Genomic DNA, 55273 nt, shown 5'->3' with positions numbered 1-55273 from the left:
GGGTCACCTCCAGCTGACAAAGTGCGCCGTGCCTGTGGGTTTCCAGTGTCCAGACCAATGGCTGGCTTGCTTTTACCGCTCCACGGGCATAGCGTTCGGAGGTTTTCTTTTCCGTGCCCAGGAGCAACTCCATGTACACCGGCATCGTCCAGGCCGTCCGCCCTCTGCTTGATGTGACCACCTACCCGGGCCACAACCAGTTCACCATCGACCTCACCCCCGAACTGCTCGACGAGTTGAAGATCGGCGCCAGCGTCAGTGTCGAAGGCACCTGTCTGTCGGTCACCGAGATCAACGGCACCCAGGTCAGGTTCGACGCCATGACCGCCACCCTCGAGCGCACCAACCTGCGCAACTTCAAGGCCGGCCAGGGCGTCAACATCGAACGCTCGGCGAAGATGAACGCCGAAGTCGGCGGCCACCTGATGGCCGGCCACATCGCCACCACCGCCGAAATCGTCGAGCTGTCGATCAAGGAAACCGGCGCCTACATCAAGTTCCGCATGCCACCGGAATGGGGCAAGTACGTATTCCCGCGCGGTTTTATCGGGGTCAACGGCTGCAGCCTGACCGTAGCCGATGTCGAGGACAATGTGATCACCATCAACCTGATCCCGGAAACCCTGCGCCAGACCACCTTCCCCAGCTACAAGGCCGGCGAGCTGCTCAATATCGAAGTGGACCATCAGACAATGGTGCTGGTCGATGTAGTGGAGCGCACCATCAAGAGCACCCTGGCCCGCGAAATGCCTCGCTGAGTTCCCGAGGATGCTGCCCAACACCCTTCCCGCGCGCACAGCCAAGCGGCTGCGCCTGCAGATTCTGCGTGGTCGTGTCGGCCTCGGCCTGGTCGCCGGCCTGTCCGTACTGGCCGGCATGACCGATGCCATCGGCCTGCTGGCGCTGGGCGACTTCGTGTCATTCATGAGTGGCAACACCACGCGTCTGGCCGTCGCCATCAGCGATGCGGACCTGGCCCTGGTGCTGCGCCTGAGTGCTGCCGTGCTGAGCTTCGTCATCGGCAACGCCCTGGGCGTGCTGCTGGCGCGCGCGTTCCGCCGTCGGGCCTGGCCGGTGCTGCTGGTGGTCGCCGCCCTGCTGGGCTTTGCAGCCGCATGGCCCTTGGCAGCGACCTTGCCCGCGCTGCTCGCCGCCACACTGGCCATGGGCATGATCAACGCCGTGGTCGAACAGGTGAACGGCCTGCCCATCGGCCTGACCTACGTCACCGGTGCCCTGTCACGCTTCGGTCGTGGGCTGGGGCGCTGGCTGCTGGGCGAGCGGCGCAATGGCTGGCGGGTGCAACTGGTGCCTTGGGCCGGCATGCTGCTGGGCGCCGCGCTGGGTGCCTGGCTGCAGCACCACCTGGGCCTGCAGGCGCTAGCCGGCAGCTGCTCGCTGGCCTGCGTGCTGGCCCTGGTGTCGCGGTTCATTCCACGAACATGGCAGCGTGGCTACATGCCACACTGATCACTCGATGCGCGGGTGCTGCTGCACCAGCAACTTGCGCTTGGCCTCCAGTTCGGCAATCTGCGCATCGATGTCCTCTATCCTTTGCTCGATGTTGTCGTGGTGCTCCTGCAGCAGCTCACGCGCTTCCTCGATATCCGATGCTGCCGGTGCCGCGCCGCGCAGCGGCTTGTTGGCGGTTTCCTTCATGGTCAGGCCGGTGACCAGCCCCACGGCGGCGATCACCATCAGGTAATAGGCCGGCATGTACAGGTTGCCAGTACTTTCTACCAGCCAGGCGGCGATGGTCGGGGTGAGGCCGGCGATCAGCACCGAGATGTTGAAGGCGCTGGCGAGGGCGCTGTAGCGGATATGCGTGGGGAACATTGCCGGTAGCGTCGAGGCCATCACGCCGATGAAGAAGTTCAGCAGCACGGCAATGATCAGCAGCCCGGCAAAGATCACCCCCAGTACGCCGCTGTTGATGAGCATGAATGCCGGAATGGCCAGCGCGAACAGGCCGACGCTGCCGACGATGATGAACGGTCGGCGGCCGAACTTGTCGCTGAGCAGCCCGATCATCGGTTGCACGAACAGCATGCCGACCATGATCGCGATGATGATCAGCACGCCATGGTCTTCGCTGTAGTGCAGGTTGTGCGACAGGTAACTGGGCATGTACGTGAGCAGCATGTAGTAGGTGACGTTGGTGGCGATCACTACACCGATACAGGTCACCAGGCTGCGCCAGTGTTGGGTGGCGACCTCCTTGAAGGACACCTTGGGCCCGGACGCCAGGCCTTCGCGGTCGCCCTGCTCCAGCTTGTCGACATGCTGCTGGAAAGCCGGCGTTTCCTCCAGAGCATGGCGCAGGTACAGGCCAATGATGCCCAGCGGCAAGGCGAGGAAGAACGGCAGGCGCCAACCCCATTCGAGGAACTTTTCCTCACCCAGCACCGTAGAGATCAACACCACCACACCGGCACCCAGCACGAACCCGGCAATCGAGCCGAAGTCCAGCCAACTGCCGAGAAACCCCCGTTTTCGGTCCGGGGCATATTCGGCGACGAAGATCGACGCGCCGGTGTACTCGCCCCCCACCGAGAAGCCCTGGGCCATCTTGGCCAGCAGCAACAGGATCGGCGCCCAGATACCGATGCTGGCATAGGACGGTATCAGGCCGATGGCAAAGGTGCTGAGCGACATGATCACGATGGTCGCAGCGAGGATTTTCTGCCGCCCGAACCGGTCGCCCAAGGCACCGAAGAACAGCCCGCCCAGAGGCCTGATCAGAAACGGCACCGAGAACGTGGCCAACGCCGCGATCATCTGCACGCTTGGGTCGGCATTGGGGAAGAAAACCTTGCCCAGGGCGTAGGCGACGAAGCCGTAGACGCCGAAGTCGAACCACTCCATGGCATTGCCCAGTGCCGCCGCGGTGATTGCCTTGCGCATCTTGCCGTCGTCGACGATGGTGATGTCCTTCAGGCCGATTGGCTGGATGCTTTTCTTGCGAGGTTTCATGTCCGTATCCCTGTCGATGAATGCTCTAAGGGATGAGATACGACGGGACACTAAATAATTCAGCGCTTACGGGTTTTTTGTATTTTTCCTCACCGGTTGCGGCGCAGGCAAAGAAAAGCCGCTGCGATGGCAGCGGCTTGCATGGGCAACAGCTCGAGGTCAGATGCCTTCGCGGGCCAGGTCCATGGCGAAGTAGGTGAGGATCAGGTCGGCACCGGCACGCTTGATCGCGCCAATGCTTTCACGCACCACCCGGCCTTCATCGATGGCGCCAGCCAGGCCACCGAACTTGATCATCGCGTACTCGCCGCTCACCTGGTACGCCGCCAGCGGCAGGCGCGAGGCTGCACGGATATCGGCGATCACGTCGAGGTAGGCACCGGCCGGCTTGACCATCAGTACATCGGCGCCTTCCTGCTCGTCGAGCAGCGACTCGCGCACGGCTTCGCGGCGGTTCATCGGGTTCATCTGGTAGCTCTTGCGGTCGCCCTTCAGCGCGGTACCACCGGCTTCACGGAACGGGCCATACAGCGACGAGGCGAACTTGGTGGAATAGGCCATGATCGCGGTGTCGTGGAAGCCGGCACCATCCAGCGCGCTGCGGATGGCCTGGACCTGGCCGTCCATCGCCGCTGACGGGGCAATGAAATCGGCACCTGCAGCAGCGGCGATGACCGCCTGCTTGCCCAGGTTGGCCAGGGTGGCGTCGTTGTCCACACCGTGGTCGTGCAGTACGCCGCAGTGGCCGTGGCTGGTGTATTCGCAGAAGCAGGTGTCGGACATCACCACCATTTCCGGCACGGTGTCCTTGCAGATGCGTGACATGCGCGCGACCAGGCCGTTTTCGTTCCAGGTGTCGCTGCCGACGGCGTCCAGGTTGTGCGAAACGCCAAAGGTCATCACCGACTTGATACCAGCGCGGGCATAGCGCTCGATTTCCTGGGCCAGCAGCTTCTCGGGAATGCGGTTGACGCCCGGCATGCTGGTGATCGGCACGAAGTCATCGATACCCTCTTCGACGAAGATCGGCAGGATCAGGTCTTCAAGGCGGAACTCGGTTTCCTGGAAGATCGTGCGCAGGGATTCGTTCTGGCGCAGGCGGCGTGGACGAACGGACGGGAATTGGTTGGACATGACAGCTCCAGGGAATTTGAACGGCGTATACCTTATGCCTGTCGCGCGCCAGTGAAAAGGCCGGATGACGAGATATTGTCTTGCGTCAAAGGCAATGGCTGCATTTTTTCTGTGCCGGCCTCTTCGCGGGTAAACCCGCTCCCACAGGATTCGCGCTGTACTTGTGGGAGCGGGTTTACCCGCGAAGAGGCCAGTGCAGGCAACCTATTACTGCAGCCAGGGCGGCGCAGGCTCCTCTGCCCTGGCCACCCCTGCCTCAGCCTCGGCCCGCGCGGCGCGCCGGCGCGCATCATCCAGCCGGGCCGCATCGATCTCGCGCATCACCCCGGCCACGTCAGCCGCATGCTCGTCATCCTCGAACAACCCCGTCAGCGGGCTGTCCGGGCGCAGTTCGCCCGCCTCGTACAAGGCCCACATTTCCTGCGCATACCGGGTACTTTTCAGCTCCGGCGCAAAGCGCCCGAAATAATGGGCCATGTTGGCCACATCGCGCTGCAGCATGCTGAAGGCATGGTTGTTGGCCGCTGCATCTACCGCCTGCGGCAAGTCGATGATCACCGGCCCGTCCGGGCCAAGCAGCACGTTGAACTCCGACAGGTCGCCATGCACCAGCCCGGCACACAGCATCAGCACGATCTGGCGAATGACGAAGGCATGGTACGCCCGGGCTTCCTCGGCTTCGAGGTGTACGTCGTTCAGGCGCGGGGCCGCGTCACCGTCGGCATCGGTCACCAGCTCCATCAACAGCACGCCGTCCTGGAAATCGTAGGGCCTGGGAACCCTCACGCCAGCGCCGGCCAGACGGAACAGCGCCGCCACTTCGGCGTTCTGCCAGGCGTCTTCGGCTTCCTTGCGGCCGTACTTGCTGCCCTTGGCCATGGCCCGGGCCTGACGGCTGTTGCGAACCTTGCGGCCCTCCTGGTACTCGGCAGCCTGGCGGAAACTGCGCTTGTTGGCTTCTTTATAAACCTTGGCGCAGCGCACCTGGCTGCCACAGCGCACCACATACACGGCGGCTTCCTTGCCATTCATCAACGGCCGCAGTACTTCGTCGACCAGGCCGTCTTCGATCAGGGGTTCGATTCTTTTGGGTGTCTTCATCAGGCTGCGTTCGGGGTCCTGGCTGTGATGGCGGACATCCTCTCACAGCCTGATGCGACTTGCTCGTCTGTCTTCAGGCCGAGCGACTCAAGCGCCCTGCCGTACGCTGCCAACCACCGCCTCGCGCGCCCGGCGCCGTGTGACCAGAAGGCCCGAACACACCACCAGTACCGCCAGCACCATGGTCGATACTACTTCCAGACGGTGATCCGGGCGGAACAGCATCAGTACCAGCACGCCGCTGATGAACAGGATCACGCCCCAGGTCAGCCATGGGAACAGCCACATGCGGTAGCCCAACGTCTTGCCCTGTGCAGTCAGGCGCTGACGCAGGCGCAGCTGGGAAACGGCGATCACCAGATACACCAGCAGGGCAATGGCGCCGGAGCTTGCCATGAGGAAGCCGAACACCTTGGCCGGGACCAGGTAATTGGCAATCACCGCCAGGAAAGCTGCGCCTGTGGACAGCAGCACAGCCACCACGGGGGTGCCGCTGCGACTGGTCACCTGGGCACAGGCCGGCGCATCACCGCGGCGGCTCAGCGAGTAGACCATGCGCGAAGCGGTATACAGCGACGAGTTGAGGCAACTGGTCACCGACGTCAGCACCACGAAGTCGATGATGGCCTTGGCATTCGGCACGCCCAGGGTGTCCAGCACCGTGACATAGGACCCTTCGGTGGCCAGGCGCGGGTCAGTCCACGGCACCAGCGCGATGACGATGAAGATCGACAGGATATAGAACAGCGTGATCCGCCAGATCACCGAGTTGGTGGCCTTGGAAATATGCTTGCCCGCTTCATCCGATTCGGCTGCGGCAATGGTCACCACTTCGGCGCCGAGGAACGAGAACATGGTAATCAGCATGGCGCTCAGCACCGCACCAAAACCGTTGGGCATGAACCCGCCACTGTCCCACAGGCGGGACACGCCGCTGACACCGGAGCCTGGTAGCAAGCCGAAGATGGCGCATACCCCCAGCGCGATGAAGCCGACAATGGCCACCACCTTGACCAACGCCAGCCAGAACTCGAACTCACCGTAGTTCTTCACGCTGAACAGGTTGGTGGCGGTCAGCAACAGGGTAATCACCAACGACAAGACCCAGATCTCCAGCTGCGGGACCCAGGAATTGATGATGGTGGCGGCGATATTGGCCTCAATGGGGATGATCAGTACCCAGAACCACCAATACAGCCAGCCGATGGTGTAGCCGGCCCACTTGCCGATGGCGAGGTCGGCATAGGTAGAGAACGAACCGGTGTCCGGTGAAGCAACGGCCATTTCGGCCAGCATGCGCATTACCAGCACCACCAGCGCGCCGGCCAGGATATAGGCCAGGATGGTGGCGGGCCCTGCCTCGGCAATCGCACGGCCGGAGCCGACGAACAGGCCGGCACCGATCACGCCGGCAATGGACAGCATGGTGACATGCCGGGATTTCAATCCATGACTCAAATTGTTCTTGTGGGTTTGCATGGCGCTACCTTGTTGTTTTTGTCATGCCCACGCTGGGGCCGCCGGCTTGCACGTCACCGACGCAGGCGCGAAAAAGCCCGCCCTGCCCTAGATGGTGAGTAGGGCAGTACGGGTTGAGGAAAACGAAACCGCAGGGCGTATTACGGGTAGGTCAGCCGGCAGCCCGCTGACGAGGCGCCAGGTCGGCCTTGGGGAAACTGCCGCCCTGGCGACCGACCTGCTCGCATACCTTGTCGACGATGTATGCGCCGATAGGGATGGCGGAGGTGGCGGCCGGCGACGGTGCGTTGCACACGTTGACGCTGCGAGCGGTGTTGACGAACAGGAAGTCGTCGATCAGCTTGCCGTCACGCGATACGGCCTGGGCACGCACACCGGCCGGATAAGGCGTGAGGTCGGCCTTGGTGATGCTCGGGCAGTATTTTTGGACCTGCTTGAGGTAGCCACCCTTGAACAGCGAGTTCTTCATCTCGATCAGGCCTGGGCGGAAGTTCTTCGCCAGCACCTTGAGGATGCCGGGGGTGGTCAGGGTCTGGAACAGGTCGGCTGGGCTGACATCGCGCTTGCGGTAACCCTCGCGCTTCATTGCCAGCACGGCGTTAGGGCCAACGGTCACGGTGCCGTCGATCATGCGAGTCAGGTGCACCCCCAGGAACGGCATGGACGGGTCGGGAATCGGGTAGATCAGGTGGTTGACGATCTGGTTGTGCTGCTTGGGCAGCAGGTAGTACTCGCCACGGAACGGGCAGATGACGAACTCGGTCCGCAGGCCCAGCATGCTCACCACGCGGTCGGCCATCAGGCCCGAGCAGGTCACCAGGAAACGGCTGCGCAACTCATCGTCATGATGGTCGCCACGCGTGCGCACGACCACTTCGCTGGCCAGCTCCTGCAGGCCGACCACCTCGGCGCCATAGCGGATCTCACCGCCGGCGCGCTGGAACTCGGCGCCCATGGCCGCAGTCACTTCGGCGTAATTGACGATACCGCTGGAGGGCACGAAGATGCCGCCCATGCCAACGATATTGGGCTCGCGCTCGCGCAGTTCGGCCGCCGACAGCCAGTAGCGCTCCAGGCCATTGGCCGCGGTGCGCTCCCACAGCGCCTTCATGCGCTGCATTTCCAGGTCGTTGGTAGCTACCAGCAGCTTGCCGCATTCATCGAAGCGGATACCGTGCTGGGTGCAGAAAGCCTTGGTGGCCTTGTTGCCTTCCAGGCAGAAGCGCGCCTTGAGGCTGCCGGGGGTGTAATACACGCCGGCGTGGATCACGCCGCTGTTGTGGCCGGTCTGGTGGCGGGCCGGGCCGGACTCTTTCTCCAGCAGGAGAATCTTCGCATCCGGGTAGACCTTGATCAGGTGCATGGCCGTGGACATGCCCACAATGCCACCGCCAATGATGATGAAATCGTACACAGCCTTACCTCACACGCAGGCATTGCCTGACTGGCTCACCAAGGCCCGCGCGGGCCCTGGTGGCATCGTTTTGTGCAAAGACGCGTGGGCGGGCGCCCGCCCCGCGCCCTGTCATTATTGCCCGCGCTGGTACAGCGGTTTGGGGAAGGCCACGTAACCGCGCTGGCGCATCAGCTCGCGGCGCAGGCCGTCGTGCGGCGTGAAGCGGTCGCGGCCATGCAGCCAGAACAGGTTGTTGATCAGCAGGAAGCTACCCACGCCGACCGGTACCGAAAGCTTCTTCTCGCTGCCTTCCAGCGATTCGGACAAGGCGTTCAGCCAGATGCCCTCCTCGTAGTTTTCCGGCTGCACGAACTGGTCGATGTAGCGCATGGTCGGGCGTCCTTCGGCATCGGTGTCGAATACCGAGTGGAACACATCTTCGGACACCTTCTTGCTCGGCGGTGCGGTCCAGCGCATTTGGCGACGGGCCAGCGGGTGGCGGAAGAATTCGTCGCACTGCTCCCAGTCGTCCAGGTGCAGCAGCAGCGAGTTGCCCCCTTCCATGTTCTTTTCGTCAATCTTCAGCATCAGCACGTAGTCGGTGATCTGGTTGACGAAGGTGCCGTCGTTGTGCAGCTCCATGACCCGGTGCGGCTGGCGCAGGTAGCTGTCTGAGTTGTCGGTGTTGACCACCACGAAGCGGGCATAGAACTGGCCGCTCATGGCGTCGTAGTTGGAGCGGCCGATCAGGTGTGCGCAGGCGGTGGTGAACTTGACCATGTCCTCGGCCTGGCTCACGTCATCCAGGCCGACCGGGGTGATCAGCATGCCGCCGCTGGCGCGGTTGAGGATGGTATTGAGCAGCACCGGCCGCAGGGTGCCCTGGCACAGCTCGTCGAGGATCTCGCCAACCCGGAAGCGCAGGAACGACTTGTATTCCAGCGCCTGCACCGGCCACTGGGCAACAGCCTGGACGAACGCTTCGACCGTTTCGCGGGCAAAGGTCAGCTCAAGCAGGCGCGGCGACTGTTTCGAAGGGGCGATGGTGTAACCACGCGGCTCGAGCGGCAGTGGCATCACAAGTTCGTCGATCTGCGTAAAAGCGTTCATGGCAATGTCCTGGCAGAAAAAATGAGTAGCGCCGTCCGGTCATGACCTGGATCAGTGCGGGCGAGCTAAAATTATCGCCATAAACGCAAAATGTCTACATTTTTATTTATCAAAGACAAAATGTGTTTTTGTCCATTGTTTTTCGCCGGCGAACGCTTTCGGTATGATCGTCAAAACCGTTTGAGGAACAGGACCTTGGAAGCGCTCGCCCCCCGACAAAACTCAGCATTCAGCGGGTATGAGAGGCTCAAGAAGGACATCATCCGCGGCGTGTTCAAACCCGGCGAAAAGCTGCTGATGAGCACCCTGAAGGAGCGCTACGACCTGGGCGTGGGCCCGCTGCGCGAAGCACTGTCGCAGTTGGTGGCCGAGCACCTGGTCAACGCGATCAGCCAGAAGGGCTACCGTGTGGCGCCCATGTCGCTGGACGAGATGAACGACATCTACGATGCCCGCGCCAACCTGGAGGCGATGATCATCACCCTGGCCATCGAGCGTGGCGACGACGCCTGGGAGGCGTCGGTACTGGCCCACTCGCATACCCTGGCCAAGGTGGTGGAAGTGAAGACCCGCGAGCAGCGCCTGGATGTGTGGGACGAACGGCACAAGGCATTCCACACGGCCATTGCCTCGGGCTGCGGCTCCAAGCACCTGCTGCAGGCGCGCACTTACCTGTTCGACCAGGCCGAGCGCTACCGGCACCTGTGGCTGACCCAGACGGTGTTTTCCGAACAGGCCCTGGAGCTCAAGCGCCAGGAGCATGCGGCTCTGGTGGAAGTGATTCTGGCCCGGGACGCCAAGCGCGCCAGCGCCATGATGCGCTCGCACCTGATGACTCCGGTGCCGATCATTGCGCAGATCATGCATGCCGAGGGTATCGGCGCACGTTGAAAGACCGCGGTGCCTGCTTCGCGGGTAAACCCGCTCCCACAGGGATGTCACCGCCCTTGGGGGTGACGCTGCACCTGTGGGAGCGGGTTTACCCGCGAAGAGGCCAGTGCAGGCAAAACGCGCCAGATGAATTTTTCTTAAATCGCCGTTTGGCTATTCTTTGGCACAATCTAGTCTCCATTAGATGCCCGGGAACCAGCATGCCTCGCGTACTGACCATCGAAGACGACGCCGTCACCGGCCAGGAAATCGTCGCCGAACTTACCAGCCACGGCCTTGAGGTGGATTGGGCCGACAATGGCCGTGAAGGCCTGGCCAAGGCCATTGCCGGCGGCTACGACCTGATCACCCTGGACCGCATGCTGCCCGAGGTCGATGGCCTGACCATCGTCACCACGCTGCGCAACCTCAAGATTGCCACGCCGATCCTGATGATCAGCGCCCTCTCCGACGTCGACGAGCGGGTGCGCGGCCTGCGTGCCGGGGGTGACGACTACCTGACCAAACCGTTCGCCTCCGACGAGATGGCCGCGCGGGTCGAAGTGCTGCTGCGCCGCAACAGCGTGCCCATGACCCAGACCCGTCTGCAGGTCGCCGACCTGCAACTGGACCTGATCAGCCACGAAGCCCGCCGTGGCGAACAGACCCTCAACCTGCTGCCCACCGAATACAAGCTGCTGGAGTACCTGATGCGCCATAGCGGCCAGGTGATCACGCGGATGATGATTTTCGAGGAAGTCTGGGGCTACCACTTCGACCCGGGCACCAACCTGATCGACGTACACATCGGTCGCCTGCGCAAGAAAATCGACTCGCCCGGCCAGTCGCCGCTGATCCGTACGGTACGGGGCTCCGGCTATGCCATTGCTGAACCCGTCTAAGGGCTGGAGCTCCTCGACCAGCCGCCTGCTGGCGCTGTACAGCTTTCTGTTCGTGGCCTGGAGCAGCATCCTCATGGGGGTGCTGTACTTCGAGGTGTCCAGCTACCTGAACAAACTAACCCGCCATTCGATGCTGCAGCGCCAGCACCTGTTCGCGCACATGAGCGGCAAACAGCTGGACGACGCCCTGGTCGCCAGCCAGGCCTTCGAGGAGCGCAGCTTCGACGCCTACGGCCTGTTCGACAACCAGCTCAACCCGATCGGCGGGCGCATTCGCGCCATCCCGCCAGAGCTGGGGCTGGACGGCAAGGTTCACGAACTCAAGCGCTGCCTGGACGCCGACGACCCGCACATGCCGCGTGACAGCTGCGACGCGGTGGCGATCAAGGTGCAGGATGGCCGCTGGCTGGTGCTGGTGCGCGACAACGGCTCGCTGTTCGTGGTCACCCGGATCATCCTGCATGCCCTGCTTTGGGGGATATCGCTGACCCTGATCCCGGGCTTTGCCGGTTGGTACCTGCTGAGGCGCCGCCCACTCAAGCGCATCCGCGCGATCCAGGCCCAGGCCGAACTGATCGTCGCCGGTGACCTTACCCACCGCCTGCCGCTGTCGGCCCGGCGCGACGAGCTGGACATGCTGGCAGCCATCGTCAACGCCATGCTCGACCGCATCGAGCGGCTGATGCACGAGGTCAAGGGCGTGTGCGACAACATCGCCCACGACCTGCGCACCCCGCTCACGCGCCTGCGCGCCCAGCTGTACCGCATTCGCCAGCAAAGTGACGCTGACTCCACCCAGGCCGAGGCACTGGACCAGGCCATCAGCGAAACCGACACCCTGATGGCGCGTTTTCGCGGGTTGTTGCGCATCAGCGAACTGGAAGACCGCCAGCGGCGGGCCGGTTTCGTCCAGCTTGACCCGCACGAGTTGTTGGTCGAGCTGCACGACTTCTACTTGCCGTTGGCAGAAGATGGCGGCATCCGCCTGGAACTGCAGCAGCCGGCCGAACTGCCGGCATTGCATGGTGACCGCGAACTGCTGTTCGAAGCACTGGCCAACCTGGTGGGCAACGGCATCAAGTTCACGCCCGAGGGTGGGCTGGTGCGGATAACGGCGACGCAGGACGACAACGGCCTGCACCTGGCCATCGAGGACAGCGGGCCGGGTATTCCGGAAGAGGAACGGGCGGCAGTGCTGAAGCGCTTCTACCGTAGCGATGAAGGCCACCGCCATGCGGGGTTCGGGCTGGGGTTGTCGATCGTTGCGGCGATCGTCGACCTGCATGGGTTCGGGCTGGAGGTGGGGGAAAGCGAGCTGGGTGGGGCCAGGTTGGTGTTGCACTGCCCGCTTGTGGGCCTTGCCAAATAGAAACGGGGCCGCTTTGCGGCCCATCGCGACACAAGGCCGCTCCTACAGGGATTACGCAAGCATTGAATGCGGCGCTATTCCTGTAGGAGCGGCCTTGTGTCGCGATGGGCTGCAGCGCAGCCCCCTTTAAACCGATCAGTCGGCCAGACGCCAGGTAGTCCCACCCTTGCTGTCTTCCAGCACCACACCCATGGCGGTCAGCTGGTCGCGAATGCGGTCGGACTCGGCCCAGTTCTTGTCCGCACGCGCCTGCAGGCGCGCTTGGATCAAGCCCTCGACCTCAGCGGCATCCACCTTGCCTTCGGCCCCTGCACGCAGGAAGTCATCGGCTTCCAGTTGCAGCACACCCAGCACGTCACCCAGCTCGCGCAGGCGACCTGCCAGGCCGGCAGCAGCCTCCACGTCGCTTTCGCGCAGGCGGTTGATCTCGCGCACCAGGTCGAACAGCACGGCGCAGGCTTCGGGGGTGCCGAAGTCGTCGTTCATGGCCACGCTGAAGCGCTCGACAAACTCTTCGCCACCCTTGGCCGCTACCCGTGGCAAGCCACGCAGGGCGTGGTAGAAGCGCTCCAGCGCGCCCTTGGCATCGCGCAGGCTGTCTTCCGAGTAGTTGATCGCGCTGCGGTAGTGGCTGGCCACCAGCAGGTAGCGCACCACTTCCGGGTGATACTTCTCGAGCACGTCGCGAATGGTGAAGAAGTTGTTCAACGACTTGGACATCTTCTCGCCATTGATACGAATCATGCCGCAGTGCATCCAGGCGTTTGCGTACTGCTTGCCGGTGGCCGCCTCGCTCTGGGCGATCTCGTTCTCGTGGTGCGGGAACTCCAGGTCGCTGCCGCCGCCGTGGATGTCGAAGCTTTCACCCAGGCAGCAGGTGGACATCACCGAGCACTCGATGTGCCAGCCCGGACGCCCCGGGCCCCATGGCGACTCCCAGCTCGGCTCGCCCGGCTTGACGCCCTTCCACAGCACGAAGTCCAGCGGGTCCTGCTTGGCTTCGTCGACCTCGATACGGGCACCGATGCGCAGGTCTTCGATCTTCTTGCGCGACAGCTTGCCGTAGCCGACGAACTTGCCGACGCGGTAGTACACATCACCATTGCCCGGGGCATAGGCATAACCCTTGTCGATCAGGGTCTGGATCATCGCGTGCATGCCGGCGATATGGTCGGTGGCACGCGGCTCCTGGTCCGGCGGCAGGATGTTCAGGCGGCGCTCGTCTTCGTGCATCGCGTCGATCATGCGGGCGGTCAGGGCATCGAAGCTTTCGCCGTTCTCGTTGGCCCGGTTGATGATCTTGTCATCGATGTCGGTGATGTTGCGCACGTAGGTCAGCTCGTAGCCGCTCTTGCGCAGCCAGCGGGTGACCAGGTCGAAGGCCACCATGCTGCGGCCATGGCCCAGGTGGCAGTAGTCGTACACGGTCATGCCGCACACGTACATGCGCACCTTGTTGCCATCCAGCGGCTTGAAGGTTTCCTTCGTTTTGCTCAGCGTGTTGTAGATGGTAAGCACGGCGGTTCCTCAGCTGCCCCAGGAGTCACGCAGGGTGACAGTGCGGTTGAACACCGGGCGGCCCGGCTGGCTGTCCTTCAGGTCGGCGCAGAAGTAGCCTTCGCGTTCGAACTGGAAACGGTCCTCGGGCTGCGCCTGGGCCAGCGACGGCTCGGCGCGGCAGCCGCTGAGCACCTGCAGCGAGCCTGGGTTGATGTTGTCCAGGAAGCTGCCGCCCTCCTCGGTCTTTTCCGGGTTCGGCGAGCGGAACAGGCGGTCGTACAGGCGCACTTCGCACTCAACGCTGCCCTCGGCCGGCACCCAGTGGATCACGCCCTTGACCTTGCGGCCTTCCGGGTTCTTGCCCAGGGTGTCCGGGTCGTACGAGCAGCGCAGCTCGACGATGTTGCCGTCGGCATCCTTGATCGCCTCGTCGGCGCGAATCACGTAGCTGCCGCGCAGGCGCACTTCACCGGCCGGTTCCAGGCGCTTGTAGCCCTTCGGCGGCTCTTCCATGAAGTCATCACGGTCGATGTACAGCTCGCGGGCGAACGGCAGCACGCGCACGCCCATGTCTTCCTTGGGGTGGCGCGGCAGTTCGAGCTGCTCGACCTGGCCTTCCGGATAGTTGGTGATGACCACTTTCAGCGGGCGCAGCACGCACATGGCGCGCGGTGCGGTGCGGTCCAGGTCGTCACGGATGCTGAACTCGAGCATCGACATGTCGACCACGCCGTCGGAACGGTTGGTGCCGATCATTTCGCAGAAGTTGCGGATCGAAGCCGGGGTGTAGCCACGGCGACGGAAGCCGGACAGGGTCGACATGCGTGGGTCGTCCCAGCCTTCGACGTGCTTTTCGTCGACCAGCTGCTTGAGCTTGCGCTTGGACGTGATGGTGTAGTTCAGATTCAGGCGGCTGAACTCGTACTGGCGCGGGTGCGCTGGCACCGGCAGGTTGTCGAGGAACCAGTCGTACAGCGGACGATGGCCTTCGAACTCCAGGGTGCAGATCGAATGGGTGATGCCCTCGATGGCGTCCGACTGGCCGTGGGTGAAGTCGTAGTTCGGGTAGATGCACCACTTGTCACCGGTCTGGTGGTGGTGGGCATGGCGGATACGGTACAGGATCGGGTCGCGCAGGTTCATGTTCGGCGAGGCCATGTCGATCTTGGCCCGCAGCACGCGCTCGCCATCCTTGAACTCGCCAGCCTTCATGCGCGCGAACAGGTCGAGGTTCTCGTCAACGCTGCGCTCGCGGAACGGGCTGTTCTTGCCCGGTTCCTTGAGGTTGCCACGGTATTCCTTGGCCTGCTCGGGGGTAAGGTCGCAGACGTAGGCCTTGCCACGCTTGATCAGCTCGACCGCCCAGTCGTGCAGCTGGTCAAAGTAGTCGGAGGCGTAGCGCACATCGCCGGCCCAGTCGAAGCCCAGCCACTTGACATCGCTCTGGATGGCGTCGATGTACTCCTGGTCTTCCTTGGCCGGGTTGGTATCGTCGAAACGCAGGTGGCAGACGCCCCCGAATTCCTTGGCCAGGCCGAAGTTGACGCAGATCGACTTGGCGTGACCGATGTGCAGGTAGCCATTGGGCTCCGGCGGGAAACGGGTGACGATGCTGCTGTGCTTGCCCGAGTCCAGGTCGGCCTGGATGATCGGCCGCAGGAAATTCGCAGGGACAGCGGGGGCGCCTTTGGCAGCGGCGTTGGGCGCGTTGTCGGCAGTGGGCTTGCTCATAGGATCCTTGAATGCACGTGTCCGGCCTGGGTAGGCCGATTGAATCAAAGGGCCTATCATAGCCGAAGCAGTCAAGCTGCTGACAGTCGGGCCCAGACAAACTGGCGTGATTTATCACGGCTTTTTGCCGCAGCCTGGCAAAATGGCCAGTGCGCGCCATGTGTCGCGATCGCCTGATCCTGCGTCAGGTGATGACCCGCGCCCTGCGCACCCTAATTCCGATTGCCTTGAAAGAGCGAGTTTCAGCATGTCCAAAGTCAAACTGAGCACCAACCACGGCGACATCGTCCTGCAACTGGACGCCGAGAAAGCGCCGCTGACTACCGAAAACTTCGTTCAGTACGTCAAGGACGGCCACTACAATGGCACCGTGTTCCACCGCGTGATCAAGGGCTTCATGATCCAGGGCGGCGGCTTCGAGCCTGGCATGAGCCAGAAGAAGACCCGCGCCAGCATCCAGAACGAAGCCGACAACGGCCTGAAGAACAAGAAGTACAGCATCGCCATGGCCCGTACCATGGAGCCGCACTCCGCCTCGGCGCAGTTCTTCATCAACTCGTCCGACAACGACTTCCTCAACCACAGCGGCAAGAACGTTCAGGGCTGGGGCTACGCGGTATTCGGCGAAGTGATCGAAGGCCGTGAAATCGTCGACGCCATCGAAAAGGTCGCCACCGGTTCCAAGGCTGGCCACCAGGACGTGCCGAAGGACGACGTGATCATCGAGAAAGCCGAGATCGTTGAGTGATCCTGCTGATCTCCGATCTGCACCTGCAAGAAGAACGCCCGGACATTACCCGGGCGTTTCTTGATCTGCTCGATGGCCGTGCCCGCCACGCCAAGGCGTTGTACATCCTTGGCGACTTTTTCGAAGCCTGGATCGGCGACGATGCCATGACGCCCTTCCAGCAGTCGGTCTGCCAGGCCATGCGTCGGCTGAGCGACAGCGGCACGGCCATCTATCTGATGCATGGCAACCGTGATTTCCTGATCGGCCAAGCCTTCTGCGACGCTGCGGGTTGCACGTTGCTGCACGACCCCAGCGTGATCGAGCTGGGTGGCGAGCAGGTGCTGCTGATGCATGGCGATACCTTGTGCACCCGCGACCTGGGCTACATGAAAATGCGCCGCTTGCTGCGCAACCCGCTGAGCCTGTGGGTGTTGCGGCACCTGCCGCTGTCGGCCCGCTACAAGCTGGCGCGCAAGCTACGCAGCGAAAGCCGCTCGCAAACGCGGATGAAGTCCACCGAGATCGTCGATGTCACGCCAGAGGAAGTGCCGAAGGTAATGGCAGCGCATGGTGTACGTACCTTGGTGCATGGGCATACCCATCGGCCGGCGATACACAAGCTGGTGGTCGACGGGCAACCGGCACGGCGTATCGTGCTGGGCGACTGGGACCGCCGTGGCTGGGCCTTGCAGGTTGACGAGCAAGGCTTTCAGCTAGCGCCGTTCGAGTTTTCCTGACCGACCGAGTTACCTTCTTCGCGGGTAAACCCGCTCCCACAGGTATCGTGCCGCTTGCAGCCCTGGTGCAGTACCTGTGGGAGATTCTATGGCCGAAGGCAATTTCTCAGTAGAACCGTCTTCGGCCTCTTTCAGTAATCTCCAGACACAAGTCAGCGCGCCGGAGAGTTTCTCTTCGGCGTTGGGTGCTATCCGTCAGTTTGGTTCGGCTGCGCAGCAGCCCCAGCCTCAGCTGGCTGGTTTGGCACCTCCGGTATATATCTCGGGCTTCCAGTCGGCCTGATGCCTCATCAGGCCGAAGGCCAGCCGAGCCAAGCGACGTGCAAGGATTACCAAGGCTTGTGTGGTCTTCTTCCCGCGTGCTTGATGATGGGCGTAAAACTGTGACCAAGTCTTGGTTCGGCTGCCGCTCATCGAGGCGTTGTACAGCAGCCTGCGAACCTCCGAGTCTCCACGCTTGCTCAACTTCCCTCTGCCTGCCCATTTACCAGATTGGGCAACCGTTACATCCATGCCCAGGTAAGCGACAAAGGCATCACTGTTCTTGAACTCGCCGCGCATGAAGGACATCACTAAGCCGGCAGCCGTTAAAAAGCCAACACCGGGAAGCTGCTGGACGCGACGCAACTGATCGGAAAGCCCAGCCGTCTTGATCACCGTACGCAGCTGTTTTTCCAGCAAAAGCTCTACGCGCTTGACCGTTTCTTCAAGGCTCTTGAGCGCTGAGGCAAACATCTTGTCGCCCGACAAACTCATCCGCAGCATGCCGCACGGCTACCAGTTTGGCGCGGCGACGCAGCAGCATCTGGATCTCACGATGCCCCGCAGGTGGCGGAACCCAGGCCTTCAAGGAACCTCGCTCGTTGCTCAGGAAACGGGCGAGCAAAGCGGCATCGTGGGCATCAGTTTTCGCCCGCACAGCAACGCTTTCCCGGTATTTGCTCAACCTCAGACCGTCGATAACGTAGTCCGCGAAACCCGCAGCGTGGGCTTGCTCCGCCATTTCCATGTGATAAGTGCTGGTCGCTTCGATGGCCAGCGCTGAGCCTTTAGGCAGTGTCTTGAGCCAGGCTTTGATTGCTTTCGGGGTGTTGGGGATGGCGAAGGGTTTGGTGCTCGGAGCGCTTTGAATCACCAGTTCATCTTTGGCGGTGTCCACGCCAGCTTCGATTGGGGTTGCGGACATTGCCATGGATAGCTGCTCCTTGTAGCGTAGTGGGACTTGAAGGGCACACCCTGGCGCAGGCTTGCATCTATCGTCGTTTGCAAACGAGGCATTCCTTATCGGCGCTTGGGTGCTGAAAGGAGGAGGGGTGATTTCTCCCACGGTCTGTACTGCTGCGAACAGTCAGAAGCGAGTTATGACCCTCCTCCTCCCTTCAAGTCCTACCATACAAGCGGGTTTACCCGCGAAGAGGCAGGCACAGGCTAACGCCTCAAGGCCGGCTGACCACCGCCCCCTTGTCCCCCTCACTGATCACCACTTCCCGGTACTCCGGGTCCGCCTTGATCTGCGCCTCGGTAAACGGAATCACCGCCAGTTGCCCGGCTGCAAACGCCTTGGTCTGGTCACTGGCATGCACCGAAGCCGCTTCACTGGACTGGGAAAACGCCAGCAGCCCACGGGCCTCTGGCCCCTGGTCGGTAAAACTGACCAGTTGCAGGTAGCTGGTACCACTGACCACCAACCGCTTGCCCTGCCCATGCGGCACACTGTAGATCGCGTTGTACACGCCCAACGCCTGCGGGCCACCCGGCACCGGCGTACCATCGCCCGCCTGTTGCACCTGCCCCCAGCGCGCGTCCCCTGCCATGCCGCTGTCACGCACCTGCTCGAGCGACGCCAATGCGGCCTGATGCAACAGCTTGCGCACGGCCGCCTGCTCGACCGCCAACCCGCGCGGGGTGTGCTGCGGATCGGCAGGGTCAAAGGCCACCCGCCAGCTTTGCGGGTGCTCGGCCAGGGCATCGTACAGGTTCTGGAAATGTATCAGCCCAATGCCACTGTCCAGGTCAGCCCTGCCATTCCAGGCCGCCAGGCTGCTGCATACGGCCCGCACATCCGCGTCGGCGCCCTTGCACCACTGCAGCAGGTCAGGCAGTAGCAGGCTGGCCAGGTAGACCTCGTCATCGGTCACCATGCGCTGCAGGTCGTCGGCGCCCAGGCGGGCCGTACCCTGCAGGCGTTGCAGGGCAAAGCGGCCACGCATGCCCAGCGGCTGGTCACTGCGGCTGACCAGCGGCGAATAACCGGTCAGCGGCTGCGCCGGGTTGGCCATCCAGGCCGGGTCGTTGGAGTTCTGCACGAAATCTTCGCGTTCCAGGCTCGGCAGAAGCCGCGCAGGGAAAATCCCCGGCTGTGCGGCCTGCGCATCGACCTTCCACTGGCACGCGCTGCGGGAGCCATCCAGTACTACCAGGCGCCCTTGTGCCTGCGGGTTGCTGCACGTGCTCAGCAGTTGCTGATCCACATAAGGCACCACTGACTGGTTCAGGTACAGGGCCTTGCCAGCCTGGTCCACCGACAGTGTGTTGACCCAGGGGATGCCCTGCAGCTGTTCGATCGAGCCTTTCAACGCCACCAGGCTGTCGGCATGGTTGATCTGGTACCACTGCTGCAACACCCGGGTGTTCTCAAGGTTGGCGTCGCGCAGGCTGTAGGCAGCATGTGCATCCCAGTCCAGGCGCCCCGGCCATTGCACCACCGGGCCGAATTGCGAGCTGTAGACCTGGCGCTGCACCTGGCTCAGGCTGCCATCCTCGGCCTTTACCGCAACACTGACGGTTTGCCGGGCCAGCGGCAGCGACTTGCCATCGAGCAGGTAGCGGGTCGGGTCCTTGGGGTCGAGTTGCAGGCGGTACAGGGTGAAGTGATTCGACGTATCGACGGTGTGCGTCCAGGCCAGATGCTGGTTGAAGCCGATGTTGACCACCGGCAGGCCCGGCAATGCCGCCCCCATCACATCGAGCTGGCCGGGAATGGTCAGTTGCATCTGATAGAAACGCATGCCGCCCATCCACGGGAAGTGCGGGTTGGCCAGCAACAGACCACGGCCATTGGCCGAACGCCGGGCCCCGACAGCCACCGCATTGCTACCGCGCTCCGTGGCAAAACGCTGTTGCCTGGCCAGCGCCGCGGCAAACCCTGCCGGCGCCGGCTGGCTGGCCTGCGTTGGCGGTTGCGCCCCGGCCAGCGCTTCGACGAACTGCCCGACACCGCCTTCGGCGAGCAGCCGACGGGTCAGCCTGATCAGGTCCTCGCTGCTTATCGGCCGCAGCCACTCGCCGGTGCCACATTCGGCGGGCAACCCTTGGCTGCGGCGCTCGGCCAGCGCCCGGTTGAACCCGCTGGCATAACCTGCCAGCAGCGCCCGTACCGGTGCCGGCTGCGCCTGCAAGAACGCATCGACTGCCGCCGGAGTGTTGAGCCAGGTGAAGAATACGTCGCTGGCCAGATTGTCACGCTGCTCAAGGGTCTTGCCCTTGGCACCGAAGTAGCGTGAGCGCTCGCCACTCACGGTCAGCACTTCATTGGCCAGCAGGCACAAGTTGTCCTGGGCGTAGGCGTAGCCGATGCCATAACCCAGGCCGCGCTCGTCCTTGGCCACGATGTGCGGCACACCGTAAGTGGTTCGGCGAATCTGCGCACTGGCATCGGCTGCGGCGGACTGCACCGGCACTGCGCCAACGCTGAAGGCTACCAGTGCGGCGGCCAGGCCAGCGCAAGTCATGGGACGGGAAAGTGGAAACACAGGCACTCCTCGGCTTCGGGGATCATCCCGATCAGACGAATGGCCAAATGAAAATTTTACGTATTACAAGGCAATGGAACGTCTTGAACAGAACCAGATTTTTTTTGCGAGTGGGCTGCAGTTTTTTCGTTCTCATTCGTCCTAGTAAATGAGGCACCCAAATTTCGGGTTCGTCCACGAAAAGGAGCATTCACATGTACAACCCGCAACCCTCGATCCAGGCTGGGCGCGTCCCAGGCAAAGCGCCCAGGGAACAGGACGTTTTTGCTGACGAACGCATCGGCAACGAACAGATCCGCGAGCTGTTGCGCAGTTTCGGCCTGCGTACCAGCCTGATCCGCCTCAAGGTCATCGATGCCTTGCACGCCGCCGACCGCAATGGCCGCAGCATTGGCGTGCGCGGCGTGCACGCGCAGCTGGAACAGCTGGATATCCCGCTGTCGTTCCTCAGCGTGCGCGAAGTGCTCAAGCGGCTGTGCAGCGAGGGCGTCATCCAGCTGGGCAGCGACAAATGCTACAGCCTCGACCCCCAGGCGCGCGCCGTGCTGGAACGAACGCCTTTGCGCTGAGCGCATGGCCGGCCATACCTGGCCGGCCCGCCAAAGTCAGGGTTTGACCTTGCGCCGCAGGATGCCGTTGATCACCACGACCACCACGGCGATGGCGATGGCCAGCATCTGGAAGGTCTGCTCACTGATCGTGCCCTGCTTCTGCAGGTGGGACAGACCCAGCATCAGGCCCAGTACCACCAGGATGATCAGAAGGGAATATTTGAGGCGCTGCACGTGTGTCATCGAAGGTTCCTTGCAACATCAGGGGCAAATGGCTCGCAACGAGCCGCGGCAATGATACAACGGCCACCGGCCCCGGCGCTGCATTTCCTGCTGGGTGGGGCGGCGCCTGCCTGAAAGCATGGGGCTCCCAAGCACCCATGCCGGAGGCACCATGTACAAACCCCTTCTGTTCGCGTCGCTATTGCTGACCCCCTTTTCCCTTCATGCGCTGGACACCCGCCAGACCTCGGCCGAGCAACTGCTCGAACTGGGCCGCGAACTGGCTGCCCACGCCGGCGCCAGCCAATGGCAACAACTGTGGCAGCGCGTGCGCAAGGCCGGTTACCTGCAGGCAAAAGGTGCGTCGGTGCATTTCACTGCCCCCCAGGCGCAACTGCCAGAGTTGGCCCGGCAAACCCTGGCCCAGGCCGACCGGGTACAAGCGCAACAGCAGACCCAGGCACTGTATCGCCGCAGCTTTGCCGACCAGGTCATCGGCCAGCGTGACGGGCAGCCGCTGCATGCCCTGTGCCTGCTGGTCGATTGGCGCACGCTGCCACAAGGCATGCGCGACTCCCCTCAGGCCTACCTGCGCAGCGCCAGCTTGTTGAGCAGCTATCCGTGTGATTGATGGTTATCACACCCATCGCGCAACACAAGGAGTGAGGTGATGGGAAATCACCCGCTACAGCCAGATGTTGAAGCCATGTCCTACAACGCCGGATATCGCTGCCTGCAAAACCTGTTCACGGAAGCTACAACCCCCAACCCATATGCCGCCTAGCGACATGCCTCGGCTGTCACAGAAAATCCAGTCACACCTTCGACATAACGCCGCTGGTGATCGGGTAGCACAGCCCATCCGTCCCGAAGGAGCGCCATATGCAAACGCCAGACTTGAGCCACATCGATATCAGCCAACTGCCCCACTCGCTGCAGGCCCTGATCGACTGCATCGGCATCGACAACGCCTACCAGCTGACCTGCGCCTACGGCGGCAGGCCCAAGTACATCCCCAAGCACCGCGAGCGCACCAAGCTTGCCGACGTGCTGCCGGCCGAAGCGCTCGACGCGCTGATCAAGCGCTTTGCCGGTGTCGCCCTGGAAATCCCCAAGGCTGACCATTTCATGCGCCAGTTGCGCAACCTGCAGATCCAGAAGGAAAGCGCCAGCGGCCTGTCGCGCAGCCTGCTCGCCGACAAGTACGGCCTGAGCCTGCGCCAGATTGGCAACATCCGCCGGCAGGAACATTGCGCGCGCTGACGCCTCGGCATCGTCACCACCACTGACGGCCACGTTTTGAACCCAACCAGAAGAGAACCCAGCAATGTCGATAGATAACAGCCTCATCGGTTCCGTAATCAATGCCTTGCCGATGGACCGCATGATCGCAGGCCCACTGCAGGCCATGGTCCAGGCCCAGGTCACCGCCAGCAAATCCTACGCCGACTTCCTGATGCAGGTGTGCGTCCAGGACGGCAAGGCCGTGGCCATCCAGTTCGACTACGACGAAACCATCGTCGACGAACAAGGCGAGTACAAGGGCGTGGTCAGCAAGACCATGAAAGTGCCGCTGGTGGCAGCCATCACCCACCCGAACATTTCCATCGAAGAAGGTAATGTCGAGTTCGAGCTGGTCATCAACCAGATGTCGGAAGAGGTTTCCAGCAAGGACATGAGCGCCGAGGCAAGCGGTTCGCTGGGCTGGGGGCCGTTCAGGCTCAACGTGAAAGGCAGCGTCAGCCACAAGTCCACGCAAACCCGCAAGACTGACACCCGCGCCCGCTACGCCTTCAACACGACCTTGAAGCGCCAGGACCCGCCTGAAGCGATGATGCGGGTGATCGACTTCCTGACTGACGCCGCGACAAAGCCGACCGTGGTCAAAACCGCCACACTGGAAAGCCAGGACTTGATTTCCCAGGCCGATACCTTGAACCCTGCCGCCGACGGCGCCTCGGCCCTCGCCGCCGCCACCTCTTGAGACGCACCTCCCTGCCCCGAACAGCCCCCCCCTGACCAGCAACAGGGGGGCACCACCTGGCCTGAGGAGTCGAAGCATTGGATAAATCCCCCGCCCCCATGACTTCCATCGACCTGCGCGAAATCACCCGTGGCCTGCAGGAAGCCGCCAGTGCTACCAACAGCCTGATCGCGCAGCAGTACATCAACCTGTTCGACCAGTTCTTCGAATGCGACACCGAAGCGTTGGGCGCGCCCATGAAAGCCAAAATGGTCGAAGTGGCCATGGACGGCCAGCACATCATGCGCGTACCGCTGTTCGCGCTGGTGTCGCCAAAAGGCCTGGCCCTCGAGCGCATGCAGGTCGACCTTTCGGTAAGGGTCAAAGGCACCGAAGCACAGCAGGCACTGCTGACTGCAGGCGATAACAAGGCGGCCAGCTTCAAGGTCACCATCGGTGGCCAAAGCCGTCAGGGCGACAACCGTGACCCCGATGAAGTGCAGATCCGCATGCAGTTCCAGGCCAGCGAACCGCCGGAAGCCCTCAACCGGTTGATCGAGGAATACACCAGCCTGATCATCCCGGTTCGCGCCCCCAGCCCGCCGCCATCGCCCGATACCAATGAGTTCATCGAAGCGGCCACTGTCCGTTGACGGCCGCCCCGCGCCAGCTCAGAAGTCACGCTTGTAGAAGATGTCCAGTGAACTGGCCAGCCCGCTGGCAGCTTCGAGGTACACCTTCTTGCTCAGCTTGTAGCGCAATGCAATGGTGTTGGCGGGCTCGAACACCCCCACCCCGTAGCGCAGGCTCAGTTTCTCGGTGAGGTTGCCGCTGGCGACCACGCTGGTGGTATTACCCGAACCTTCGGTATCCAGCTGGAAGTCGTCGATGCCCAGGCTCGAGGCCAGGCTGCCGGTGATGCCGGCGCTACCCGCCAGGCCCAGGCCCAAGGCCGCCTCGGCGAGCATGTTGTTGTCTTCACCGGACGTGCCCAGCGGCCGCCCCAGTACCAGGTACGACAGCGCCTGCTCCTGGCTCATGGCCGGTTCCGAGAACACCTTGCTTGTGGGCTGCTCGGCACTGCCGCTCAGGCGGATACCGGCAATCACATCGTCGACCTTGCGGATCGCTTCAATGTCCAGGTATGGCTGGTCGATCGGGCCTGCGAACAACAACCGCGCACGGCGGATGGTCAGGCGCTGGCCGTAGGCGCGGTAGCGGCCATCGGCCAGGTTCAGCTCGCCACGGGTGTCGAGGTTGTCGCCGATGTGCACATGGCCGAGCAGGTTGGCCGTGAGACCAAAGCCGCTGAACGAAAGCTTGTCGCGGCCCACTTCGACATCGATGTCCATGGCCATCGCCATGGGCGGTTTGCCCTCTTCGGTCTGGTGGCCGACGATCACCGTGTCATCCGAGACCTTGACGGTGGACGGTGGCAGCTCGCGCACAGTGATCGCACCCTTGGGCACCTGTACCTTGCCGGTCACCGCCAGCTTGTCGTCGATCAGGCGCAAGGTCAGGTCCGGGGCAACCTCCAGCGTCGCATAGGGCTCGACCGTGACGGGCAGTTGCTGGCCCTGCAGACGCAGGTCCATGCCCAGTGCCTGGCCCCAGGTCAGGTTGCCATTGAGCTGGCCACGCCCCGCCTCGCCACTGCGCCAGCCGCCGTTGAGCTGTACCTGCTCGCCGGCAATCAACGCCTGCAATGACAGGTCCTCGAGACTGACCGGCAGCTCGGCACCACTGACTTCGCCGCCACTGAGCATCAGGTTGCCGTTGACCTGCGGCGCCAGCAAGGTGCCCGACAACCTGCCACTGCCATTGAGCTGCCCGGCCAGACGCTCGACCATCGGCACGAACGGGCGTGCCACCGAAAGGTCGAGGCCTGCCAGCTGGAAATCACCCGACAGCGGTTTGTTCTTGCCCAGTGGATCGAGGCGGGTGTTGACGTTCAGCTCGCCCAGGCGCTCGCCGCGGAACGCCAGGCGGGTATCGATGCGCCTTGGCGCCAGCGTGCTGTCCAGGCGCAGGGCCTGGTACGGGAAGTCGACCCAGCGGTCCTTGTCGCGCACGCGCAGGGTACCGCCACTGGCGTCGACGACGATGTTGCCCTTGGGGCCGCTGGCCGGGATGTCCAGATTGATGTCGGCATTGAGCAGGCCCTGCCAGGCGAAGTCCTTCGGCAGCCACTGGGCCAGGCTGTCCAGCGGGAACTGCTTGAGGTGGTAGCGCAAGCGTGGCTCGGGGGCCAGACGCTGGTCGTCGCCGCACAAGCTGGCCTGGCCGGAGCGCCAGCAGTGCGCAGCAAAGTCCAGCTGGCCGCTGGCCAGCCGCTGCAGGCGCGCCGGTGCCTGCAGCCGCCAGTCCTGGCCACCGGCCTGGATCCGCCCACTGGCCAGGCGCCCGCGCCAGTCACCCTTGTTCAACTGGCCATCCAGGCCGAGGTCGAGTTTGAGCTGCGGGCCGTCCAGCGCCAAGGTCAAAGCTTGCTGGCGAATGTCGCCCTTGCCGTTGGCCTGCAAGGTGCCCAATGCCGTGTCACCCAGGTGAATGCCGCTGGCCTTCAGTTCGATCACGCCACGCTGGGCGTTGTCCAGGCGGGCATCCAGGCCCAGCTGCTGCACGCGGTTTTCCGCCTGGGCAAGCCGCTGGCCCTGCAGGGCCAGCGTACCTTGCGGGGCCTGCAAGGTGCCGGCGACGTCAAGCCGGCCCTTGACCTGGCCCTGCAACCTTGGCCACAACTGGCCCAGGCGCGGCAGGTCGAGGTCGAGCCGCCCGGCCAGCCGTTGCTGCAGGCTGCCACTGCCATTGATGCGGTTATCCCCCAGCTGGACTGCCAGGGTACCCAAGGTCCAGCTCTGCCCTGCCCCCTGGGCCTCGACCTTGAGCACTGCCGGTTGGCCGCGCAGACGGCCTTTCAGGTCTAGCTGGGCATCGAGGCTCAAGGCGTCGCCTTTCATCTCGCCTTTGCTGCGCAGCGGCCCCGCCAGGTTACCCGGCAGCTCGGCCAGCCAATAAGCTGGGTCGAGCGCCGACAACTGCAGGTCGACATCCCATGCCAAGGTGTCGGCAAAGCGCACGGCGACACTGCCGGCAGCCTTGCCTTGCCCGGCGGTCAGCGCCAACTGCGGCAGCTTCACCTGGCTCAGGTCACCTTCGAAGGGGCTGGCCAGGCTGAACGCGCCAGCCGGGCCATCCAGGTCGCCATTTAAGGTGCCCTGGTAGTTGCCATCGCGATAATGCACCTGGGCCATGAGCCGCTTGAGGGTGACCTCAGGGGGCGTCTCCAGCGGGTACAGGCGCAGCCACGGAAAGTCCTGCCAGTCCAACTGGGCGTCGGCGACCAGGCCTTGCTGCCAGTCAGCCGTGGCTTGCATCTTGACCCGCTGGGTATCGCTGGCGCTCAGGTCCAGGGCATCAAGCCTGGCGCCTTTGCTGTCGACCAGCCCGGACAACAGCAAGGCGATCGGCGACTGCTCGGCCGGCAGGCTGGCCGACCCCGACAGTTGATAGCCCTTGAGCAGGTCGCCCTGGGCGTCGAGCTTGAGCTGGTTGAACTGTACGGTGTCGGGCAACGAGGCGGCCGGCTTGAATGCCTCGGAGCGGATCTGCAAGGTCGCCGGCAGGTGCTCGGCCAACGCCTGCAATTGCCCGTTCAGCGTGGCGTCGAGGTAACCGCTGCTGGTGCCGGCGAGTTTCAGGGTTTTCTGCAACTCGCCGGTGGCAGTCAGCGCCAACTGCCAGGGTTTGCCGTCTACCGTTGGCAGTTGCAGCTGCGCCTGGAGTTGTACCGGCCAGTCAGCTTCGGGCTGCAGGTCGCCCTGCAGGCTCAATTGCAGGTCGTCACGCTTCAGCTGCAGGCTGTCGATGCGCAGCCCGGCATTGGTCCAGCGCGCCGCCAGTTGCAAGTCGCCAAGCAGGTCACTGCCATCCAGGCGCAACTGGCCAACCTTGACATCACCCAGTTCAATGGCCAGCGGCAAGCGCAAGGCCGGCAACTGCAGCGGGCCACTGTCGGCCGATTCGGCGCTGGGCGCAAAGGCCATGTCGATACGCTGCGCCTGCAACTGGTCAATGCACAAGGTAGAGCGCAGCAGGCATGCCGGCGACCAGGCCAGCAGCGGTGCCTGCACCTCTACCGTGCTGCCGGCATCGGCCCAGATAAGCCGGCTGGCTTGCCAGCTACCGGCCAGGCGGCCCTGGAAGTCAGCCACCTCAAGCCCGGGCACCTTGCCCAGCACCCAGCGGCTGCCGGCTTCGGTCCCCAGCAACAGGCCGAGTACCAGGCCCAGGCTTGCGGTTACCCCCAGCAGGCCCGCCAGAGTGTACTTGATCACGCGTTTCACAGCTCAGGCCCCATGGAAAAGTGCAGGCGAATTCCCCCTTCATCATCCAGCGCCTTGGCCAGGTCCAGGCGCAGCGGCCCGACTGGCGACACCCAGCGCACGCCAAAACCGACACCGGTCTTGAGGCTTGGCAGTTCCAGGTCGTTGAACGAGTTGCCCTGGTCGACGAAGGTTGCCAGCCGCCACTTCTCGGTCAGTGAATACTGGTACTCGACGCTGCCGGCGATCAGGTAGCGCCCGCCAATGCGGTCGCCGTCGCTGTTCTTCGGTGACAGGGTCTGGTAGTCATAGCCACGCACGCTCTGGTCGCCACCGGCGAAGAAGCGCAGCGACGGCGGGATGTTGTTCTTGAAGCCATTGGTCGCGCTGCCACCGAACTGCACCCGGCCGAGCAAGCGATGGTCATGGCCAAGCGTGGTCAGGCCCTTGAGCAGCACGTTGCCATGCAGCAGGTTGGTGTCCGAGACCAGCCCTTCCTTGGCTACCTGTACATCGAACTGCAGGCGGTAGCCGTTATGCGGGTCGATGCGGTTGTCACTGCGCAGGAAAGAGTAACTCACCCCCGGCATCAACAGGTTGCTCAGCCCGGAGTCATCACCCAGACGGTACTCCTCGCGCTGGTACTTGAGGGAAATCACCCGCTGCCAGCCGCTTGGCAGCTTGCTGTGCCACTCGGGGCCCACCGTCAGCAGTTTGCTGAGGGTGTCGGTGCCGGCAATCTCTTCGTTCTGGTAGCCACCGGCAAAGCGCAACTTGTCGGTCAGCGGCGGGTCGAGGGGGATGTCGTACCAAAGGCCGACGTTCTGCCGGGGTGCCGACAGTTCGGTTTCCCAGCCGTAGCTATGGCCTTGTGGGTTGACCCAGTGGCGGGTCCAGTTGGCCTTGCCGCGGGGCCCAACGTCGGTCGAGAAGCCCAGGCCCAGGCCCATGGTGCGCGGTTTGCGGGTTTGCAGGCGGACATCCACGGGTATTTCTTCGCCCACGGCGGCGGTGGGCGCCGCATCCACGCGCACGCCTTCGAAGTAGCCGCTCGATTGCAGGTCATTGTTCAGCTCGGCGATCAGTTCCGAGTCGTAAGGTGTACCCGGCTTGAACGAGACCATACGCTGCAGCAGGTCGTCGTCCAGCGGTGTGTCGCCACCGAAGGTGACCGCACCCAGGTGATAGCGCGGGCCGCTCTGGTAGACCAGTTCGATATCGGCCACACCGGCCTGGGGGTCTACCGCCAGGCGCTGGCGGCTGAAGCGCCCACTGAAGAAGCCGTAGCGCGACGCCTGGTTCTGGACCAGCCGCTTGGCATCTTCGTAATGGCCGTGGTTGAGTTGTTCACCCGCGCGCAGGGCCTTGCTGTCGGGCACGCGGAAAGCCTTCATCTCACTGGCGGGGCCTTCGATGCGTATGGTCACGTTGCGCAGGCGAATCGGCTCGCCAGGGTCGATGGTGATGATCAGTTGCGGGGAACGGTCAGCCTCGCTGGCGGGCTTGACCTCTGTGTCGATCTGCGCCTGGTAGTAGCCAAGTGCCTGCGCGGCTTTGCGCGCCTGCTCCTGCGCGCCGCGACTGAAGCGCAGCAGCGCTTCTTCATCGCGGTCGCCAAGGGTACCGATATAGCCTTCGACATTGGCCTTGAGCGCCTTGTTGGCCGGTTTGACCTTCACCAGCAACTCACTCTGGCCCCATGCTGCGAAACTGGCGACCCAGATAACCAGGCCCCAGGTCAATCTTCCTGAATACGTCATGCGGCGCATGCTACCAGAGCCGGGCGCTCAAGGGAGCCGTCGCGCGGTCCGCTCAGGCAAAAGCAGAATTGGAAGAGACCGGGTTGGGATGGAAGAACACCCTCTCACGGATTGGTCCTACAGCCACCTCGCCAATTTCCTCATAGCCCTGGCGCTGGTAAAAGGCCAGGTAGTGCTCGTTGCCGGTGTCCAGCACCACTCCCTGCGTACCAGGGTCGTCTGCACACCAGTCATGCACAGCTTGTAACAATTGCTCGCCGTAGTGCTTGCCCTGGAACTGCGGGTGCACGCCCAGCAGCGGCAGCACATGCACCTCGTCGGTGGGCAGGCAGGTGGCCAGGGCGGCCTGGTAGTCCATGTAGCGGCGCGTACAGCGCAGGCCGGTGCCCATTATCATGCGCAGGCGCCAGGCCCAGCTGTCGGCCACGCCCAGCCGGCGCATCGGCGGCACGATCAGGGCCATGGCGATCAGGCGGTCTTCCACCAGCAGGCCGATGGCGGGCAGTTGCAGGTAGAAGTGCTGGCGTACCCACTCGCGCACCATCACCCGCAGACGCCGCTCGTAGCCTGGGCGCTGGGCCTCGAAGATATAGGCGAAGGTAGGTTCGTGACGGTAGGCGTTGTACAGAAGCGAACGCGCCTCACGGCTGTAGCCGTCATCGAGCAGGCAGACACGGGCCGGAGCGGCAGTGGTTTCGGGCATTGCGGGCAGTCCTCCTGGAATGGGCTCATGGGTGCCTTGGAAAGGACGTTAGCAGCAGGCTGCCGAAGCCGCCATGCTGGTGATGGCAAGCGATGTCGGCTAGCATCGCGCCTTTTACCGGGATCATCTTTCCATGAAGATCGTCTGTTTCAACATCAACGGCCTGCGGGCCCGCCCGCACCAGCTGGCGGCGCTGATCGAAAAGCACCAGCCGGACGTGATCGGCCTGCAGGAAACCAAGGTCAGCGACGATCAGTTCCCGCTGGCCGACGTGCAGGCGCTGGGCTACCACGTACATTACCACGGCCAGAAAGGCCACTATGGCGTGGCCCTGCTGTCCCGCCAGGCACCGCTGAGCCTGCACAAGGGTTTTGCCAGCGATGAGGAAGACGCTCAGCGCCGCTTCATCTGGGGCACCTTCGCCGATGCCGATGGCAACCCGATCACCATCATGAACGGCTATTTCCCTCAGGGTGAAAGCCGCGACCACCCCACCAAGTTCCCGGCCAAGCAGCGCTTCTACAGCGACCTGCAGGCGCTGCTGGAGGGCCAGTTCCGCAACGACCAGCCACTGCTGGTGATGGGCGACATGAATATCTCGCCGCAGGACTGCGACATCGGCATCGGCCCGGACAATGCCAAGCGCTGGCTCAAGACTGGCAAGTGCAGTTTCCTGCCGGAAGAGCGCGAGTGGATGGAGCGCTTGAAGGGCTGGGGCCTGGTGGACAGTTTCCGCCACCTTTACCCGGAAGTGGCCGACCGCTTCAGCTGGTTCGACTACCGCAGCCGCGGTTTCGAGGACGAGCCCAAGCGCGGCCTGCGCATCGACCTGATCATGGCCTCCCAGCACCTGGTGCCGCGGATCAAGGATGCAGGTGTGGACTACGAACTGCGCGGGATGGAAAAGCCGTCGGACCATGCGCCGATCTGGCTGGAATTGAGCTGATCGCCGGGGGCTGCTACGCGGCCCATCGCCGGCAAGCCAGTTCTTGCACCCGTGGGCTGGCTTGCCGGCAAAGGAGCCGGCCCAGCCACTGGAGAATTTTCAGGGGCGGTGCTCGGTCTGGATATACCGCAACACAGCATCACAGATCATGGCCTTGTGACGCAGCTTGACCTGCTCATCGGACAGGTCGATCTGGAAGATCTCGCCAAAGGTGTGGCGGTTCGAAACCCGGTAGAAGCAGAACGAGCTCATCAGCATGTGCAGGTCGATGACCTCGATGCCGGTGCGGAACACACCTTCCTGCACCCCACGGCGCAAGGTATTGCCCAGAGCCTCGAGCACCAGGCTGCTCATTTCGCGAATCGCCGGCGACTGCTTGACGTACTCGCCGTAGTGGATGTTTTCGGTGCAGATGATCCGCACGAAATCGACGTTGCGGTCGTGGTGATCGAAGGTGAACTCCACCAGCCGGCGGATCGCCTGCTCGGCCGGCAGCGACTCAAGGTCCAGGCTTTGCTCGGTCTTGCGGATGTCGCCGTACAGCTTGATCAGGCACTCGCAGTACAGCTGCTCCTTGCTGCCGAAGTAGTAGTAGATCATGCGCTTGGAGGTGGCGGTGCGCTCGGCGATGGCGTCGACGCGGGCACCGGCCAGACCTTGCTGGACGAACTCGTTGATGGCGGCCTGGAGGATGTCCTCGCGCGTTTTCTCGGGGTTGTTCTTGCGCGTCTTGCGCCCCCCTTCGGTTTCAGGCTGGCCGAGGCTGACTACGGAATCACTCATACCCACTCACAGGCTGTTTATTGGAATGAGGGGGATTATCCGCGAGCGCGGCCATGCAGGGAAGCGCGCTGTTGGTCGCAGAACAGGAACGTCGGAGTGCGAAGGCCCTCCACGCTCTCGTCATCGAATGGCCTGCCGGCAGCCTGGCAAGTGAATGTGAAATGGACCAGACGTGACAAAACAAAAGGATATAAAAATAACAAAACAATCTAACAAAAAGAGATATAAAAATTGAATGCCAAACGCCACCTCCCTAGTCTGGGCGCATCGCTTCCCTCCCCGTTCAAGGAGCAATGCCCATGCCCGCCCGTGCCTTTTCCCCCCTGCGCCGCCTGTTGATCGGCGGCTTGCTGGCCAGTGTCGCCAGTACCCTGTTGCCCTGGTCCCAAGCCCTTGCCGACGAGGCCAGGACCCTGCGCATCGGTTACCAGAAGTTCAACAGCATCAACATCCTCAAGGGCAGCGGTGCCCTGGAGAAGGCCCTGGCGCCGCAAGGCGTGAAAGTCAGCTGGCACGAGTTCGCCGCCGGCCCGCAGTTGCTCGAAGCCTTGAGCACCGGCGCCATCGACCTCGGCCATGCCGCCGACGCACCCTCGGTATTCGCCCAGGCCGCAGGCAAGCCGGTGGTGTACCTGGCCGCCGAGCAGCCCTACCCACGTGGCATCGGCCTGGTGGTACGTGAGCAGGACCACCTGGCCAGCGTGCAAGACCTCAAGGGCAAGCGGGTAGCCACCGGCCGCGGCTGGAACGCCCAGTACCTGCTGGCCGTTGCCCTGGAACAGGCCGGCCTCAGCTACCAGGACATAACCCCGGCCTACGTCAACAACGCCGCCGATGCCGTGGCTGCCCTGCAATCGGGCAGTGTCCAGGCCGTGACCCTGTGGGACCCGTTCCTCGCCGCGGCAGAAAGCCAGCCGGGCCTGAAGAACCTGCGCGACGGCAGCGGCCTGTCCAACAACCGCACCTTCTACCTGTCCACCGCCAGCTTCGCCGACCAGCATCGCGCCTTGCTGAAGACCTTCTTCGCAGAGCTGGCCAAGGTCAGCCAATGGGCCAACGCCAAGCCTGCGGAAGTCGCCGCACTGCTGGCCCCGCAACTCGGGATCAACGCCAACGTGCTGCAAGCGGCCAGCGAGCGGCGCAACTACAATGCCGTGGCCATCACCCCAGAGATCGTTGCCGAGCAACAAAAGCTGGCCGACACCTTCCAGGGCCTGGGCCTGATTCCCCGCAAGCTGCAGGTGGCCGACGCGGTCTACCCGGCTTCCGTATTGCCTTGAGCGGAGCGCGCCCACCATGCCCCGCCCGATTCGCTTCAACGCCTTCAGCATGAATGCCGCCAGCCACCAGTCCCCCGGCCTGTGGCGCCACCCGCGCAACACCAGCGTGGCCTTCAACCGCCTGGGCTACTGGACCGACCTGGCCCGCCTGCTCGAACGCGGCTTGTTCGATGCCCTGTTCATCGCCGATGTGCTGGGCATCTACGACGTCTACCAGGGCGGCCCCGAAGCCGCCCTGCGCGGTGGCGTGCAGGTGCCGGTCAACGACCCGCTGCTGCTGGTGCCGGCCATGGCCGGGGTTACCGAGCACCTGGGCTTCGGCGTCACCTTCTCGCTCACCTACGAACACCCCTACCCGTTCGCCCGGCGCATGTCGACGCTCGACCACCTGAGCAATGGCCGGGTCGGCTGGAACATCGTCACCGGCTACCTCGACAGCGCCGCGCGCAACCTGGGCCTGGCGCGCCAGCTGGGCCACGACCAGCGCTATGACCTGGCCGAGGAATACCTGCAGGTGCTGTACAAGCTATGGGAGAAAAGCTGGGACGACGATGCGGTGCTGCTGGAGCGTGACAGCGGGCGCTATATCGAACCCGCCCGGGTGCACCCCATCAACCATGTGGGCGAGCACTTCCAGGTGCCGGGCATGCACCTGTGCCAACCTTCGCCGCAACGCACGCCGGTGCTGTTCCAGGCCGGTGCTTCGGCACGCGGCCAGCAGTTCGCGGCGCGGCACGCCGAATGCGTGTTCATCAGCGGGCCGACGCCCACGGTACTGCGCCGCTACGCCGACGGCATCCGCCAGGCCAGCGAGGTGGCCGGGCGTGGCCGGGACGAGATGCTGATCTACGCCCAGGCGCTGTTGATCGTCGCCCCCACCCGGGAGGAGGCCGAAGCGCGCTTCGCCGAATACCGCCGTTATGTCGACCTGGACGCCGCCCTGGCACTGCTGTCGGGCTGGACCGGCATCGACTTTGCCGGCCTCGACCCCGATGCGCCCATCGAATACGTCGAGAACGATGCCGGCCGCGCAGCCCTGGCCGCCTTTACCGCCGCCGACCCGAACCGCCGCTGGACCGTGCGCGAGGCTGCCGAGTTCGTCGGCCTGGGCGGCCGTGGCCCGGTGCTGGTGGGGGCTGCCAGCGAGGTGGCCGACCAGCTGGAAAGCTGGCTGGACCAGACCGGCATCGATGGCTTCAACCTGACCTACGCAGTGCAACCAGACGACCTGGCAAATGTGGTCGAGCTGCTGGTGCCGGAGTTGCAACGCCGTGGCCGCTACCCGCTGAGTTATGCCGAAGGCACCTTGCGCCACAAGCTGTTCGGCCAGGGCGACCGCTTGCCGGAAGGGCACGTTGGCCGGCAGGTTCGCATTCAGCCGGCAAATACAGGGTATTCCAACATTTAATTTGTGGATGGCACGCACTCGACCCTATTCTGTCGCCACATCCCCTGCGCCGCACCGGCCGGTGCGGTTCACGGCATGGGGAGAGAACAACAAGTCGAGATCGTCCATGTCGAACCATTCGTACTTCGCCCCCCACGGTGGGCACCCGGCTCAGACCGAGCTGCTGACTGACCGTGCCATGTTCACCGAAGCCTATGCCGTCATCCCCAAGGGCGTGATGCGTGACATCGTCACCAGCCACCTGCCGTTCTGGGACAAGATGCGCATGTGGGTCATCGCCCGCCCGCTGACCGGTTTTGCCGAAACCTTCTCCCAGTACATCGTCGAAGTGGCCCCGGAAGGCGGCAGCGAACGCCCTGAGCTGGACCCGAACGCTGAAGCCGTGGTGTTCATCGTCGAAGGCGAACTGGACATCACCGTCGAAGGCAAGCACCACACCCTGGTACCGGGCGGCTACGCCTTCCTGGCCCCGGGCGCCGAGTGGAGCCTGCGCAACAACAGCAAGTCCAACGTCACCTTCCACTGGCTGCGCAAGCACTACCAGAAGGTCGAAGGCCTGGACGTTCCCGAGTCGTTCGTCACCCACCGTGACAACGCCACCGTCATCGAGATGCCGGGCACCGAAGGCCGCTGGGTCACCACCCGCTTCGTCGACATGGCCGACATGCGCCACGACATGCACGTGAACATCGTCACCTTCCAGCCGGGCGGCGTGATCCCGTTCGCCGAGACCCACGTGATGGAACACGGCCTGTACGTGCTGGAAGGCAAGGCGGTGTACCGCCTGAACCAGGACTGGGTCGAAGTGGAAGCCGGCGACTTCATGTGGCTGCGCGCCTTCTGCCCGCAAGCCTGCTACGCCGGTGGCCCAGGCAAGTTCAGCTACCTGCTGTACAAGGACGTGAACCGTCATGTGCACCTGACGCTCAACCCTAAGCGTTGATGCATTGGGGGCGCTCTGCGCCCCTTTCGCGACACAAGGCCGCTCCCACAAAAGTACGGTGTACCCCGAACCCTGTGGCAGCGGCCTTGTGTCGCGAAAGGGCTGCAAGGCAGCCCCAGTAGCCGCATACTGAAAATCCTGCCCCCGTGCGGTACCAGCCATGAACCGCTGCCTGCTGCTCACCGCCCTGCTGTTCTGCACCCCCGCCCCAGCCGCCGATGACTGGAACCTGGCCTACGACCGCGAAGGCATCCGCGTTTACCTGAGCGCCGCCCCCGACTCGCCCTACCAGCAATTCCGTGGTGTCAGCACCATGAAAGCCAGCGTTCGCACGCTCACCGACCTGCAGGAGAACCTGCGGGTGGCCTGCAAGTGGCTGTACGCCTGCGCCGAGATGCGCTTGCTGGATGTGCAGGGCGAAAACACCTGGGTGTACCTGACCACCAACCTGCCGTGGCCGACGATGCCGCGGGACATCGTGCTGAAGGTCACCACCGAACGCCTGGACGACGGCACGCTGCTGCGCCACCTGAGCGCCGAGCCAGACAGGATCCCCAAGGTAGATGGGCTGATCCGTGTGCAGCAGCTCAACGGCGAGTGGCGGATGAAACCGCTGGGTGAGCGCAGGACCGAGGTGACTTACCAGCTGCAAGCCGACCCTGCCGGGGATGTGCCGGGGTGGCTGGCCAACCGGTTTGTGGTGGATGCGCCAGTGGTGACGTTGCGGACCCTGCGAGCGGTGGCCGAGCGCCAGCCCTAGAGGGTATTGAAAACCTGCACCGGCCTCAACCCTGTCAGATCCCGCCACCCGCAAGCAATTGCGTCATCACCTCGGCCAGCGCCTTGACCATCACATCCGCCGTCGGCCGGTGGACGATGACGATTTCATAGCTGTCGACCTCAGGTAGCCCCTGCTCCGCACCGAGCACCCGATGCTCGCCGGTCGCCGCCCGTGGCGGCAGCAGGCTGATGCCCATACCATCGGCGACCGCTGCCTGGATGCCGCTGAGGCTGGAACTGGTGAAGCTGATGCGCCAACGCCGGCCCATGCCTTCGATGGCGGTAATCATGTCGTCGCGGTACAGGCCGCGGGGCGGGAAAGTCACCAGCGGGATCGGGTCCAGTTCGAAGGCGGGCGTACGCGCGCTGTCGATCCACTGCAGGCGCTCGGGCCAGCAGGCCACGCCTTCGCGGCTGTTGCGCCGCTGCTTGAGCAACACCAGGTCGAGCTCACCGTTGTCGTAGGCCTGGCTGAGGTCGCGGCACAGGCCGCTGGTCACTTCCAGCTTCACCTGCGGGTGCAGCCGGCTGAACGCCGACAGCGCATTGGTGGTACGCCCGCCCACGAAGTCCTCGGGCACGCCAAGGCGCACGGTCATGCCAACCATCGCCCCGGCCAAGGCTTCGAGCATCTGGTCGTTGAGGGCCAGCATGTGCCGGGCATAGCCGAGCAGGGTCTGCCCGGCGTCGGTCGGCAGCACGTCGCGATTGCCACGCACCAGCAGACGGTGGCCAACCATATCCTCCAGGCGGCGCACCTTCTGGCTGATGGTCGATTGGGTGGAGTGCAGGCGCGCAGCAGCCGTGGTGAAGCTGCCGCAATCGGCCACCACGACAATGGCACGCAACAGGTCGAGGTCGAACAAGGCCCTATTCGATTTCACGCTGATGGACATCTTGGTATTCAACTTTTGAATGGCAAGACTGACTTCTATCACGCCACCTGCTGCACCGCAACGCGCACCGCTAGTCGCCGACTGCCACGCCTTCGCGCCGAGGGTCGGCACCACCCGACCAACCCTCGCCACTGCGCTGGATGATCTGCATGCCACTGGTCATGATCATCGGCGTCACCTCATGCCCCCAGGCTGCCAACTGCCGGATCAGTGCCGGGCTGGCCAAACCCGCCTCTACTTCGGTGCCGGCATTGCGGCTGCCGAAGTTGGGCAGGCCGGCGGCCTGCTGCGGGTCGAGTTGCCAATCCAGCAGGCCGATCAGCGCCTTGTTCACGTAGCCGATGATCTGCGAGCCGCCGGGCGAGCCCAGGCTGGCCACCAGCTCGCCGGAAGCTTGCGAGAACACCAGGGTCGGCGCCATGGCCGACAGCGGCCGCTTGCCCGGTTGCACCCGGTTGGCCACGGGCTTGCCTTGTTCCCGGGGGATGAACGAGAAGTCGGTCAGGTGGTTGTTGAGCAAGAAGCCCTTGACCATCAGGTGCGAGCCGAACGCTGCTTCCACCGAAGTGGTCATGGCCAGGGCCTGGCCGCGGTCATCCACCGCGCTGAGGTGCGAGGTGGAAATGCGCAGCGGCGAGCGGTCAGGCGCCAGGGCCAGGTCGGCCCCCTGCGGCTGGCCCGGGCGGGCGCGTTTCATGCTGTACTCGCCGACCTGCGCCGCGCGGCTGGCCAGGTATGTGGAGTCGGTCAGGGCCTTGAGCGGCACCGGCACGTAATCGCTGTCGGCCAGGTACTGGGCGCGGTCGGCATAGGCCAGGCGCTCGGCCTCGGCAACCAGATGCACGGCCAGCGGCGGGGCTTCCAGCCCGGCAACGGTCGAAGTGCGCAGCGGCCGCATGGCGGCAAGGTCGCGCTGTGGCGAAGCCCGCTGCAGTGCCTCCAAGATGCCCAGGGTCTGCAGCACCGTCACCCCGCCCGACGATGGCGGTGGCATGCCACAGATGCGCCAGGCCTTGTAGGGGCCACACAGCGGCTCGCGCACCTTGGCTCGGTACTGCTGCATATCCTGCAGCGACAGGTAGCCGGCATTGGCATGGCTGCGCACCTTGGCGACGATGGCTTCGGCGATCTCGCCGCTGTAGAACACCTCGGGGCCCTGCTCGGCAATCTGCTCGAAGGTTTGCGCAAGCTCGGGGTTGCGCAAGGTAGTGCCCACCGCCAGTGGCTTGCCCTGTTCATCCAGGAAGTAGCGGGCCATGGCGGGTGAGCGGGCAATGAACGGGTCGCCCGCCACCAGGGTGTGAAGGCGTTCGGAAACCGCGAAACCGTTGCGCGCCAGCGCAATGGCCGGGGCGAACAGGTCGCGCCAGGGCAGCTTGCCGTGCTGCTCATGGGCCAGCTTCAGGGCACGCAGAACCCCTGGTACGCCCACCGAACGCCCGCCGATCTGCGCCGTCCTGAATGGCATCGGTGAACCATCGGCTTGCAGGAACAGGGTTTCCGTCACCGTCGCCGGGGCTGCCTCGCGGCCATCGAAGGCCTGCACGCGCTGGCCGTCCCAGTAGAGGATGAACGCCCCGCCGCCAATGCCGCTGGATTGCGGTTCGACCAGGGTCAGCACCATCTGCATGGCGATGGCCGCGTCGATGGCGCTGCCACCGGCACGCAGCATCGCCCGCCCCGCTTCGCTGGCCAGCGGGTTGGCAGCTGCGGCCATGTGCCGGCTGGCATGCACCGGCTGCAGGCCAGTGCGGTAGCCGGAGGCCAGTTCCGGTGGTGCGGGCAGCACCTGGTCGGCACAGGCCCAGCCACTGGCAACTACCAGGCACAAGGCGCCCATCAGGGGGGTGGAGAATGTCATCGTTGTGCTTCCTGCCATTACCTATTCAGCAAGGCACTGTCTGTCATGCGCAAACTTAACTTCAAGCCCTGGCGTGTTTTTTCTAGGATGCGGGCAGGTCATCGAGGAGCCTGCCCCCATGCGTTCACTACTTGCTGCGATGCTGTTCGCCCTGTGCACCAGCCTTGCCGCCCACGCCGAGAGCACTGCCATGGACAACCGCCTGCACAACGCTGCCCGTCACGATGATGTGCGCACCCTGCAACAACTTCTGGCACAAGGTGCGCAGCTGGAGAGCCGTGACGATCAAGGGCGCACTGCCCTGCTGGTGGCTACCCATGGCAACCAGGTTGCGGCCGCGAAAGCGCTGATCGAAGCCGGTGCCGATGTGAATGCCAAGGACAACATCGACGACAGCCCGTACCTGTATGCCGGGGCGCGTGGCCTGAACGACATCCTGCGGCTGACCTTGAGCCACGGTGCCGACCTCAAGAGCACCAACCGGTATGGAGGCACTGCGCTGATACCCGCCGCCGAACGCGGGCATGTCGAGACCGTGCAGTTGCTGATCGATGCCGGGGTGGACGTGAACCATCTCAACCGCCTGCACTGGACTGCGCTGCTGGAGGCGGTGATCCTCGGTGACGGCGGGCCGCGGCATGTTGAGATCGTGCGCCGGCTACTGGCGGCCGGGGCGGATCGGCAGATTGCCGACAAGGACGGGGTGACCGCGCTGGAGCATGCGCGGCAGCGGGGGTATCGGGAGATGGAGGCGTTACTGGCTCGCTAGCCAATGCTGGCTTTCGAATGCCGGGGCTGCTTTGCAGCCCAATCGCGACGCAAGGCCGCTCCCACATGTAATCGCTTGCCTCACAGGCGCTGCTGTACCTGTGGGAGCGGCCTTGTGTCGCGAAAGGGCCGCAAAGCGGCCCCAGCAATTTTGCAGGAATGCGAAGACCCTGGGGGCGCTTCGCACCCCTTTCGCGACACAAGGCCGCTCCTACAGGTCAGGCCACTTCTTCGAACGGCAGCCCTACATAGTTCTCGGCAATGTTCACCAGCCCCGCCGGCGAGGTCAGGAAGTACTCGCGGTCGGCTTCCTGCATCTTCTGGTCCCAGGCGTCCTTGTGGCTGCCGAAGTCATGCAGCAGTTGGGTCATGAACCAGCTGAAGCGCTCGCCTTTCCACACCCGGCGCAGGGCCAGCGGCGAATACTGCTGCAACAGGTCGGTGCGCCCTTCGCGGTACACCTTGACCAGGATCCGGTACAGGTAGTTGACATCCGATGCCGCCAGGTTCAGGCCCTTGGCGCCGGTCGGCGGGACGATATGTGCGGCGTCACCGACCAGGAACAGGTGGCCATACTGCATCGGCTCGACTACCAGGCTGCGCAGCGGCGCGATGCTCTTTTCCAGGGCCGGGCCGGTGACCAGGCGCGCAGCCACATCTTCGGGCAAGCGTGCCTTCAGCTCCGCCCAGAAGCGCTCGTCGGGCCACGCCTCCACCTGCTCGTCCAGCGGCACCTGCAGGTAGTAGCGGCTACGGGTGTGCGAACGCTGGCTGCACAGCACGAAACCGCGTTCGTGGTGGGCGTAGATCAGTTCGTGGTTGACCGGTGGCGTATCTGACAGCATGCCCAGCCAGCCAAACGGGTAGACCCGCTCGTACTGCTTGAGGATGCCCTCGGGGATGCTTTGCCGCGAGACACCGTGGAAGCCGTCACAACCGGCAATGTAGTCGCAGTCCACCCGGTGCACCTGGCCGTCTTTTTCATAGGTCAGGTAGGGCCGTTCGCCCTTGAGTTCGTGCGGCTGGACATTGCTTGCCGAATAGATGATCGGCGCACCGCTGGCTTCACGTGCCTGCATCAGGTCACGGGTGACTTCGGTCTGGCCGTATACCATCACCGTCTTGCCACCGGTCAGGGCCTTGAGGTCCAGGCGTTGGCGGCGCCCGCCGACCAGCAGTTCGACACCCTCGTGTACCAGGCCTTCACGGTCCATGCGCTCGGCCACACCGGCTTCACGCAGCAGGTCGACCGTGCCTTGCTCCAGCACCCCGGCACGGATGCGGCCAAGCACGTATTCGGGCGTCTGGCGTTCGACGATGACGGTATCGATACCGGCCTTGTGCAGCAGTTGGCCCAGCAGCAGGCCAGACGGACCTGCACCAATAATTGCGACCTGAGTTTTCATTGTTGTTGTCTCTGTGCGGACGATGCCGGCCCTGGACTGGCAGTGGGGCGGCATCTGCTGTTAGGGTTTGCCCTTGCATTTTTACTGGCAAAAACAGCCATTGAAGTGTGATATCCCATGCATAAGCTGCACTTTTACAAAAAACGTTCGATTAACGGACAGGCCTGCCCGCATGAAATCCACCCTCCCCGGCGTCCCCTTGTTCAAGCTGTACGGCGAAAACCAGGCCTGGCCCGGCACCGACCTGCTGCACTGCGAGTCGATCCCGGCGCGTAGCCGTTTGCATCACTGGGAAATCAAGCCGCACCAGCACGCCGAGCTGTTCCAGTTGCTGTATGTGCAACGCGGCCGGGCCGAGGTGGAGATCGAGGGGGTGCGCAGCGCCATCAGCGAAGCGGCAATCCAGGTGGTACCGCCGATGACCGTGCACGGGTTTCGCTTCAGCGCCGATATCCAGGGGCATGTGCTGACCTTTGGCACGGCACTGGTGGCCAACCTGGAGCAGCGCCTGGGCGCGCCGCTGGCGGTACTGGCGAAGGCGGCGTGTTACCCGCTTGGCCGGGACCGGGTGCATCTGCGCAGCCTGATCGAGACCCTGCAGCAGGAGTACCAGGGCAACGCCCCGGCGCGGGCAGCCTTGCTCGAAGCACTGGTGACGGCGCTGATGGTGTGGATCAGCCGCCGCCAGCAGCTGGTACAGGCACCGCGCAACCGCGATGAACGTGACCGCCACTTGCTGGGGCAGTACCTGCGCCTGGTCGAGGCGCATTACCGTGAGCACCTGTCGGTGGAGGATTTTGCCGCGCGGTTGAATATTCCGAGTTTGCAGTTGAACCAGCTGTGCCGGGCACTGAGTGGGCAGACCGCGCTGCAGGTGGTGCACCAGCGGTTGCTGCTGGAGGCTCGGCGCAACCTGATTTATACGCGGATGAGCATCGGGCAGTTGTCGGATAGCCTGGGGTTTACCGACCCGACGTATTTTGCCCGGTGGTTCAAGCGGTTGACTGGGCAGACGCCGAATGGGTATCGCAGGTCGGGGTTGTCTGAGTAATTTTTTCGCCTGTGCCGGCCTCTTCGCGGGCTTGCCCGCTCCCACAGGGACGGCGGTGCCCTCAAGGCCAATGCAATACCTGTGGGAGCGGGCAAGCCCGCGAAGAGGCCGGTTCAGGCAACACACATTCCGCGCCTCTTGCTTGACGTATACGTAAACCTGCCCTCAGGATACCCGCATACCCCACGCCGAGCCCCAGCATGAGCACCCAGACCTACAGCATTTCCGACCTGTCCCGCGAACTGGACATCACCACCCGCGCCATCCGCTTCTATGAGGAACAGGGCCTGCTGAGCCCCGAGCGCCGTGGCCTGGAGCGTATCTATTCGGCGCGTGACAAAGTCAGTTTGAAACTCATCCTGCGCGGCAAGCGCATCGGCTTTTCGCTGGCCGAATGCCGCGAGCTGATCGAGCTGTACGACCCCTCCAGCGGCAACCTCAAGCAGCTCAACAGCATGCTGGCGAAAATCGCCGAGCGCCGCGCCCAGCTGGAACAGCAGATGCTCGACATCCACCAGATGCAGCTGGAGCTGGACACCGCCCAGGAGCGCTGCGAACAAGCCCTGGCCGCCACCCTGAACAACAAAGACAACCGCTGAACGCCACAGGAAACCCGCCATGTCCTTGCCCAAACACGTCCGCCTGGTCGAAGTAGGCCCCCGCGACGGCCTGCAGAACGAAGCCCAGCCCATCAGCGTCGCCGACAAGGTGCGCCTGGTGGACGACCTCACCGAAGCGGGCCTGGCCTATATCGAAGTGGGCAGTTTCGTCTCGCCCAAGTGGGTGCCGCAAATGGCCGGCTCCGCCGAAGTGTTCGCCGGCATCCACCAGCGCCCGGGTGTCACCTATGCGGCGCTTGCCCCCAACCTGCGCGGTTTCGAGGACGCCCTGGCCGCCGGCGTGAAGGAAGTGGCGGTGTTCGCCGCCGCCTCCGAAGCATTCTCGCAACGCAACATCAATTGCTCGATCAGCGACAGCCTCAAGCGCTTCGAGCCGATCATGGAAGCCGCGCGCAACCATGGTGTGCGCGTGCGCGGCTATGTGTCGTGCGTGCTCGGCTGCCCCTATGAAGGCAAGGTCAGCGCCGAGCAGGTCGCCCCGGTGGCCCGTGCCCTGCACGACATGGGCTGCTACGAGGTATCGCTGGGTGACACCATCGGCACCGGTACCGCCGGCGAGACCCGGCGCCTGTTCGAGGTGGTCGCGGCACAGGTACCGCGCGAGCAACTGGCCGGGCACTTCCACGATACCTATGGCCAGGCCCTGGCCAACGTGTATGCCAGCCTGCTCGAAGGCATCAGCGTGTTCGACAGCTCGGTGGCCGGGCTGGGCGGCTGCCCCTACGCCAAAGGCGCTACCGGCAATATCGCCAGTGAAGACGTGGTGTACCTGCTGCAAGGGCTGGGCATTGAAACCGGCATCGACCTGGACCGACTGATCGCCGCCGGCCGCCGCATCAGCAGCGTGCTGGGCCGCGACAACGGGTCGCGGGTAGCGCGGGCGCGCAGCGCGCAATAGGTCATACAGGTGTCACATTGGTGTGGGTGGAGTGTTACCGCCCCCACGTTTTGCAGCAAAAAATCGGGTAACAGGGAAACAAATCGGCAGAATTTCAGGCCGGTCGATTTCGACTGAAATCGACAAGTGCTTGATTTTAAAGGGTTTTCAAAAGTTGGCACGCACCCTGCTATATCTCTGGTACAACAACAAAAAAAATGTGACACCCAATAAAAACAACAGGTAACGGCTCTGACATAACAAGAACAACACGGCAGAGGCGTAGCAAGCAGATTTTTTTGGAGTCGACACGCTTTTCAGGGGTACGCCCCGCGGTCTGGCACAGAACAATAAAACTACCTCCAGGTAGCGGCAGCCAGGTTCGGATCAGCAATGATGAAAGCAGGTCAGCGCTCAAAAAAATACGTTTGCTCTTGACCCCGCATGGGGGTCGCCCGCAACACCAGGACAGGCTGACAAAAACAAAAACAGGCCGGTCCCAATAATAAAAAAAGAGCAGGCAACAACGCTTTGAGGGGAGCTTCGGCTCCCCTCAGTGCTTCCTGCCCTCTTCCTCCTCCTGCTTTCCCTCATCCTGCCCTTCGAGCTTGTCCACCAGCAACGGCATCGTGCCCAGCACCAGCAGGGCCAGTATCGTGCTGATCAACGCCGTGGCTTCGCGGCCCATGCCGGCTGCCGTACCGATGGCGGCGGTCATCCACAACCCGGCGGCAGTGGTCAGCCCCTTCACATGGCTGGCGTCCTGGCCGTTGCCCTTGAGAATGGTGCCGGCACCCAGAAAACCGATACCGGCGACAATGCCCTGGATAACGCGACTCAGCGCTTGCTCGTCGGCCCCGGCCATGCTCGGTGCCAGCACGAACAGCGCGGCGCCCAGCGAAACCAGCATATGCGTACGCACCCCGGCGGCCTTGCCCTTGTGCTCGCGCTCGAAGCCCAGCACAGCGCCAAGCAGGGCTGCCATCAGCAGGCGTACGAGGATTTGCGTGACCTCGCGCTCGTCAGTGATATCGGCGAATTCGGCCTGAATTGCTTGCCAGATGAGGTCCATTGCTTTCTTCCCATGCTGAGCATTGTGTTGTCAGGCCCGGCCTCTTCGCGGGTAAACCCGCTCCCACAGGGTTTGCACAGGTTTCAATGCAGTGCAGTACCTGTAGGAGCGGGTTTACCCGCGAAGAGGCCGGGCCTGCCATCTGCAAGGGTTGACCTCCGGGTAAATGACAAAGTGCCGCTCAGCTTCCGGATGCAGCAACCCGCCCCGCCCTGTGGTCCACCCCTGTAACCCCCAGGAGGACCACTCCATGCCCATTGAAATCGACGAAACCACCCGCCGCTGCACCCTGATCGCCGAAGACCTGCGCATCGAGGGTGATGGCCCGTCCATCGAAATCGTCACCGACGAACAGCTGCGCATGTCCGTCGCCCTGCTCGCCGGCCAGCGTGTGCCCATCACCGAAGCCGAGGCCGATGCACTGACCGTGGCGGGTGCGGTGGATAGCCGCAGGCATCTGAAGGCCAGCACGCCAGGCTCGGTAATCTGAGGCCTGGCGGGGCCTGCCGGGAAATCTGATACGGTTTTTATCGCAAAATCTGAGCCTGTGCTGATAACAGCCTCAGGGCCATAGTGCTCATGCCTGATCGAGGCCTGATGAGCACCGAGCCATGAACGATAGAATCCCTTTCACAGAGATCGCCACCGCCCCAGCCAGCCCCCAGCCACGCCGCGCCGACAATGGCATCCATACCCGCAGCTTCACCGGGCTGTACCGCAACCTGCGCATCGGCTTCGCCGGCGCCCTGTTCGTGCTGTTCTTCGGCACCGCCTGGCTGAACTGGAACGGCCGCCAGGCCGTGCTGTGGGACCTGGGCAACAGCAAATTCCACATCTTCGGCGCCACCTTCTGGCCGCAGGACTTCATCCTGCTGTCGGCGCTGCTGATCATCTGCGCCTTCGGCCTGTTCGCCATCACCGTGTATGCCGGCCGCGTGTGGTGCGGCTACAGCTGCCCGCAAAGCACCTGGACCTGGCTGTTCATGTGGTGCGAAAAGGTCACCGAGGGCGACCGCAACCAGCGCATCAAACTGGCCGCCGCGCCCTGGAGCCTGAACAAACTGGCCCGGCGCACGCTGAAGCACAGCCTGTGGCTGGCCATTGGCGTGCTCACCGGGCTGACCTTCGTCGGCTACTTCACCCCGATCCGCCCACTGGCCGCGGAACTGTTCACCTTGCAACTGGGCGGCGTGGCGCTGTTCTGGGTGCTGTTCTTTACCGCCGCCACCTACATCAATGCCGGCCTGCTGCGCGAAGCGGTGTGCCTGCACATGTGCCCTTATGCACGCTTCCAGAGCGTGATGTTCGACAAGGACACCCTGGCGGTCGCCTATGACCCGCGTCGCGGCGAAGCCCGTGGCCCGCGCAAGAAAGGCAGCGACCTCCGCGCCCAGGGCCTGGGCGACTGCATCGACTGCACCTTGTGCGTGCAGGTGTGCCCCACCGGCATCGATATCCGCGACGGCCTGCAAATGGCGTGCATCGGTTGTGCGGCGTGCATTGATGCCTGTGACGGGGTAATGGACAAGATGGGCTACGCCCGTGGCCTGATCGGCTACAAGTCCGAACGCAGCCTGCAAGGTGGCACCACCCATTGGCTGCGCCCGCGCCTGCTGGGCTACGCCGCCGCGCTTGGGGTGATGATCGCGGCACTGGTGGTGGCCTTGCAGCTGCGCCCGATGGTGTCGCTGGACGTGATCAAGGACCGCGGCCTGTTCCGCGAGAATGCCCAGGGCCAGATCGAGAACATCTACCTGCTTAAGGTCATCAACAAGACCGAAAGCACCCGGCACTATGAGCTGCGCCTGCTGGACGCCGACGGCTTCAGCCTGCAGGGCAAGACCTCATTCGTGATCCCGGCCGGTGAAATGAGTGAACTGCCGGTGTCGGTGGCGATGCTCGCCGAGCGCCCGGCCAGCAGCTCGCAGACGCTGAGCTTCGAAATCAGCGAGCGCGACGACCCCGCCATCCGCAGCGTGGCCCACAGCCGCTTCGTCGCGCCGATGAACCGTTGATCCCTTACACTGATTCCACCTTGCCTGCCAGGCTTCGACAGAAGGCCAGAATGAAACGCTACGAACGCTTTGCCGACGACATCGCCGAACTGATCCGCTCCGGGGTGCTGGGCCCCGGCCAGCGCGTGCCCTCGGTGCGCTATGCCAGCCAGACCCACGGGGTCAGCCCGTCCACCGTGTTCCAGGCCTACTACCTGCTGGAGCGGCGCGGGCTGATCCGTGCCCGGCCGCGCTCGGGCTATTTCGTCAATGCCCACGCCCCGCGCCAGTTCAGCGAGCCGCAGGCATTGCAGCCGGTCAGCGAGTCCACCGATGTCGACGTCAGCGCGCTGGTGTTCTCGATCCTCGACTCGATCAAGGACCCCAACACCGTGCCGTTCGGCTCGGCCTTCCCCAGCCCCGAGCTGTTTCCGCTGCAACGCCTGTCGCGCTCGCTGGCCAGCGCAAGCCGCAGCATGGACCCGCGCATGGTGGTGACCGACTTGTCACCGGGCAACCCGCAGCTGCGCAGGCAGATTGCCCTGCGCTACATGGTTGGCGGGCTGATGCTGCCGATGGAGGAGTTGCTGATCACCAACGGCGCGCTGGAAGCCTTGAACCTGTGCCTGCAGGCCGTCACCCAGCCCGGTGACCTGGTGGCCATCGAAGCCCCCGCCTTCTATGCCTGCCTGCAGGTACTGGAGCGTCTCAAGCTCAAGGCCGTGGAAATTCCTGTGCACCCGCGCGAAGGCATGGACCTGGGCGTGCTGGCGCAGACGCTGGAAAAGCATCCGGTCAAGGCCGTGTGGTGCATGACCAACTTCCAGAACCCGGTGGGCGCCAGCATGCCGGAGGCGAAAAAGCAGGCACTGGTGGAGCTGCTGGCGCGTCATCAGGTGCCATTGATCGAAGACGACGTGTACGCCGAACTGTACTACGCGCAACAGGCACCCAAACCGGCCAAGGCCTTCGACACCCAGGGGCTGGTGATGCACTGCGGCTCGTTCGCCAAGAGCCTGGCACCTGGCTACCGCATCGGCTGGGTGGCAGCCGGGCGCTTTGCACAGAAGATCGAGCGGCTCAAGCTGATGACCTCGCTGTGCGCCTCGATGCCGGCCCAGGCGGCCATCGCCGACTACCTGCAGCACGGCGGCTACGACCGCCACCTGCGCAAGCTGCGCTATGCCCTGGAAGGCCAGCAGGCCAACATGCTGGCGGCCATCGCCCGGCACTTTCCGGCGCAGGCGCGGGTCAGCCAACCGTCCGGCGGCTACTTCCTGTGGCTGGAGCTGCCCGAACAGATGGACGCCCTCAAGCTGTTCCACATGGCCTTGGCCCAAGGCATCAGCATCGCCCCCGGGCCGATCTTCTCGCCCACCCGGCGCTTCGGCAACTGCATCCGCCTGAACTACGGCAGCCCCTGGCATGAGGATGCCGAACGGGCCATGGAAACCCTGGGGCGGATCATCCGCTCGTTCTGATGACTGGCGCCCCGGCAGGCGGCTATAGTTGCTTGATCCGCTCACCGGGCCCTCGCCATGCAAGCAGACTCGCTCCCGTCATTGGCACAACTGCAAGCGCGTGTCGCAGAACTGGAAGCTCGCCTGGCAGAGCGCGACGACACCGCACAGGCCCACATCCAGCTACTGGGCGAACTGCTCGACAACAGCCTGGCCAACGTGTTTGCCGCCGACAGCCAGATGCGCCTGGTCGCGATCAACCGCACGGCCCGGGAAACCTTCGAGCATTACCGGGGCTTCGTGCCGCAGATCGGCGATTACGTGCCACAAATTCTGCTCAACCAGCCTGACATCATGGGCCGCCTGGCACCGGTGTGGCCACGCGTGCTGGCCGGCGAAGCCTTCATCGACACTATCTCACTCGGCCCCTCCGACGCCCCCCGCCATTACGAAATCCGCTATCACCCATTGCTCGATGCGCAACAGCAAGTCCAGGGCGGGTACCTGTTCGCCTATGACATCACCGAGCGCATGGCCGAACAGGAACGCCTGCGCCAGGCCGAAGAGGCCCTGCGCCAGTCGCAGAAAATGGAGGCGGTCGGCCAGTTGACCGGCGGCATCGCCCACGACTTCAACAACTTGCTGGGTAGCCTGCTTGGCGCGCTGGAGCTTGCAGAGCAGCGCCTGGGCGAGCAACGCCTTGCCGACACCGCCCGCATGCTCGGGCTCGGCCGCAGCAACGCAATGCGCGCCGCAGCCCTGGTGCAGCGGTTGCTGGCCTTTTCGCGCCAACAGACGCTGATGCCACAAGCGGTGGATGTGCAACGCCTGGTCGCCGACATGCATGACCTGATCCGCAGCTCGACCGGCCCGCACATTGACTACCAGGACCGGACGCGGGCCGCGCAATGGTCGATCCGCATCGACCCGCAACAGCTGGAGAACACCCTGCTCAACCTGTGCATCAATGCCCGTGACGCCATGCCGCTGGGCGGCACCTTGCGCATCGGTTGTGAAAACGCCGATCTCGCAGCGGCCGAGGCCAAGCGCCTGGACCTGCCGACGGGGCACTATCTGCACATTCGTGTCGAGGACACCGGCGTGGGCATGCCCAGTGAGGTGCTGCAACACGCTTTCGAGCCCTTCTTCACCACCAAGCCGCTGGGCCAGGGCACTGGCTTGGGATTGTCCATGGCCTATGGCTTTGTTCGCCAGTCCGGGGGGCAGTTGCTGATCGACAGCGTCACCGGGCAGGGCACTTGCGTTCACCTGTACCTGCCCCGTGACCAGAGCGCTTGCGCAACCGGCCACGGCGAGCCAGCCACATCCGCCACCGCGACGGTGCAGCCGCGGATGCACCGGATCATGCTGGTGGCGGACCAACCGGCCCTGCGCCTCGTACTGGTCGAAGTGCTGACGGAACTGGGCTATCAGGTGCAGGCTTTCGAGAGTGGCCACCGGGCTCTGGAATCGTTGCAGAAAGGGCCGCCACCGGACCTGCTGATCACCGATGTCGGCCTGCCTGGGCGACTCGACGGTTACCAGCTTGCAGAGGCCTGCCAGGACCTTGTGGCGGATGCCCCGGTATTGCTGATTACCGGCTACGAGACTGCCGAAACGGTGCACTGTACCCGGCCCGGCAGGCGCACCGAACTGCTGCACAAACCCCTCGACCTGAACACCCTCGGCGAACGGATCGAGCGCCTGTTGGGCATTGCGTCACACCCGCGTTGACTGGCTATTCGCCTGTTGCCGAACACGCTAAAGTCTGGGCTTCATCCACTGTCGGACGTCGGCATGCCCTCCCGCGACCTGCTTTCACTGCGCCAACAAGTCGAAGCCCTGCAGCAACAGAACGCGCTGCTGGAAGCCCGCCTGGCAAGCCATCAGCAACACGATCAGGACTTCTACCGCTCGCTCTTCGACACCATGGACGAAGGGTTCTGCATCATCGAGTTCTTCGACGGCCCGCACGGCCCACTGAGCGACTATGTGCATGTGCTGGCCAATGCGGCCTATGCCAAGCACGCCGGCATCCCCAACGTGGTCGGGCAGAAACTGCGCGAGATGGTGCCCGATGAGGCCGACGATTGGGTCGCCCGTTATGGCGCGGTGCTGCGCACGGGCGAGCCGCTGCATTTCGAGCAGGAACTGGTCGCGACCGGCCATGTGTTGTCGGTGACCACCTTCCGCGTAGAGCCTGCCGAAAAGCGCCAGGTGGCGGTACTGTTCAAGGACGTCACTGCACGCCGACGGGCAGAGCAGGCCCTGCAGCGCCTGAACGAGGAACTGGAACAACGGGTGAATGCGGCACTGGCAGAACAGGCCAAGGCCGAGGAAGCCCTGCGCCAGGCACAGAAGATGGAAGCGGTCGGCCAGCTCAGTGGCGGCATCGCCCACGACTTCAACAACCTGCTGGGCGGCATCCTCAGTGCCCAGGAGCTGATGCGCCAGCGCCTGGAGCAATCCCGTTTCGACGCCCTGGAGCCATTGCTGAAGCTGTCCAACGGCTCGGCGCAGCGGGCCTCTTCGCTGGTACACCGGCTGCTGGCATTTTCCCGTCAGCAGACCCTGCAGCCCTGCTCTACGCAGGTGGCCACGCTGGTGGGCGGCATGGAAGAGCTGCTGCGCCGCACCATCGACCCCTCCATCACCCTGACCAGCCAATTCCCCTGCCAGCTGTGGCCGACCTTCATCGACCCGCCGCAACTGGAAAGCGCCCTGCTCAACGTGTGCCTCAATGCCCGCGATGCCATGCCTGCCGGCGGCGTGATCGATATCCTCGGTGACAACCTGCTGCTCGACGACCAGCAAGCCCGTGCACTGGAACTGCCAGCTGGCGAATACGTACGGCTGAGCATCAGCGACAACGGCAATGGCATGTCGGCGGAGGTGGCCGAGCGCGCCGTCGACCCGTTCTTCACCACCAAGCCCATGGGCCAGGGCACTGGGCTGGGCTTGTCGATGACCTATGGTTTCGTGCGCCAGTCGGGCGGGCAGCTACGGGTGTTGTCGACACCTGGCGAAGGCACCCGCATCGAGCTGCTGCTTCCCCGCCACCACCAGCACCCCGAAGCCCCGGCACCCAGGCCACTGCGCACACTGCTGGAAAAAAGCAGCGGCGCCACGCAGCGTATCCTGCTGGTCGAAGACCAGGCCGCCTTGCGCGTGGTCGTCTGCGAGGTGCTGGAAGAACTGGGTTATCGGGTCGATGCATTCGAGAACGGCCCGGCTGCCCTCGCCCATCTGCAAGCTGGCGAGCGGCCAGACCTGCTGTTGAGCGATATCGGCCTGCCCGGCGGCCTGAATGGCCGCCAGTTGGCTGAACGTTGCCGCGAGCGCCACCCCGACCTCAGGGTGCTGTTCATCACTGGCTACGACGAAAGCGCGGCGCTCAGTGACGGCCAGTTGCTGCAAGGCACTGAGGTGCTGACCAAGCCGTTCGAGCTGGCAGTGCTGGCCGAACGGGTACGCACGCTGCTGGAGGATTGACCGGCGCGTTCAGCGCCCGCCGCCCAGCTCGATGAAGCTGCCGGTGGAGTACGAGGCTTTGTCCGAGAGCAGCCAGAGGATGGCCTCGGCCACTTCCTCGGGGCGCCCGCCGCGGCCCATGGGCAAGCCGGGCTCGAGCTTGCTGACCCGGTCGGGGTCGCCCGACAGCGCGTGGAACCCGGTATGGATGTAGCCTGGCCGCACACCATTTACCCGCACGCCCTCGCCTGCCACTTCCTTTGCCAGGCCAATGGTGAAGGTGTCGAGGGCGCCCTTGGAAGCGGCATAGTCCACGTATTCGTTGGGCGAGCCCAGGCGGGCGGCCACCGACGACACGTTGACGATGGCCCCGCCCTGCCCGCCGTACCGGCGTGCCATGCGCTTCAGTGCGTGCTTGGCGCAGAGCATGGGGCCGACGACGTTGGTCTTCATGACCTTGAGCAGGCGGAACTCGGACATGTCCTCGACCCGGCTTTGCTGGCCAATGGTGCCTGCGTTGTTGACCAGCGCGGTGACCGGGCCGAGTTCTTCGTCAACGCGCTGGAACAGCTGGATGACCTCATCCTCGACACTGGCGTCGGCGCGCACGGTGATGGCCTTGGCGCCCAAGGCTCGGACCTGGCCGAGGATGTCCTCGGCGGCCTGGTCGTCGGCGTGGTAGTTGATGCAGATGCGGTAGCCCTGACGGGCGGCCAGCAGCGCCGTGGCGGCGCCGATGCCGCGGCTGGCACCGGTGATGACTATGACTTGCTCCATGGGTCTGCCAATCGTTTGGAAAGGGAGCATCGACAATAGGGGAAAAGGCAGCGCGTGGGAATGACCTTTCCTTCTGCTACTGCGTGGGTTTGCCTTGCCCGGGAAACAACGTCTCGAACCGCGGCGTCGCCCGCGCAACGAAACCCAGCCCCTGGTGCATGATGAAGTAGGCAGCGATTTCATTCCGCTCGGCGAAGGCATAGCCTTCCTCCGGGCCCAGCACCATCAACAGTGTGTCCAGGGCATCGGCACGCAACACCGAAGGGTCGACCACCGACACTGCCGCCAGCGCGTGCTTGACCGGCCTGCCGACACGGGGATCGAAGGTGTGCGAATAACGCTGGCCACCTTCCTCGAAATAGTTGCGGTAATCGCCAGCGGTGGCAACGCCGTAGCCATCCAGGGCGATGGCGCGCTCCACTTGCTGTTCGCCCCCACCACTCGGTACCTCGAGGGCGATGCGCCAGGGCGAGCCATCCGGCTTGCGGCCGACGCCCTTGAGTTCACCGGTGATCTCGACCAGATAGGCCTGGATACCCAGGGCCGCAAGCCTGTCGCCCACCCGATCCACTGCATAACCGGCGAGCATGCTGTCGAAATCCAGCTGCGCCGCCACATCCTTGCACAGCTTTTCTCCATCCAGGTGCAAGTGCTGCAGCCCTACCCGTGCCTGCTCCCGTGCCAGCGTGCTGGCGTCCGGCACCTGCCTACCGCGTGACTGCGGGCCGAAGCCCCAGAGGTTCATCAAGGGCAAAACCGTCAGGTCGAAAGCCCCGCCACTCTCGCGGAACAGAGAAACACCGTACGCCAGCAATTGCTGCATCTCTTGCGGCACTGCCTGACAGGCGCCGGCCGGCAGGTTGTTGAAGCGGGAAACCACGGAATCGCCGCGCCAGTTGGAGAACTGCTTGTCGAGGGCCTGAAGAACAAGCTCGACTTCGGCCTTTACTTGCCGCGAATCGGGCGTCTGTGCAGTGGGTACGTACTGGATCGAATACGTACTCCCCATGGTCGGCCCGCCAAAGCGTTCAATCCTGTCGCCGCAGCCATACAGCAATGTCACCAGCATCACCAGCAGGCTTGCGCGCATCATTGGACACCTCGCAGACTCTGGCCGCCCGTTCGCGGCGCAGGCTATTTCACCAGAGTTGCGAGATGGCAATTGGCCTACCGTTCATCAGCAAACCTGGTCAAAAACCGAACAAACTCCTCGTCGAACACTCTGATCTGCGCGGGTGATCATTCATCCCCCTCCCTTTCCGCTTAACGTCCCGGAAGCAATAAAACAACCATGTGCATAAGCGCACAGGGGCGTTCTTTGCCCAAAAATTGGAGGACATTACATGTCTAGCCATTCGTTGCAGAGCGTCGAACGCCTGCAGAGCCGCATCCGCGCCCAGCGTCAGCCGCAACAGAAACCTTTCTGGCGCCGTCTGCTGGCCATCGCCTCATCCTCTCAGCGTAGTTGGCACGGAGGGATCGAGCTCAGGGGATACAAGGAACTATCCAACGCTACGCCGGTTGCCCCGGTCGTGGTCGGTAAAATCCAGCTGGCGATTCCCCTCGGGCGGGGTCGGCGGTTTGTCCAGCCTTGCGTGCAGCCGGGGCAGCATGTGCGCAAGGGCGAAGTGATCGGTATTGGCGACAACACCACCGCTTGGGTGCATGCCAGTACCTCCGGCATCGTGGACCGGATCGATCACGTCTTCGCGGCCGACTCGGCCGAGCCAGTCATGGCCGTCATCCTGAACGCAGATGGCCTGGATGAGTGGTTCGAACGCCCGGCACCGGGCCTGCCGCAAACGCCAGAGGCGCTGGTCGAGCGCGCATTGCAGATGGGCATAGTCGGCCTTGGTGGTGCGGGTTTCCCCACGGCCCTCAAGCTGGCCGACGCACAACAGCCCGACCTGCTGCTGATCAACGGTGCCGAATGCGAGCCCTTCCTTACCTGCGATGACCGCCTCATGCGTGAGAATGCCGAAGCGTTGATCGAGGCCGCCGACTATGTCGCCGCGCTGCTGGGAATAACGGCAACCCGTTTCGGCATCGAAACCAACAAACCGGAGGCGATGGCCACGTTACGTGCCGCCGCACGCCAGGCGCGCACCCAGGTCAAGATTTGTCCACTTCCGGAGCGTTACCCAGCAGGTGGGCAGCCGTTGATGATCAAGAGCCTCAGTGGCCGCAACCTGGCCCCGGGGAGCCGCCCCGCCGATATCGGCGTCCTCGCCCTGAATGTCGCAACGCTCTACGCGCTGGGCCGGGCCGTCTTCCAGGACGAACCACTGACCAGCCGCGTGCTGACGCTGACAGGTGACTGCGAGCGCCCCGGCAATGTGCGGGTGCCGGTGGGTTACCCGGTCAGCGAACTGCGCGCGATTGCTGGCGCGTCCCCCACAGGGCAACTGACCCAAGTCGGTGGCCCGATGATGGGGCAGCCGCTACCGGACGCCAACGCCTTCGTCAGCAAGACCAGCAGTTGCCTGATTTTCGGCGCCGAGCGCTACCTGCCGGCTGCTCGCCCCGCCAGCAGTTGCATTCGCTGCACGCGCTGCGTGGATGTCTGCCCGAT

The 55273-nt window shown here is 63.8% G+C and carries 47 protein-coding genes and 1 pseudogene (1 of these 48 running past the window's edge); 27 read left to right on the top strand and 21 right to left on the bottom strand.

Features of this window, described 5'->3' with window-relative positions:
• Positions 1 to 131: 131 nt before the first annotated feature.
• On the top strand, positions 132 to 758 hold the full coding sequence (locus RR51_RS17410; RefSeq protein ID WP_039614236.1) for a riboflavin synthase: 627 nt from the start codon (positions 132 to 134) through the stop codon (positions 756 to 758).
• A 10-nt stretch (positions 759 to 768) separates the two neighbouring features.
• Positions 769 to 1470, top strand: coding sequence for a YoaK family protein (locus tag RR51_RS17405; protein ID WP_013972898.1), 702 nt, complete (start codon positions 769 to 771; stop codon positions 1468 to 1470).
• On the opposite strand, the gene proP is transcribed toward RR51_RS17405, so the two are convergent.
• From proP to glaH, 6 genes are all read right to left on the bottom strand, one after another.
• The gene (gene proP / locus RR51_RS17400) at positions 1471 to 2973 is read right to left on the bottom strand and encodes a glycine betaine/L-proline transporter ProP (protein ID WP_038409740.1); all 1503 of its coding nucleotides are present in this window, start codon (positions 2971 to 2973) and stop codon (positions 1471 to 1473) included.
• 159 nt (positions 2974 to 3132) lie between these two features.
• Complete coding sequence (gene hemB, locus RR51_RS17395; protein ID WP_013972900.1) at positions 3133 to 4107, bottom strand: porphobilinogen synthase; 975 nt, start codon at positions 4105 to 4107, stop codon at positions 3133 to 3135.
• Positions 4108 to 4314: 207 nt separating this feature from the next.
• Positions 4315 to 5208, bottom strand: a complete 894-nt coding sequence (locus RR51_RS17390) for a PA4780 family RIO1-like protein kinase (protein ID WP_039614235.1) — start codon at positions 5206 to 5208, stop codon at positions 4315 to 4317.
• Between the two features lie 87 nt (positions 5209 to 5295).
• Positions 5296 to 6687, bottom strand: a complete 1392-nt coding sequence (gene gabP / locus RR51_RS17385) for a GABA permease (protein ID WP_039614234.1) — start codon at positions 6685 to 6687, stop codon at positions 5296 to 5298.
• Between the two features lie 151 nt (positions 6688 to 6838).
• Positions 6839 to 8101 carry an L-2-hydroxyglutarate oxidase gene (gene lhgO / locus RR51_RS17380; RefSeq protein WP_003260140.1) on the bottom strand — a complete coding sequence of 421 codons (1263 nt, stop codon included), beginning with the start codon at positions 8099 to 8101 and terminating at the stop codon, positions 6839 to 6841.
• Positions 8102 to 8215: 114 nt separating this feature from the next.
• Positions 8216 to 9193 (bottom strand): glutarate dioxygenase GlaH, encoded by a 978-nt coding sequence (gene glaH, locus RR51_RS17375; protein ID WP_039614233.1) that lies wholly within the window; start codon positions 9191 to 9193, stop codon positions 8216 to 8218.
• Positions 9194 to 9388: 195 nt separating this feature from the next.
• Here glaH and csiR point away from each other — a divergent pair, with 195 nt between their 5' ends.
• From csiR to RR51_RS17360, 3 genes are all read left to right on the top strand, one after another.
• Positions 9389 to 10084, top strand: a complete 696-nt coding sequence (csiR, locus tag RR51_RS17370) for a DNA-binding transcriptional regulator CsiR (RefSeq protein ID WP_015270630.1) — start codon at positions 9389 to 9391, stop codon at positions 10082 to 10084.
• Positions 10085 to 10284: 200 nt separating this feature from the next.
• Positions 10285 to 10965 carry a response regulator transcription factor gene (locus RR51_RS17365; protein ID WP_013972905.1) on the top strand — a complete coding sequence of 227 codons (681 nt, stop codon included), beginning with the start codon at positions 10285 to 10287 and terminating at the stop codon, positions 10963 to 10965.
• Positions 10943 to 12334, top strand: a complete 1392-nt coding sequence (locus RR51_RS17360; protein ID WP_039614232.1) for a sensor histidine kinase — start codon at positions 10943 to 10945, stop codon at positions 12332 to 12334. Before RR51_RS17365 ends, RR51_RS17360 begins: the two co-directional genes overlap by 23 nt.
• Before the next feature lie 135 nt (positions 12335 to 12469).
• Here RR51_RS17360 and cysS read toward each other — a convergent pair whose 3' ends face one another.
• Positions 12470 to 13852, bottom strand: coding sequence for a cysteine--tRNA ligase (gene cysS / locus RR51_RS17355; RefSeq protein ID WP_039614231.1), 1383 nt, complete (start codon positions 13850 to 13852; stop codon positions 12470 to 12472).
• A gap of 9 nt (positions 13853 to 13861) precedes the next feature.
• Entirely contained in the window at positions 13862 to 15565 is a 1704-nt protein-coding gene (locus RR51_RS17350; protein ID WP_039614230.1) for a glutamine--tRNA ligase/YqeY domain fusion protein, read from the bottom strand.
• A 247-nt stretch (positions 15566 to 15812) separates the two neighbouring features.
• Between RR51_RS17350 and RR51_RS17345 the strand changes: the two genes are divergently transcribed.
• Both RR51_RS17345 and RR51_RS17340 read left to right on the top strand, forming a co-directional pair.
• The gene (locus tag RR51_RS17345; RefSeq protein WP_003259195.1) at positions 15813 to 16313 is read left to right on the top strand and encodes a peptidylprolyl isomerase; all 501 of its coding nucleotides are present in this window, start codon (positions 15813 to 15815) and stop codon (positions 16311 to 16313) included.
• Positions 16310 to 17032: a UDP-2,3-diacylglucosamine diphosphatase gene (locus RR51_RS17340; protein WP_039614229.1), complete on the top strand. Its 723-nt coding sequence runs from the start codon at positions 16310 to 16312 to the stop codon at positions 17030 to 17032. The genes RR51_RS17345 and RR51_RS17340 overlap by 4 nt, the downstream gene beginning before the upstream one ends.
• Positions 17033 to 17260: 228 nt before the next feature.
• Here RR51_RS17340 and RR51_RS17335 read toward each other — a convergent pair.
• Together RR51_RS17335 and pvdQ are read right to left on the bottom strand one after the other, a co-directional pair.
• Positions 17261 to 18224: pseudogene (locus RR51_RS17335) on the bottom strand (IS110 family transposase).
• A gap of 244 nt (positions 18225 to 18468) precedes the next feature.
• Entirely contained in the window at positions 18469 to 20784 is a 2316-nt protein-coding gene (gene pvdQ / locus RR51_RS17330) for a bifunctional acylase PvdQ (RefSeq protein ID WP_039614228.1), read from the bottom strand.
• A 194-nt stretch (positions 20785 to 20978) separates the two neighbouring features.
• Here pvdQ and RR51_RS17325 point away from each other — a divergent pair, with 194 nt between their 5' ends.
• On the top strand, positions 20979 to 21353 hold the full coding sequence (locus RR51_RS17325) for a fe2+ zn2+ uptake regulation protein (RefSeq protein ID WP_023661040.1): 375 nt from the start codon (positions 20979 to 20981) through the stop codon (positions 21351 to 21353).
• A 36-nt stretch (positions 21354 to 21389) separates the two neighbouring features.
• Here RR51_RS17325 and RR51_RS17320 read toward each other — a convergent pair whose 3' ends face one another.
• Positions 21390 to 21578, bottom strand: a complete 189-nt coding sequence (locus RR51_RS17320) for a hypothetical protein (protein WP_003248064.1) — start codon at positions 21576 to 21578, stop codon at positions 21390 to 21392.
• Positions 21579 to 21729: 151 nt separating this feature from the next.
• Between RR51_RS17320 and RR51_RS17315 the strand changes: the two genes are divergently transcribed.
• From RR51_RS17315 to RR51_RS17300, 4 genes are all read left to right on the top strand, one after another.
• Positions 21730 to 22188: a hypothetical protein gene (locus RR51_RS17315; RefSeq protein ID WP_039614227.1), complete on the top strand. Its 459-nt coding sequence runs from the start codon at positions 21730 to 21732 to the stop codon at positions 22186 to 22188.
• Positions 22189 to 22439: 251 nt separating this feature from the next.
• A complete protein-coding gene (locus RR51_RS17310) occupies positions 22440 to 22820 on the top strand; it encodes a Mor transcription activator family protein (protein WP_013972914.1) in 381 nt (126 codons plus the stop codon).
• Between the two features lie 64 nt (positions 22821 to 22884).
• Entirely contained in the window at positions 22885 to 23541 is a 657-nt protein-coding gene (locus tag RR51_RS17305; RefSeq protein ID WP_039614226.1) for a DUF2589 domain-containing protein, read from the top strand.
• 77 nt (positions 23542 to 23618) lie between these two features.
• Positions 23619 to 24173 (top strand): DUF2589 domain-containing protein, encoded by a 555-nt coding sequence (locus RR51_RS17300; RefSeq protein ID WP_039614225.1) that lies wholly within the window; start codon positions 23619 to 23621, stop codon positions 24171 to 24173.
• Between the two features lie 18 nt (positions 24174 to 24191).
• Here the strand turns inward: RR51_RS17300 and RR51_RS17295 are convergent, their stop codons facing one another.
• Genes RR51_RS17295 through RR51_RS17285 form a run of 3 tightly spaced genes read right to left on the bottom strand, consistent with a single transcriptional unit; the run spans position 24192 to position 30308 of the window.
• Positions 24192 to 27866, bottom strand: a complete 3675-nt coding sequence (locus tag RR51_RS17295) for a translocation/assembly module TamB domain-containing protein (RefSeq protein ID WP_039614224.1) — start codon at positions 27864 to 27866, stop codon at positions 24192 to 24194.
• Entirely contained in the window at positions 27863 to 29605 is a 1743-nt protein-coding gene (locus RR51_RS17290; RefSeq protein ID WP_039614237.1) for an autotransporter assembly complex protein TamA, read from the bottom strand. Before RR51_RS17290 ends, RR51_RS17295 begins: the two co-directional genes overlap by 4 nt.
• Positions 29606 to 29657: 52 nt before the next feature.
• Entirely contained in the window at positions 29658 to 30308 is a 651-nt protein-coding gene (locus RR51_RS17285) for a GNAT family N-acetyltransferase (RefSeq protein WP_013972919.1), read from the bottom strand.
• Positions 30309 to 30441: 133 nt separating this feature from the next.
• Between RR51_RS17285 and xthA the strand changes: the two genes are divergently transcribed.
• Positions 30442 to 31254 carry an exodeoxyribonuclease III gene (xthA, locus tag RR51_RS17280; RefSeq protein WP_013972920.1) on the top strand — a complete coding sequence of 271 codons (813 nt, stop codon included), beginning with the start codon at positions 30442 to 30444 and terminating at the stop codon, positions 31252 to 31254.
• Positions 31255 to 31353: 99 nt separating this feature from the next.
• Here the strand turns inward: xthA and RR51_RS17275 are convergent, their stop codons facing one another.
• Entirely contained in the window at positions 31354 to 32037 is a 684-nt protein-coding gene (locus tag RR51_RS17275; protein ID WP_015270640.1) for a TetR/AcrR family transcriptional regulator, read from the bottom strand.
• Positions 32038 to 32336: 299 nt separating this feature from the next.
• Here RR51_RS17275 and RR51_RS17270 point away from each other — a divergent pair, with 299 nt between their 5' ends.
• From RR51_RS17270 to RR51_RS17255, 4 genes are all read left to right on the top strand, one after another.
• Positions 32337 to 33317 carry an aliphatic sulfonate ABC transporter substrate-binding protein gene (locus RR51_RS17270; protein WP_039614223.1) on the top strand — a complete coding sequence of 327 codons (981 nt, stop codon included), beginning with the start codon at positions 32337 to 32339 and terminating at the stop codon, positions 33315 to 33317.
• 16 nt (positions 33318 to 33333) lie between these two features.
• Positions 33334 to 34725 (top strand): LLM class flavin-dependent oxidoreductase, encoded by a 1392-nt coding sequence (locus RR51_RS17265; RefSeq protein ID WP_039614222.1) that lies wholly within the window; start codon positions 33334 to 33336, stop codon positions 34723 to 34725.
• 106 nt (positions 34726 to 34831) lie between these two features.
• A complete protein-coding gene (locus RR51_RS17260; RefSeq protein ID WP_013972924.1) occupies positions 34832 to 35668 on the top strand; it encodes a bifunctional allantoicase/(S)-ureidoglycine aminohydrolase in 837 nt (278 codons plus the stop codon).
• 160 nt (positions 35669 to 35828) lie between these two features.
• Positions 35829 to 36428 (top strand): START domain-containing protein, encoded by a 600-nt coding sequence (locus RR51_RS17255; protein WP_003257236.1) that lies wholly within the window; start codon positions 35829 to 35831, stop codon positions 36426 to 36428.
• Between the two features lie 34 nt (positions 36429 to 36462).
• Here RR51_RS17255 and RR51_RS17250 read toward each other — a convergent pair whose 3' ends face one another.
• On the bottom strand, positions 36463 to 37344 hold the full coding sequence (locus RR51_RS17250; protein WP_015270644.1) for a LysR substrate-binding domain-containing protein: 882 nt from the start codon (positions 37342 to 37344) through the stop codon (positions 36463 to 36465).
• A gap of 70 nt (positions 37345 to 37414) precedes the next feature.
• Complete coding sequence (gene ggt / locus RR51_RS17245) at positions 37415 to 39205, bottom strand: gamma-glutamyltransferase (RefSeq protein WP_039614221.1); 1791 nt, start codon at positions 39203 to 39205, stop codon at positions 37415 to 37417.
• A gap of 118 nt (positions 39206 to 39323) precedes the next feature.
• Here ggt and RR51_RS17240 point away from each other — a divergent pair, with 118 nt between their 5' ends.
• Complete coding sequence (locus RR51_RS17240) at positions 39324 to 39974, top strand: ankyrin repeat domain-containing protein (protein ID WP_024087255.1); 651 nt, start codon at positions 39324 to 39326, stop codon at positions 39972 to 39974.
• 217 nt (positions 39975 to 40191) lie between these two features.
• Here the strand turns inward: RR51_RS17240 and pobA are convergent, their stop codons facing one another.
• Positions 40192 to 41379 (bottom strand): 4-hydroxybenzoate 3-monooxygenase, encoded by a 1188-nt coding sequence (gene pobA / locus RR51_RS17235; RefSeq protein WP_039614220.1) that lies wholly within the window; start codon positions 41377 to 41379, stop codon positions 40192 to 40194.
• A 172-nt stretch (positions 41380 to 41551) separates the two neighbouring features.
• On the opposite strand from pobA, the gene RR51_RS17230 reads away from it, so the two are divergent.
• From RR51_RS17230 to RR51_RS17220, 3 genes are all read left to right on the top strand, one after another.
• Positions 41552 to 42430 carry a helix-turn-helix domain-containing protein gene (locus RR51_RS17230; RefSeq protein WP_039614219.1) on the top strand — a complete coding sequence of 293 codons (879 nt, stop codon included), beginning with the start codon at positions 41552 to 41554 and terminating at the stop codon, positions 42428 to 42430.
• A 200-nt stretch (positions 42431 to 42630) separates the two neighbouring features.
• Positions 42631 to 43029 (top strand): MerR family transcriptional regulator, encoded by a 399-nt coding sequence (locus RR51_RS17225; RefSeq protein ID WP_013972930.1) that lies wholly within the window; start codon positions 42631 to 42633, stop codon positions 43027 to 43029.
• 19 nt (positions 43030 to 43048) lie between these two features.
• Positions 43049 to 43948 (top strand): hydroxymethylglutaryl-CoA lyase, encoded by a 900-nt coding sequence (locus tag RR51_RS17220; protein WP_015270649.1) that lies wholly within the window; start codon positions 43049 to 43051, stop codon positions 43946 to 43948.
• 532 nt (positions 43949 to 44480) lie between these two features.
• On the opposite strand, the gene RR51_RS17215 is transcribed toward RR51_RS17220, so the two are convergent.
• Positions 44481 to 44999: an MgtC/SapB family protein gene (locus tag RR51_RS17215; protein ID WP_013972932.1), complete on the bottom strand. Its 519-nt coding sequence runs from the start codon at positions 44997 to 44999 to the stop codon at positions 44481 to 44483.
• 250 nt (positions 45000 to 45249) lie between these two features.
• On the opposite strand from RR51_RS17215, the gene RR51_RS17210 reads away from it, so the two are divergent.
• The 5 genes from RR51_RS17210 (at position 45250) to RR51_RS17190 (ending at position 51945) form a co-directional block, all read left to right on the top strand.
• Positions 45250 to 45489 carry a DUF3203 family protein gene (locus RR51_RS17210; protein ID WP_013972933.1) on the top strand — a complete coding sequence of 80 codons (240 nt, stop codon included), beginning with the start codon at positions 45250 to 45252 and terminating at the stop codon, positions 45487 to 45489.
• A 121-nt stretch (positions 45490 to 45610) separates the two neighbouring features.
• Entirely contained in the window at positions 45611 to 47014 is a 1404-nt protein-coding gene (gene ccoG / locus RR51_RS17205) for a cytochrome c oxidase accessory protein CcoG (RefSeq protein WP_039614218.1), read from the top strand.
• A gap of 50 nt (positions 47015 to 47064) precedes the next feature.
• On the top strand, positions 47065 to 48474 hold the full coding sequence (gene mapR / locus RR51_RS17200; protein WP_039614217.1) for a GntR family transcriptional regulator MpaR: 1410 nt from the start codon (positions 47065 to 47067) through the stop codon (positions 48472 to 48474).
• 57 nt (positions 48475 to 48531) lie between these two features.
• Positions 48532 to 50187, top strand: coding sequence for a PAS domain-containing sensor histidine kinase (locus RR51_RS17195; RefSeq protein ID WP_039614216.1), 1656 nt, complete (start codon positions 48532 to 48534; stop codon positions 50185 to 50187).
• A 63-nt stretch (positions 50188 to 50250) separates the two neighbouring features.
• The gene (locus tag RR51_RS17190) at positions 50251 to 51945 is read left to right on the top strand and encodes a response regulator (RefSeq protein ID WP_039614215.1); all 1695 of its coding nucleotides are present in this window, start codon (positions 50251 to 50253) and stop codon (positions 51943 to 51945) included.
• A gap of 9 nt (positions 51946 to 51954) precedes the next feature.
• On the opposite strand, the gene RR51_RS17185 is transcribed toward RR51_RS17190, so the two are convergent.
• Together RR51_RS17185 and RR51_RS17180 are read right to left on the bottom strand one after the other, a co-directional pair.
• Positions 51955 to 52701: an SDR family oxidoreductase gene (locus tag RR51_RS17185; protein WP_039614214.1), complete on the bottom strand. Its 747-nt coding sequence runs from the start codon at positions 52699 to 52701 to the stop codon at positions 51955 to 51957.
• A 76-nt stretch (positions 52702 to 52777) separates the two neighbouring features.
• Positions 52778 to 53794 (bottom strand): FAD:protein FMN transferase, encoded by a 1017-nt coding sequence (locus tag RR51_RS17180; protein ID WP_013972939.1) that lies wholly within the window; start codon positions 53792 to 53794, stop codon positions 52778 to 52780.
• A gap of 250 nt (positions 53795 to 54044) precedes the next feature.
• Between RR51_RS17180 and rsxC the strand changes: the two genes are divergently transcribed.
• On the top strand, positions 54045 to 55273 hold the 5' portion of the coding sequence (gene rsxC, locus RR51_RS17175) for an electron transport complex subunit RsxC (protein ID WP_039614213.1). 172 nt of this gene lie beyond the right edge of the window; the window shows 1229 of its 1401 coding nt (coding positions 1–1229); it begins with the start codon at positions 54045 to 54047; its stop codon lies beyond the right edge, outside the window.

It is taken from the genome of Pseudomonas sp. C5pp (assembly GCF_000814065.1).
GTDB lineage: Bacteria > Pseudomonadota > Gammaproteobacteria > Pseudomonadales > Pseudomonadaceae > Aquipseudomonas > Aquipseudomonas asiatica.
The sequence above is the reverse complement of the archived record's forward strand: the minus strand, read 5'-3'. Positions and strand labels throughout refer to the sequence as shown.

Excerpts from the sequence above, each read along its gene's own strand:
- RR51_RS17410 (WP_039614236.1), top strand. The coding sequence starts at position 132 with ATGTACACCGGCATCGTCCAGGCCGTCCGCCCTCTGCTTGATGTGACC.
- RR51_RS17405 (WP_013972898.1), top strand. The coding sequence starts at position 769 with ATGCTGCCCAACACCCTTCCCGCGCGCACAGCCAAGCGGCTGCGCCTG.
- proP (WP_038409740.1), bottom strand. The coding sequence starts at position 2,973 with ATGAAACCTCGCAAGAAAAGCATCCAGCCAATCGGCCTGAAGGACATC.
- hemB (WP_013972900.1), bottom strand. The coding sequence starts at position 4,107 with ATGTCCAACCAATTCCCGTCCGTTCGTCCACGCCGCCTGCGCCAGAAC.
- RR51_RS17390 (WP_039614235.1), bottom strand. The coding sequence starts at position 5,208 with ATGAAGACACCCAAAAGAATCGAACCCCTGATCGAAGACGGCCTGGTC.
- gabP (WP_039614234.1), bottom strand. The coding sequence starts at position 6,687 with ATGCAAACCCACAAGAACAATTTGAGTCATGGATTGAAATCCCGGCAT.
- glaH (WP_039614233.1), bottom strand. The coding sequence starts at position 9,193 with ATGAACGCTTTTACGCAGATCGACGAACTTGTGATGCCACTGCCGCTC.
- RR51_RS17365 (WP_013972905.1), top strand. The coding sequence starts at position 10,285 with ATGCCTCGCGTACTGACCATCGAAGACGACGCCGTCACCGGCCAGGAA.
- RR51_RS17360 (WP_039614232.1), top strand. The coding sequence starts at position 10,943 with ATGCCATTGCTGAACCCGTCTAAGGGCTGGAGCTCCTCGACCAGCCGC.
- RR51_RS17350 (WP_039614230.1), bottom strand. The coding sequence starts at position 15,565 with ATGAGCAAGCCCACTGCCGACAACGCGCCCAACGCCGCTGCCAAAGGC.
- RR51_RS17345 (WP_003259195.1), top strand. The coding sequence starts at position 15,813 with ATGTCCAAAGTCAAACTGAGCACCAACCACGGCGACATCGTCCTGCAA.
- RR51_RS17325 (WP_023661040.1), top strand. The coding sequence starts at position 20,979 with ATGTACAACCCGCAACCCTCGATCCAGGCTGGGCGCGTCCCAGGCAAA.
- RR51_RS17320 (WP_003248064.1), bottom strand. The coding sequence starts at position 21,578 with ATGACACACGTGCAGCGCCTCAAATATTCCCTTCTGATCATCCTGGTG.
- RR51_RS17315 (WP_039614227.1), top strand. The coding sequence starts at position 21,730 with ATGTACAAACCCCTTCTGTTCGCGTCGCTATTGCTGACCCCCTTTTCC.
- RR51_RS17310 (WP_013972914.1), top strand. The coding sequence starts at position 22,440 with ATGCAAACGCCAGACTTGAGCCACATCGATATCAGCCAACTGCCCCAC.
- RR51_RS17305 (WP_039614226.1), top strand. The coding sequence starts at position 22,885 with ATGTCGATAGATAACAGCCTCATCGGTTCCGTAATCAATGCCTTGCCG.
- RR51_RS17290 (WP_039614237.1), bottom strand. The coding sequence starts at position 29,605 with ATGACGTATTCAGGAAGATTGACCTGGGGCCTGGTTATCTGGGTCGCC.
- RR51_RS17285 (WP_013972919.1), bottom strand. The coding sequence starts at position 30,308 with ATGCCCGAAACCACTGCCGCTCCGGCCCGTGTCTGCCTGCTCGATGAC.
- xthA (WP_013972920.1), top strand. The coding sequence starts at position 30,442 with ATGAAGATCGTCTGTTTCAACATCAACGGCCTGCGGGCCCGCCCGCAC.
- RR51_RS17275 (WP_015270640.1), bottom strand. The coding sequence starts at position 32,037 with ATGAGTGATTCCGTAGTCAGCCTCGGCCAGCCTGAAACCGAAGGGGGG.
- RR51_RS17270 (WP_039614223.1), top strand. The coding sequence starts at position 32,337 with ATGCCCGCCCGTGCCTTTTCCCCCCTGCGCCGCCTGTTGATCGGCGGC.
- RR51_RS17265 (WP_039614222.1), top strand. The coding sequence starts at position 33,334 with ATGCCCCGCCCGATTCGCTTCAACGCCTTCAGCATGAATGCCGCCAGC.
- RR51_RS17260 (WP_013972924.1), top strand. The coding sequence starts at position 34,832 with ATGTCGAACCATTCGTACTTCGCCCCCCACGGTGGGCACCCGGCTCAG.
- RR51_RS17255 (WP_003257236.1), top strand. The coding sequence starts at position 35,829 with ATGAACCGCTGCCTGCTGCTCACCGCCCTGCTGTTCTGCACCCCCGCC.
- RR51_RS17250 (WP_015270644.1), bottom strand. The coding sequence starts at position 37,344 with ATGTCCATCAGCGTGAAATCGAATAGGGCCTTGTTCGACCTCGACCTG.
- ggt (WP_039614221.1), bottom strand. The coding sequence starts at position 39,205 with ATGACATTCTCCACCCCCCTGATGGGCGCCTTGTGCCTGGTAGTTGCC.
- RR51_RS17240 (WP_024087255.1), top strand. The coding sequence starts at position 39,324 with ATGCGTTCACTACTTGCTGCGATGCTGTTCGCCCTGTGCACCAGCCTT.
- pobA (WP_039614220.1), bottom strand. The coding sequence starts at position 41,379 with ATGAAAACTCAGGTCGCAATTATTGGTGCAGGTCCGTCTGGCCTGCTG.
- RR51_RS17230 (WP_039614219.1), top strand. The coding sequence starts at position 41,552 with ATGAAATCCACCCTCCCCGGCGTCCCCTTGTTCAAGCTGTACGGCGAA.
- RR51_RS17225 (WP_013972930.1), top strand. The coding sequence starts at position 42,631 with ATGAGCACCCAGACCTACAGCATTTCCGACCTGTCCCGCGAACTGGAC.
- RR51_RS17220 (WP_015270649.1), top strand. The coding sequence starts at position 43,049 with ATGTCCTTGCCCAAACACGTCCGCCTGGTCGAAGTAGGCCCCCGCGAC.
- RR51_RS17215 (WP_013972932.1), bottom strand. The coding sequence starts at position 44,999 with ATGGACCTCATCTGGCAAGCAATTCAGGCCGAATTCGCCGATATCACT.
- RR51_RS17210 (WP_013972933.1), top strand. The coding sequence starts at position 45,250 with ATGCCCATTGAAATCGACGAAACCACCCGCCGCTGCACCCTGATCGCC.
- ccoG (WP_039614218.1), top strand. The coding sequence starts at position 45,611 with ATGAACGATAGAATCCCTTTCACAGAGATCGCCACCGCCCCAGCCAGC.
- mapR (WP_039614217.1), top strand. The coding sequence starts at position 47,065 with ATGAAACGCTACGAACGCTTTGCCGACGACATCGCCGAACTGATCCGC.
- RR51_RS17195 (WP_039614216.1), top strand. The coding sequence starts at position 48,532 with ATGCAAGCAGACTCGCTCCCGTCATTGGCACAACTGCAAGCGCGTGTC.
- RR51_RS17190 (WP_039614215.1), top strand. The coding sequence starts at position 50,251 with ATGCCCTCCCGCGACCTGCTTTCACTGCGCCAACAAGTCGAAGCCCTG.
- RR51_RS17185 (WP_039614214.1), bottom strand. The coding sequence starts at position 52,701 with ATGGAGCAAGTCATAGTCATCACCGGTGCCAGCCGCGGCATCGGCGCC.
- RR51_RS17180 (WP_013972939.1), bottom strand. The coding sequence starts at position 53,794 with ATGATGCGCGCAAGCCTGCTGGTGATGCTGGTGACATTGCTGTATGGC.